General features: G+C 66.1%; 64 protein-coding genes (2 of these 64 running past the window's edge). 36 read left to right on the top strand and 28 right to left on the bottom strand.

The window, feature by feature from the left end:
- The 4 genes from truB to WDM91_15560 form a co-directional block, all read left to right on the top strand.
- Positions 1–496, top strand: partial view of a tRNA pseudouridine(55) synthase TruB gene (gene truB / locus WDM91_15575; protein MEI9996015.1) — the 3' portion only. 410 nt of this gene lie to the left of the window's left edge; only the last 496 of its 906 coding nucleotides appear in the window; the start codon falls outside the window, past its left edge; the stop codon is at positions 494–496.
- Between the two features lie 15 nt (positions 497–511).
- Entirely contained in the window at positions 512–778 is a 267-nt protein-coding gene (rpsO, locus tag WDM91_15570) for a 30S ribosomal protein S15 (GenBank protein MEI9996014.1), read from the top strand.
- A 174-nt stretch (positions 779–952) separates the two neighbouring features.
- Positions 953–3,091: a polyribonucleotide nucleotidyltransferase gene (gene pnp, locus WDM91_15565; protein ID MEI9996013.1), complete on the top strand. Its 2,139-nt coding sequence runs from the start codon at positions 953–955 to the stop codon at positions 3,089–3,091.
- A 372-nt stretch (positions 3,092–3,463) separates the two neighbouring features.
- Positions 3,464–3,769 carry a hypothetical protein gene (locus WDM91_15560; protein MEI9996012.1) on the top strand — a complete coding sequence of 102 codons (306 nt, stop codon included), beginning with the start codon at positions 3,464–3,466 and terminating at the stop codon, positions 3,767–3,769.
- Here the strand turns inward: WDM91_15560 and WDM91_15555 are convergent.
- Positions 3,766–4,329, bottom strand: coding sequence for a cob(I)yrinic acid a,c-diamide adenosyltransferase (locus WDM91_15555; GenBank protein ID MEI9996011.1), 564 nt, complete (start codon positions 4,327–4,329; stop codon positions 3,766–3,768). The two genes, WDM91_15560 and WDM91_15555, sit on opposite strands and share 4 nt — an antisense overlap.
- Before the next feature lie 161 nt (positions 4,330–4,490).
- On the opposite strand from WDM91_15555, the gene WDM91_15550 reads away from it, so the two are divergent.
- Genes WDM91_15550 through lspA form a run of 3 tightly spaced genes read left to right on the top strand, consistent with a single transcriptional unit; the run spans position 4,491 to position 8,045 of the window.
- On the top strand, positions 4,491–4,667 hold the full coding sequence (locus WDM91_15550; GenBank protein MEI9996010.1) for a zinc-finger domain-containing protein: 177 nt from the start codon (positions 4,491–4,493) through the stop codon (positions 4,665–4,667).
- Complete coding sequence (gene polA / locus WDM91_15545) at positions 4,664–7,561, top strand: DNA polymerase I (GenBank protein ID MEI9996009.1); 2,898 nt, start codon at positions 4,664–4,666, stop codon at positions 7,559–7,561. The genes WDM91_15550 and polA overlap by 4 nt, the downstream gene beginning before the upstream one ends.
- The gene (gene lspA / locus WDM91_15540; protein MEI9996008.1) at positions 7,548–8,045 is read left to right on the top strand and encodes a signal peptidase II; all 498 of its coding nucleotides are present in this window, start codon (positions 7,548–7,550) and stop codon (positions 8,043–8,045) included. Before polA ends, lspA begins: the two co-directional genes overlap by 14 nt.
- A gap of 24 nt (positions 8,046–8,069) precedes the next feature.
- Here lspA and WDM91_15535 read toward each other — a convergent pair whose 3' ends face one another.
- Both WDM91_15535 and WDM91_15530 read right to left on the bottom strand, forming a co-directional pair.
- Positions 8,070–8,273 (bottom strand): hypothetical protein, encoded by a 204-nt coding sequence (locus tag WDM91_15535; GenBank protein MEI9996007.1) that lies wholly within the window; start codon positions 8,271–8,273, stop codon positions 8,070–8,072.
- Positions 8,273–9,346 carry a histidine kinase dimerization/phosphoacceptor domain -containing protein gene (locus WDM91_15530; protein MEI9996006.1) on the bottom strand — a complete coding sequence of 358 codons (1,074 nt, stop codon included), beginning with the start codon at positions 9,344–9,346 and terminating at the stop codon, positions 8,273–8,275. Before WDM91_15530 ends, WDM91_15535 begins: the two co-directional genes overlap by 1 nt.
- Before the next feature lie 176 nt (positions 9,347–9,522).
- Between WDM91_15530 and WDM91_15525 the strand changes: the two genes are divergently transcribed.
- Together WDM91_15525 and WDM91_15520 are read left to right on the top strand one after the other, a co-directional pair.
- Positions 9,523–9,825, top strand: coding sequence for a hypothetical protein (locus WDM91_15525; protein ID MEI9996005.1), 303 nt, complete (start codon positions 9,523–9,525; stop codon positions 9,823–9,825).
- Positions 9,826–9,887: 62 nt separating this feature from the next.
- Complete coding sequence (locus tag WDM91_15520) at positions 9,888–10,091, top strand: hypothetical protein (GenBank protein MEI9996004.1); 204 nt, start codon at positions 9,888–9,890, stop codon at positions 10,089–10,091.
- 4 nt (positions 10,092–10,095) lie between these two features.
- Here WDM91_15520 and WDM91_15515 read toward each other — a convergent pair whose 3' ends face one another.
- From WDM91_15515 to WDM91_15475, 9 genes are all read right to left on the bottom strand, one after another.
- A complete protein-coding gene (locus WDM91_15515) occupies positions 10,096–11,655 on the bottom strand; it encodes a sodium:solute symporter (GenBank protein MEI9996003.1) in 1,560 nt (519 codons plus the stop codon).
- Complete coding sequence (locus tag WDM91_15510) at positions 11,652–11,861, bottom strand: DUF3311 domain-containing protein (protein ID MEI9996002.1); 210 nt, start codon at positions 11,859–11,861, stop codon at positions 11,652–11,654. Before WDM91_15510 ends, WDM91_15515 begins: the two co-directional genes overlap by 4 nt.
- 163 nt (positions 11,862–12,024) lie before the next feature.
- The gene (gene modA / locus WDM91_15505; protein ID MEI9996001.1) at positions 12,025–12,795 is read right to left on the bottom strand and encodes a molybdate ABC transporter substrate-binding protein; all 771 of its coding nucleotides are present in this window, start codon (positions 12,793–12,795) and stop codon (positions 12,025–12,027) included.
- 81 nt (positions 12,796–12,876) lie between these two features.
- A complete protein-coding gene (locus WDM91_15500) occupies positions 12,877–13,095 on the bottom strand; it encodes a hypothetical protein (GenBank protein MEI9996000.1) in 219 nt (72 codons plus the stop codon).
- Between the two features lie 60 nt (positions 13,096–13,155).
- On the bottom strand, positions 13,156–14,670 hold the full coding sequence (locus WDM91_15495; protein ID MEI9995999.1) for a YifB family Mg chelatase-like AAA ATPase: 1,515 nt from the start codon (positions 14,668–14,670) through the stop codon (positions 13,156–13,158).
- Positions 14,671–14,776: 106 nt separating this feature from the next.
- Entirely contained in the window at positions 14,777–15,883 is a 1,107-nt protein-coding gene (locus tag WDM91_15490; protein ID MEI9995998.1) for a hypothetical protein, read from the bottom strand.
- Between the two features lie 10 nt (positions 15,884–15,893).
- Positions 15,894–16,301 carry a hypothetical protein gene (locus WDM91_15485; GenBank protein MEI9995997.1) on the bottom strand — a complete coding sequence of 136 codons (408 nt, stop codon included), beginning with the start codon at positions 16,299–16,301 and terminating at the stop codon, positions 15,894–15,896.
- Positions 16,302–16,317: 16 nt separating this feature from the next.
- Entirely contained in the window at positions 16,318–16,704 is a 387-nt protein-coding gene (locus WDM91_15480; protein MEI9995996.1) for a hypothetical protein, read from the bottom strand.
- 40 nt (positions 16,705–16,744) lie between these two features.
- Positions 16,745–18,568 (bottom strand): tetratricopeptide repeat protein, encoded by a 1,824-nt coding sequence (locus WDM91_15475; protein MEI9995995.1) that lies wholly within the window; start codon positions 18,566–18,568, stop codon positions 16,745–16,747.
- 101 nt (positions 18,569–18,669) lie between these two features.
- Here WDM91_15475 and WDM91_15470 point away from each other — a divergent pair, with 101 nt between their 5' ends.
- From WDM91_15470 to WDM91_15435, 8 genes are all read left to right on the top strand, one after another.
- Positions 18,670–19,530 (top strand): MoxR family ATPase, encoded by an 861-nt coding sequence (locus WDM91_15470; protein MEI9995994.1) that lies wholly within the window; start codon positions 18,670–18,672, stop codon positions 19,528–19,530.
- A gap of 170 nt (positions 19,531–19,700) precedes the next feature.
- On the top strand, positions 19,701–20,315 hold the full coding sequence (locus tag WDM91_15465; protein MEI9995993.1) for a hypothetical protein: 615 nt from the start codon (positions 19,701–19,703) through the stop codon (positions 20,313–20,315).
- Between the two features lie 79 nt (positions 20,316–20,394).
- A complete protein-coding gene (locus WDM91_15460; GenBank protein MEI9995992.1) occupies positions 20,395–21,570 on the top strand; it encodes a VWA domain-containing protein in 1,176 nt (391 codons plus the stop codon).
- Between the two features lie 2 nt (positions 21,571–21,572).
- The gene (locus tag WDM91_15455; GenBank protein ID MEI9995991.1) at positions 21,573–22,181 is read left to right on the top strand and encodes a GNAT family N-acetyltransferase; all 609 of its coding nucleotides are present in this window, start codon (positions 21,573–21,575) and stop codon (positions 22,179–22,181) included.
- Between the two features lie 4 nt (positions 22,182–22,185).
- Entirely contained in the window at positions 22,186–22,650 is a 465-nt protein-coding gene (locus WDM91_15450) for a molybdopterin-dependent oxidoreductase (GenBank protein ID MEI9995990.1), read from the top strand.
- Positions 22,651–22,733: 83 nt separating this feature from the next.
- On the top strand, positions 22,734–23,360 hold the full coding sequence (locus WDM91_15445) for a glutathione S-transferase family protein (GenBank protein MEI9995989.1): 627 nt from the start codon (positions 22,734–22,736) through the stop codon (positions 23,358–23,360).
- Positions 23,361–23,362: 2 nt separating this feature from the next.
- Entirely contained in the window at positions 23,363–23,941 is a 579-nt protein-coding gene (locus tag WDM91_15440; protein ID MEI9995988.1) for a hypothetical protein, read from the top strand.
- On the top strand, positions 23,938–24,312 hold the full coding sequence (locus tag WDM91_15435; protein MEI9995987.1) for a VOC family protein: 375 nt from the start codon (positions 23,938–23,940) through the stop codon (positions 24,310–24,312). The genes WDM91_15440 and WDM91_15435 overlap by 4 nt, the downstream gene beginning before the upstream one ends.
- Before the next feature lie 159 nt (positions 24,313–24,471).
- Here the strand turns inward: WDM91_15435 and WDM91_15430 are convergent, their stop codons facing one another.
- The 8 genes from WDM91_15430 to WDM91_15395 form a co-directional block, all read right to left on the bottom strand.
- Positions 24,472–26,292 (bottom strand): DUF885 family protein, encoded by a 1,821-nt coding sequence (locus WDM91_15430; GenBank protein MEI9995986.1) that lies wholly within the window; start codon positions 26,290–26,292, stop codon positions 24,472–24,474.
- Positions 26,293–26,402: 110 nt separating this feature from the next.
- A complete protein-coding gene (locus tag WDM91_15425; protein ID MEI9995985.1) occupies positions 26,403–26,885 on the bottom strand; it encodes a DUF4188 domain-containing protein in 483 nt (160 codons plus the stop codon).
- 37 nt (positions 26,886–26,922) lie between these two features.
- Positions 26,923–27,543 (bottom strand): class I SAM-dependent methyltransferase, encoded by a 621-nt coding sequence (locus WDM91_15420; protein ID MEI9995984.1) that lies wholly within the window; start codon positions 27,541–27,543, stop codon positions 26,923–26,925.
- Positions 27,544–27,703: 160 nt separating this feature from the next.
- A complete protein-coding gene (locus WDM91_15415; protein MEI9995983.1) occupies positions 27,704–28,348 on the bottom strand; it encodes a hypothetical protein in 645 nt (214 codons plus the stop codon).
- Complete coding sequence (locus WDM91_15410; protein MEI9995982.1) at positions 28,348–28,557, bottom strand: helix-turn-helix transcriptional regulator; 210 nt, start codon at positions 28,555–28,557, stop codon at positions 28,348–28,350. The genes WDM91_15415 and WDM91_15410 overlap by 1 nt, the downstream gene beginning before the upstream one ends.
- The gene (locus tag WDM91_15405) at positions 28,557–29,102 is read right to left on the bottom strand and encodes a DUF2975 domain-containing protein (protein ID MEI9995981.1); all 546 of its coding nucleotides are present in this window, start codon (positions 29,100–29,102) and stop codon (positions 28,557–28,559) included. Before WDM91_15405 ends, WDM91_15410 begins: the two co-directional genes overlap by 1 nt.
- Before the next feature lie 61 nt (positions 29,103–29,163).
- Positions 29,164–29,475: a 2Fe-2S iron-sulfur cluster-binding protein gene (locus tag WDM91_15400; protein MEI9995980.1), complete on the bottom strand. Its 312-nt coding sequence runs from the start codon at positions 29,473–29,475 to the stop codon at positions 29,164–29,166.
- Positions 29,472–30,527: an NAD(P)/FAD-dependent oxidoreductase gene (locus tag WDM91_15395; protein ID MEI9995979.1), complete on the bottom strand. Its 1,056-nt coding sequence runs from the start codon at positions 30,525–30,527 to the stop codon at positions 29,472–29,474. The genes WDM91_15400 and WDM91_15395 overlap by 4 nt, the downstream gene beginning before the upstream one ends.
- A 162-nt stretch (positions 30,528–30,689) precedes the next feature.
- On the opposite strand from WDM91_15395, the gene WDM91_15390 reads away from it, so the two are divergent.
- Positions 30,690–31,010: a chorismate mutase gene (locus WDM91_15390; protein MEI9995978.1), complete on the top strand. Its 321-nt coding sequence runs from the start codon at positions 30,690–30,692 to the stop codon at positions 31,008–31,010.
- On the opposite strand, the gene WDM91_15385 is transcribed toward WDM91_15390, so the two are convergent.
- Together WDM91_15385 and WDM91_15380 are read right to left on the bottom strand one after the other, a co-directional pair.
- Positions 30,995–31,345, bottom strand: a complete 351-nt coding sequence (locus WDM91_15385) for an Hpt domain-containing protein (protein ID MEI9995977.1) — start codon at positions 31,343–31,345, stop codon at positions 30,995–30,997. The two genes, WDM91_15390 and WDM91_15385, sit on opposite strands and share 16 nt — an antisense overlap.
- A 79-nt stretch (positions 31,346–31,424) precedes the next feature.
- Positions 31,425–32,135 carry an NnrU family protein gene (locus tag WDM91_15380; protein MEI9995976.1) on the bottom strand — a complete coding sequence of 237 codons (711 nt, stop codon included), beginning with the start codon at positions 32,133–32,135 and terminating at the stop codon, positions 31,425–31,427.
- Between the two features lie 144 nt (positions 32,136–32,279).
- On the opposite strand from WDM91_15380, the gene WDM91_15375 reads away from it, so the two are divergent.
- The 4 genes from WDM91_15375 to WDM91_15360 all read left to right on the top strand — a co-directional run bounded on the left by WDM91_15375 (position 32,280) and on the right by WDM91_15360 (position 36,972).
- A complete protein-coding gene (locus WDM91_15375; protein MEI9995975.1) occupies positions 32,280–34,319 on the top strand; it encodes a hypothetical protein in 2,040 nt (679 codons plus the stop codon).
- 949 nt (positions 34,320–35,268) lie between these two features.
- Positions 35,269–35,481: a hypothetical protein gene (locus WDM91_15370; GenBank protein MEI9995974.1), complete on the top strand. Its 213-nt coding sequence runs from the start codon at positions 35,269–35,271 to the stop codon at positions 35,479–35,481.
- Between the two features lie 166 nt (positions 35,482–35,647).
- Entirely contained in the window at positions 35,648–36,262 is a 615-nt protein-coding gene (locus WDM91_15365) for a hypothetical protein (protein MEI9995973.1), read from the top strand.
- Positions 36,263–36,327: 65 nt separating this feature from the next.
- A complete protein-coding gene (locus WDM91_15360) occupies positions 36,328–36,972 on the top strand; it encodes a hypothetical protein (GenBank protein MEI9995972.1) in 645 nt (214 codons plus the stop codon).
- Between the two features lie 10 nt (positions 36,973–36,982).
- Here WDM91_15360 and WDM91_15355 read toward each other — a convergent pair whose 3' ends face one another.
- From WDM91_15355 to htpX, 3 genes are all read right to left on the bottom strand, one after another.
- Positions 36,983–37,651, bottom strand: a complete 669-nt coding sequence (locus tag WDM91_15355; protein MEI9995971.1) for a hypothetical protein — start codon at positions 37,649–37,651, stop codon at positions 36,983–36,985.
- Between the two features lie 697 nt (positions 37,652–38,348).
- The gene (locus tag WDM91_15350) at positions 38,349–39,626 is read right to left on the bottom strand and encodes a transcription antitermination factor NusB (GenBank protein MEI9995970.1); all 1,278 of its coding nucleotides are present in this window, start codon (positions 39,624–39,626) and stop codon (positions 38,349–38,351) included.
- Complete coding sequence (htpX, locus tag WDM91_15345; protein MEI9995969.1) at positions 39,623–40,492, bottom strand: zinc metalloprotease HtpX; 870 nt, start codon at positions 40,490–40,492, stop codon at positions 39,623–39,625. Before htpX ends, WDM91_15350 begins: the two co-directional genes overlap by 4 nt.
- Positions 40,493–40,824: 332 nt before the next feature.
- On the opposite strand from htpX, the gene WDM91_15340 reads away from it, so the two are divergent.
- The 12 genes from WDM91_15340 to WDM91_15285 all read left to right on the top strand — a co-directional run bounded on the left by WDM91_15340 (position 40,825) and on the right by WDM91_15285 (position 50,887).
- A complete protein-coding gene (locus tag WDM91_15340) occupies positions 40,825–42,000 on the top strand; it encodes an acyltransferase (GenBank protein MEI9995968.1) in 1,176 nt (391 codons plus the stop codon).
- A gap of 110 nt (positions 42,001–42,110) precedes the next feature.
- Complete coding sequence (locus WDM91_15335; GenBank protein ID MEI9995967.1) at positions 42,111–42,677, top strand: NifU family protein; 567 nt, start codon at positions 42,111–42,113, stop codon at positions 42,675–42,677.
- Between the two features lie 36 nt (positions 42,678–42,713).
- Positions 42,714–43,307 carry a malonic semialdehyde reductase gene (locus WDM91_15330; protein ID MEI9995966.1) on the top strand — a complete coding sequence of 198 codons (594 nt, stop codon included), beginning with the start codon at positions 42,714–42,716 and terminating at the stop codon, positions 43,305–43,307.
- Between the two features lie 7 nt (positions 43,308–43,314).
- Complete coding sequence (locus WDM91_15325; GenBank protein ID MEI9995965.1) at positions 43,315–43,782, top strand: GNAT family N-acetyltransferase; 468 nt, start codon at positions 43,315–43,317, stop codon at positions 43,780–43,782.
- 36 nt (positions 43,783–43,818) lie between these two features.
- On the top strand, positions 43,819–44,238 hold the full coding sequence (locus tag WDM91_15320; GenBank protein MEI9995964.1) for a Fur family transcriptional regulator: 420 nt from the start codon (positions 43,819–43,821) through the stop codon (positions 44,236–44,238).
- Positions 44,238–45,095 (top strand): lysophospholipid acyltransferase family protein, encoded by an 858-nt coding sequence (locus WDM91_15315; protein ID MEI9995963.1) that lies wholly within the window; start codon positions 44,238–44,240, stop codon positions 45,093–45,095. The genes WDM91_15320 and WDM91_15315 overlap by 1 nt, the downstream gene beginning before the upstream one ends.
- A 35-nt stretch (positions 45,096–45,130) precedes the next feature.
- Positions 45,131–46,471, top strand: a complete 1,341-nt coding sequence (gene miaB, locus WDM91_15310) for a tRNA (N6-isopentenyl adenosine(37)-C2)-methylthiotransferase MiaB (GenBank protein ID MEI9995962.1) — start codon at positions 45,131–45,133, stop codon at positions 46,469–46,471.
- A complete protein-coding gene (locus WDM91_15305) occupies positions 46,468–47,460 on the top strand; it encodes a PhoH family protein (GenBank protein ID MEI9995961.1) in 993 nt (330 codons plus the stop codon). The genes miaB and WDM91_15305 overlap by 4 nt, the downstream gene beginning before the upstream one ends.
- On the top strand, positions 47,457–47,918 hold the full coding sequence (gene ybeY / locus WDM91_15300; GenBank protein MEI9995960.1) for an rRNA maturation RNase YbeY: 462 nt from the start codon (positions 47,457–47,459) through the stop codon (positions 47,916–47,918). Before WDM91_15305 ends, ybeY begins: the two co-directional genes overlap by 4 nt.
- The gene (locus WDM91_15295) at positions 47,918–48,841 is read left to right on the top strand and encodes a hemolysin family protein (protein MEI9995959.1); all 924 of its coding nucleotides are present in this window, start codon (positions 47,918–47,920) and stop codon (positions 48,839–48,841) included. Before ybeY ends, WDM91_15295 begins: the two co-directional genes overlap by 1 nt.
- On the top strand, positions 48,838–50,403 hold the full coding sequence (gene lnt / locus WDM91_15290) for an apolipoprotein N-acyltransferase (protein MEI9995958.1): 1,566 nt from the start codon (positions 48,838–48,840) through the stop codon (positions 50,401–50,403). Before WDM91_15295 ends, lnt begins: the two co-directional genes overlap by 4 nt.
- Before the next feature lie 76 nt (positions 50,404–50,479).
- Positions 50,480–50,887 (top strand): helix-turn-helix transcriptional regulator, encoded by a 408-nt coding sequence (locus WDM91_15285; GenBank protein MEI9995957.1) that lies wholly within the window; start codon positions 50,480–50,482, stop codon positions 50,885–50,887.
- Between the two features lie 54 nt (positions 50,888–50,941).
- On the opposite strand, the gene WDM91_15280 is transcribed toward WDM91_15285, so the two are convergent.
- Both WDM91_15280 and WDM91_15275 read right to left on the bottom strand, forming a co-directional pair.
- Complete coding sequence (locus tag WDM91_15280; GenBank protein ID MEI9995956.1) at positions 50,942–51,268, bottom strand: phosphoribosyl-ATP diphosphatase; 327 nt, start codon at positions 51,266–51,268, stop codon at positions 50,942–50,944.
- Positions 51,265–52,932 (bottom strand): acyl-CoA dehydrogenase family protein, encoded by a 1,668-nt coding sequence (locus WDM91_15275; GenBank protein ID MEI9995955.1) that lies wholly within the window; start codon positions 52,930–52,932, stop codon positions 51,265–51,267. The genes WDM91_15280 and WDM91_15275 overlap by 4 nt, the downstream gene beginning before the upstream one ends.
- Before the next feature lie 217 nt (positions 52,933–53,149).
- Here WDM91_15275 and WDM91_15270 point away from each other — a divergent pair, with 217 nt between their 5' ends.
- Both WDM91_15270 and WDM91_15265 read left to right on the top strand, forming a co-directional pair.
- Entirely contained in the window at positions 53,150–53,518 is a 369-nt protein-coding gene (locus WDM91_15270) for a hypothetical protein (protein ID MEI9995954.1), read from the top strand.
- A 27-nt stretch (positions 53,519–53,545) separates the two neighbouring features.
- Positions 53,546–53,977, top strand: coding sequence for a Mov34/MPN/PAD-1 family protein (locus WDM91_15265; GenBank protein MEI9995953.1), 432 nt, complete (start codon positions 53,546–53,548; stop codon positions 53,975–53,977).
- A gap of 119 nt (positions 53,978–54,096) precedes the next feature.
- Here WDM91_15265 and ccrA read toward each other — a convergent pair whose 3' ends face one another.
- A protein-coding gene (ccrA, locus tag WDM91_15260) for a crotonyl-CoA carboxylase/reductase (protein MEI9995952.1) crosses the window boundary here: on the bottom strand, positions 54,097–54,438 show its end. 948 nt of this gene lie beyond the right edge of the window; 342 of the gene's 1,290 nt are visible here — the last part of the coding sequence; its start codon lies off the right edge, out of view — the gene reads right to left on this strand; its stop codon occupies positions 54,097–54,099.

Here is a 54,438-nt window from a genome sequence, read left to right as displayed (position 1 = left end):
CACGGTCCAAGTCTATGAGGCGCGCTTGCTCGGCATCTCGGATCCGGACCATGCCGAGTTCGAAATCCGTTGTGGCAAAGGGACTTACGTCCGATCCTGGGTGCGCGATATTGCCCTGGCGCTGGGGACTTTGGGCCATGTCTCGGCCCTGCGGCGCACCCGGGTGGGCGGCTTCACCGAAGAAATGGCCGTCCCCCTAGCCAGGGAGGGGGGTTCTGTGCATATTCCCGCCGCTTTTGAGCACTTGAGGCCCATTGCGACCGCGCTGGACGGCATCCCGGCGCTGGCCGTCACGGGCCCGGATGCGGTCCGTCTGCGTAGCGGCAATCCGATCCTGATCCGCGCGACCCAGTTCGCGCGGATCGCGGAAGGCCAACCCCAGGACGGCGATCTTCAAGGGCTCACGGTTTTCCTCCAGACCTCTGAGGGCGAACCGGTGGCACTGGCGGAATTCGCAAGCGGCGAGCTCCGTCCGTTCCGTGTTTTCAACCTCTGAAGGACCCGACGCCGAATGATTACGCCTGAACGCAAGAAAGAAGTCGTTGCGCAATACGCCATCACGGAAGGCGACACCGGTTCGCCCGAAGTCCAAGTCGCCGTGTTGTCGGAGCGCATCAACAACCTGACCGATCACTTCAAGACGCATGCGAAGGACAACCATTCGCGCCGCGGCCTGATCAAGATGGTCTCGACCCGCCGCAAGCTCCTCGACTACGTCAAGGCGACCGACGTGGCGCGCTACACGTCGCTCATCGAGCGGCTGGGCCTGCGTCGCTGAGCGGCCGAGTCGCATTCAAACATGTTTCGCGTGCGCTCGCGATGGTCGCGGGCGCGCGTGTCTGCGCGTTCCAAGGCATGGGCCGAGGAATGCATCCGCACGCCGGGCAATGAGGCCCGGGTGCAAACTGCGCGCGGCGATCCGGCTGCGGCAGACGAAGAAAGAAGACTGAAGATGTTTACCGTACACAAGGAATCGTTCGAATGGGGCGGCAGAACGCTGACGCTCGAAACCGGCAAGATCGCGCGCCAGGCTGACGGCGCGGTGCTCGCCACCTATGGCGAGACCGTCGTTCTCGCCACCGTCGTGGGCGCGCACAGCCCGCGCGAGGGCGTGGATTTCTTCCCGCTCACCGTGAACTACCAGGAACGCTATTATGCCGCCGGCAAGATCCCGGGCGGCTATTTCAAGCGTGAGCGCGCCCCGACCGAGCGTGAGACCCTGATCTCGCGCCTGATCGACCGCCCGATCCGTCCGCTCTTCGCCGAAGGCTACAAGAACGAAACGCTGGTCGTGGTGCAGGTCCTCAGCCACGACATGGAGAACGATCCCGATATCGTCGGCATGGTCGCGGCCTCCGCCGCCCTGACCATCTCGGGCATTCCCTTCATGGGCCCGATCGGCGCCGCGCGCGTCGGCTATATCGACGGCGAATACAAGCTGAACCCGCCGATCGACGACATGGTCAACTCCCAGCTCGACCTCACCGTCGCCGGCACCGCCGACGCGGTGCTGATGGTGGAATCCGAAGCGCAGGAGCTCAGCGAGCAGGTCATGCTCGGCGCCGTGATGTTCGGTCACCGCGAGATGCAGCACGCGATCAACGCCATCATCCGGCTGGCCGAGAAGGGCGCCAAGGAGCCGCGTCCGGTTCCGGAGGTCGGCACGCATGTGCTGGCGATGGAGATCGAGAAGGTCGCCGGCATCAATCTCGCCGGTGCGTTCCAGATCCCGATCAAGTTCGAACGCCGCGACCGCATCGCCGAGATCAAGAAGAAGACGGCGGAGTACTTCGTCGGCGAAGGCGACGGCAAGGTTTCGGCCAAGGAATTCGGCAACCTGTTCCACGAGCTGGAAGCCAAGATCATGCGGGGCGCGGTGCTCGACACCAAGACGCGCATCGACGGCCGCAACCTGACCACGGTCCGTCCGATCGTGGCCGAGGTCGGCATCCTGCCGCGCACCCACGGTTCGGCGCTGTTCACCCGCGGCGAGACCCAGGCGCTGGTCGTTACCACGCTCGGCACCGCCGAGGACGAGCAGTTCATGGACCAGCTGGAAGGCACCGTGAAGCAGAACTTCATGCTGCACTACAACTTCCCGCCCTACTCGGTCGGCGAGACCGGCCGCATGGGCGCCCCCAGCCGCCGCGACATCGGCCACGGCAAGCTCGCCTGGCGGGCCATCCATCCGATGCTGCCCAAGAAGGAGGAGTTCCCCTACACGCTGCGCGTGGTGTCGGAGATCACCGAGTCGAACGGCTCGTCGTCGATGGCGACCGTCTGCGGCACCAGCCTCGCGCTGATGGACGCCGGCGTTCCCCTGAAGAAGCCGACCGCGGGCATCGCGATGGGCCTCATCCTCGAAGGCGAGCGCTTCGCGGTCCTGTCGGACATCCTGGGCGATGAAGATCACCTGGGCGACATGGACTTCAAGGTCGCGGGCACCGAAGACGGCATCACCGCGCTGCAGATGGACATCAAGATCGCCGGCATCACCGAGGAGATCATGCGCGTCGCGCTGGGTCAGGCCAAGGACGGCCGCATCCACATCCTGGGCGAGATGAACAAGGCGCTGACCGGCGCCCGCGCCGAGCTCGGCGAGCATGCCCCGCGCATCGAGCAGATCAAGATCCCGACCGACAAGATCCGCGAAGTGATCGGCTCGGGCGGCAAGGTGATCCGCGAGATCGTCGAGAAGACCGGCGCCAAGATCAACATCGAGGACGACGGCACGGTGAAGATCGCGTCGGCCGACGGCGAGTCGATCAAAGCGGCGCTGAAGTGGATCAAGGGCATCGTGGCCGAGCCCGAAGTGGGCGAGATCTATGACGGCAAGATCGTCAAGGTCATGGACTTCGGCGCCTTCGTGAACTTCTTCGGTCCCAAGGACGGCCTTGTGCATGTCTCGGAGCTGGCCTCCGCGCGCGTCAACAAGCCGTCCGACGTGGTCAAGGAAGGCCAGGCCGTGAAGGTCAAGCTGCTCGGCTTCGACGATCGCGGCAAGGTCCGCCTGTCGATGAAGCAGGTCGATCAGACCACCGGCGAGGACCTCTCCAAGAAGCAGAAGACCGACGCTCCGGCGGCGGAATAAGCTTCGAAGTCCAAGAAACGAGAGCCGCCCGCGGAAAGCCGCGGGCGGCTTTTTTCTTGCCGCTGCGCGCCGATGCGTGATCGGCATCGGGTGGCTCGAGCGGATTTTATCAAATCTCGTCATCGCCGGACTTGTGCCGGGCATGACGGTTGGCGGTGATTCAGCTCTATGCGAAGCGCATCTCGCCGCCGAAAATGCGACGTCTGCCTAAGTTGCGGGCGCGCCTGCCGCGCATTTGCGCAAGTGCCGCGACATGAAAGCGACAGCCGGAAACCATCCGCCGCGAATGATGGTTAACCGCACGTAACCTCGCTTGTGCGCCGCAAAACCCCTCGCTAGCGTGGTTCCAAGGGGTCGGTGTCGGGGTGCGCCATGTTCGTCGTGTTGCGGTTGCTTAGTCTCATTCTCGTCGTGTCGGCTTTGATGCTGCTCGGCGCGGACGTCGTCACGTCGCTCGAAAACGGCGGCAAGGTCGTGGTCCGTTCGCTGGATCAGGTCTGGGCGCTGTTCGACAAGTCGGCGGTGACTGCGTTCCATGCGTGGTGCACGGCGCATCTTCCCGGCCTTCTCGCCCAGGCCATCGCCTGGCTGTTCGGCCTTCCGGGCTGGGCCGTGACCGGCGTGCCCGGCATCATCCTCGCCTTCCTGTTCGGCCGCCGCACGGCGGACGTCGCCTAACGGTTGGCGCCCGGGATCCAGAGCACGTCCTTGGCGCCGCCGTCATTGGCGAAGCGGCTCGCGACGAACAGATGGTCCGATAAGCGGTTGATGTAGCGGATCGCCGCGCCGCTCACCGTCTCGACCTGTGCCAGCTCGACGATCAGCCGCTCTGCCCGCCGCGCGATGGCGCGCGCCAGGTGCAGATGCGCCGCCGCCGCCGTGCCGCCCGGTAGAACAAACGAATCGAGCGGTTTCAGATTCTCATTCATCGCATCGATCTCGCGCTCCAGCCGTTCGACCTGGCTGTCGAGGATGCGCAAACGCGTCGCCCCGCGCCGGCCGTCCTCCGGTGCGGCGAGGTCGGCGCCCAGGTCGAACAGGTCGTTCTGGATCCGCCCGAGCATGGCGTCGAGCGCGCCGCTCGCCGCCAGCCGCGCGACGCCGATCGCGGCGTTGGTCTCGTCCACCGTGCCATAGGCCGCGACGCGCAAGTCGTGCTTGAGGCGGCGCGTGCCGTCGCCCAGCGCGGTTTCGCCCTTGTCGCCCGTCTTCGTATAGATGCGATTCAATGTGACCATGACACAGGATAGGCCGCCGGCGCCGGCGCCGTCACCCCGTCCGTATGCGCCCGCCCGGGAACCCCGCAGCCGATTGAAATCCTTGAAGAAAAACGGTCGTTGCGGCGCCGCCGCGCACTTGTATGATCCGCCCGCCTTGCCAAATCAGCCGCGGGAAAGCCATGCCGATCGAAGCCCCCGAGATCATCGAAGTCGACGATACCCGTGTCAAATGCGACGGCAGCGGCGGCGCGCTCGGCCATCCCCGCGTCTATCTCGAGATGGGGGACGAGGCGTTCGTCGAATGTCCCTATTGCGACCGCAAATTCGTCCTGAAGGCGGGAGCGCATCGGCATTGAGCAAGCCGGTCAAGGCATTGCAGACGGGCGATCACCTCTACCTGGTCGACGGCTCGGGCTATCTGTTCCGCGCCTATCATGCGCTTCCCCCGCTCACGCGCAAATCCGACGGCCTGCCGGTCGGCGCGGTCAGCGGCTACTGCAACATGATGTGGAAGCTCCTCGAGGACATGAAGGGCGAGGATGCGCCGACGCATCTGGCGGTCGTGTTCGACGCCGGCGCCGTGACCTTCCGCAACACGATCTACGACCAGTACAAGGCCAACCGTCCGCCGCCGCCGGAGGACCTGATCCCGCAATTCCCGCTGGTGCGCGACGCGACCCGCGCCTTCGGCGTCTCCTGCGTCGAGCAGGACGGCTTCGAGGCCGACGACCTGATCGCGACCTATGCGCGGCTGGCGCGCGAGGCCGGGGCGCGCTGCACCATCATCTCCTCCGACAAGGACCTGATGCAGCTGGTGGAGGACGGCAAGGTCGAACTGTTCGACACCATGAAGAACAAGCGCATCGGCTCGGCCGAGGTGATGGAGAAATTCGGCGTCCCGCCGTCGAAGGTGATCGAGGTCCAGGCCCTGGCCGGCGACAGCGTCGACAACGTCCCCGGCGTGCGCGGCATCGGCATCAAGACCGCGGCCGAGCTGATCAACCAGTACGGCGATCTCGAAACCCTGCTGGCGCATGCCGGCGAGATCAAGCAGCCCAAGCGCCGCGAGACCCTGATCGAGAACGCCGAGAACGCCCGCATCTCCAAGCGGCTGGTGACGCTCGACGACAACGCGAAATATCCCGAGACCATCGACCGGTTCGCGGTCCACGACCCCGAGCCGCAGACCCTGATCGCGTTCCTCAAGGGGATGGAGTTCAATTCCATCACCAGGCGGGTCGCGGCGCATTTCGGTGTCGAAGACACCGAAGCTATCGCACCGACGGTCGAACCCTCCGCCACCGCCGCCAACCGCGTGGTCAAGCAGGCGGAGAAGGAGACGCCGCAGACCGTCGAATCCCAGGTCGGCGCCGTGGCGGATCGTGCCGCGATCCTCAAGCCCATCGACCTCGACGCCTACAAGACGGTCACGACCGCCAAGGACCTCGACGCCTGGATCGCGCGCGCCCGCGAGGAGGGCCATGTCTGCGTCGACACCGAGACGACGGGCCTGGATGCCATGGTGGCCGGCTTGTGCGGCGTGTCGCTGGCGGTGGCGCCGGGCGAGGCCTGCTACATCCCCTGCGGCCATCGCAAGGGCGACGGCCTCGACCTCGCCCAGGCCGGCGACATCGTGCAGATGGACGAGGCGGACGTCCTGGCCCGGCTGAAGCCGCTGCTCGAAGACCCGTCGATCCTCAAGATCGCGCAGAACCTCAAATACGATTTCCTGATCTTCGCGCAGCGCGGCATCCGCGTCGCGCCTTACGACGACACGATGCTGATCTCCTATGTCCTCGACGGTGGCCTGCACGGCCACGGCATGGACGAGCTGTCGGAGCTGCATCTGAGCCACAAGCCGATCTCCTTCGCCGATGTCGCCGGCAAGGGGAAGGACAAGGTCACCTTCGACTGCGTGCCGGTGAAGGCCGCGACGCGCTATTCGGGCGAGGATGCCGACGTCACGCTACGGCTCTGGCTGCTGCTGAAGGCGCGCCTGGCGGCCCAGAAGAAAGTGACGGTCTACGAGACGCTGGAGCGTCCCCTCGTCACCGTGCTCGCCGACATGGAGCGGGCCGGGGTGATGATCGATCCCGACATGCTGCGCCGCCTCTCCAACGATTTCGCCAAGGCGCAGGCGAAGATGGAGACCGAGATCCACAAGCTCGCGGGCGAGGAATTCAACATCGGCTCGCCCAAGCAGCTCGGTGACATCCTGTTCGGCAAGTTCAAGCTCGAAGGCGGGCGCAAGACCAAGACCGGCGCCTGGTCGACCGATTCCGACGTGCTGGAAGACGTCGCGGCCCAGGGCCATCCCATCGCCAAGACCGTCCTGGAGTGGCGCGGCCTCGCCAAGCTGCGCGGCACCTACACCGATGCGCTGCCGACCTACGTCAATGCCAAGACCGGCCGCGTGCACACGTCTTACGCGATGGGCGCGACGTCGACCGGCCGCCTCGCCTCGACCGATCCCAACCTGCAGAACATCCCGGTGCGCACCGAGGAAGGCCGCCGCATCCGCCAGGCCTTCATCGCGCCGAAGGGCGCCAAGCTGATCAGCGCGGACTACAGCCAGATCGAGCTGCGTCTCCTGGCGCATATCGCCGACATCCCGCAATTGAAGAAGGCCTTCGCCGAGGAGCTCGACATCCACGCGATGACCGCGTCGGAAATCTTCCAGGTCCCGATCAAGGGCATGCCGGCGGAGACGCGGCGGCGCGCCAAGGCGATCAATTTCGGCATCGTTTACGGTATCTCGGCCTTCGGCCTCGCCAACCAGCTTTCGATCCCGCGGGGCGAGGCGGACGACTACATCAAGAAATATTTCCTGCGCTTCCCCGGCATCCGCGACTACATGGAGGCGACCAAGGCCTTCGCGCGCGAGCACGGCTATGTCGAGACGCTGTTCGGCCGCCGCGTCCATATCCGCGAAATCCGCTCGCCGGTGCCGGCGCATCGCGGTGGGGCGGAGCGGGCCGCGATCAACGCGCCGATCCAAGGCACCGCCGCCGACATCATCCGCCGCGCCATGGTCCGCATGCCGGACGCGCTGGCCGGGAAGAAGCTCAAGGCGCGCATGCTGCTGCAGGTGCATGACGAGTTGATCTTCGAGGCGACCGACGCGGAGGTCGAGAAGACCCAGGCGATCGCGAAGTCGGTGATGGAAAAGGCGGCGCTGCCCGCGGTCCAGCTCTCGGTGCCGCTGACCGTCGACGCCCGCGCGGCCCTGAATTGGGATGCTGCGCATTAGCTCCTATCTCACAAAGCCGCGGCTGATCGCGGCCTCGGCCATCGTGGCCGCCGCGGCGCTCGACATCACCATCAAGCGGCTGGTCCTTGCCCATGACTGGGACGATCGCGTCCTGATCCCGGGCCTGGCTGAGACCCACTACGCCCGCAATCACGGCGTCTCGTTCAACCTGTTCTGGCAGAGCGGCGCCGCCGGCAGCGCGGTGCTGGCCTTGCTGCTGGCCGGCATCATTCTCATCTTCGCGGCGATGGCGTTCCGCACCTCCAAGCCGATCGTCGCGGGCGGGCTGGGCCTGATCGTCGGCGGCGCGCTGGGCAACATGGTCGACCGCCTGAGCCATGGCGCGGTGTTCGATTTCCTGGTGCTGCGCCTGGGCGCGTGGCCGCTCTTCGTCTGCAACCCGGCCGACATCTTCATCTCGCTGGGCGTGCTCCTGCTCGCGCTGGACACGATCCTGACCGGCGACGATCCGAAGCCTGCCTGAAGCGGCTTCGGCGCTGCGGGCCGCCTATTGCAGCATCCGCGCGACGATCCGCCCGGCCGGCGTCGGCATCAGCAGGCCCATGCCGCCCGTTATCAGGCCGAGCGCGATCAGGCGCTCGCGGCTCGCTTTCGGCACGGTCGCGACGGGGATCACGCTGCGCGTGATGACGTCGCGCAGGGCCTTCATCTCGCCGTCGCTCAGCTCGTCGGCCCGCGGAATCCGGTCCATCACGCCACCGGCGCAAAGCGCGAGACGAAGGTGGTGTGGGTGACGGTCACCACCATGCCCTGCGGCGAACTCTCCGTTTCGACCTTGGCATTGAGCTGGTTGGCCAGCGCGCTCACCAGGCTGGTGCCGAGCCCGCCCTTGGCCGGCGTGGCGCCGTCGCGCCGCCCGACGCCATTGTCGCCGACGGTGAGCTTCCAGTCGGCGCCGCTCACCTCATACCGGACCGTCACCGCCGCATCGGCCGGCTGGCTGGGAAAGGCATATTTCAGCGCATTGATGACGAGCTCGGTCACGATCAGACCGAGGCTGACAGCGTCCGCCGACGCAAACTGGCCCGCATCGGCAAGGACCGTCAGCGTCGCCGCCTGGTCCTCGCCGATCATGGACTCGGCCAGCGAGGCGCAAAGCTTGGTCAGATAAGGCTTGATCTCGATCATCTCGTCGCGGCCGGTGCTGTGCAGGTGGCGCTGGACCGCCGCGACCGAGATCACGCGGCGATGCGCGTCCTGCAGATGCTGGCGCGTCTCTTCCGAATTCACCGCCCGGGCCTTCAGCATCAGGATGCTCGCGATGATCTGCAGGCTGTTGACGATGCGGTGCTGCATCTCCTCCAGCAGCATCTCCTTGTGCAGCACCAGCTCGTCGGCCTGGAGCTTCAGCTGCTCCTTCTCGATTTCGACCGCGCGGCGCTCGGTGATGTCCTCGATGTTCAGGATGACGGCCGGCCGCGCATTCGGCTTGTGCGCCACGGTGCGGGCGTGCATCTGCAGGACGCGGTGACCGATGCGCGGGAAGTCGTGCGCGATCTCGATGGGCGCGCCGATGTCCTGCCGGCGCCCGACGGCGTCGTGCAGGCCGCGCAGGGCCAGGATGTCCCAGGCGCCGCCGTCCAGCGCGAACAATTGCCGGTCGGTCACGTCGCTTGGGTCGAGCTGGAACGCGGTGCGAAACGAGGCGCTTGCAAACAGGATCCGGAAATCCTCGTCCAGTACGAGCACCGGCTCCCGCACCGTGTCCACGATGATCTGCGCGAGCGCACGCGCGTCTTCGACCTGCTCGAAGAGCTTTTGCAACGTCTGTCTTTCCGAAATCGCCGCGACCCTAGGCTCTTGTGCGGGCGATAGCAAAGCGCGGCGGATCGAAAGCCGGTTCTGCGAGTTCCCTCTGCGAGCCGGCGCTTCGGGCGCTCGCCCTAACCTGCGCTATTTCCCTTCGGAACCTCGCGCGGGCATCTCTCAAGGAAAAGACAATGTTGAACAAGATGAGCCTGTTGCTCGCCGCCGCTGCTGTCGCGCTGAGCGCCGGTGCGGCCAGTGCCGCCCGCGTCGATTTCGGCAGCGACAACAGCCACCGCCACAGCGGCCATGGCAGTGCCCTGTCGATCGACATCGGCACGGTCGCCTTCGGCTACAATGACGGCTATTGGGATACCGGGCATCACTGGCACAACTGGGCGAACCAGAACGACTACCAGAACTATCGCAGCCACGGCGCCAATTTCCACGGCTGGAAGCACACCCGCGACCATGACAAGGGCTGGCGGACCCGCTAGACCACGTCGCCCGCAACGGCGACGGAAATCCGGCGCGTCGAACGGCGCGCCGGAACATTCCCATGAGCATCACCTATACGATCCGATACCGCCGGCCCGAGGCGCCCTGGAGCGTCGTGGTCATGGTCGTGCCCAACGGGGCCGACATGGCCTTGGCGCAGGTCCAGCGGCTCCGCGCGCTCGGCTATGCCGTGTTCGACGTGACGCCGGCGCTGCCCGACCCCGCGCATGACGGCCTCGCCGCCCGGGTGCCGGACGCCGCCTGACCGCTCACGCGTAATCGGCCTCCGCCGTCGCATCGCTGGGCGGGGTGCGCAGCACGGCATTGAACACCCAGCTCAGGGCCACGCTCACCGCGATGTTGAGCACGAGCGACGACAGCGCCGCATAGCACGGGAAGGTGTAGCCGAAGAGCGTCAGCGGATAGATCTGCGTCTTCAGCGCAAGCTGGCTCGCCATCCAGACGCCGCTGCCGATCCCGGCGCCCCAGCCCGCCAGCAGCGCCCAAGGATTGAGCCGGTTGGTATAGAGGCCGAACAGCACGCTCGGCAGGGTCTGGATGATGATGATCCCGCCCAGCAGCTGCAGGCTGATCGCATAGGATGTCGGCAGCTCGATCACGAAGAACAGCGCCCCCAGCTTGACCACCAGCGAGACGATCTTGGCGACCTGCGCCTCGCGCGCCGGATCGCAATTGGGCTCGATATATTCGCGGTAGATGTTGCGGGTGAAGAGATTGGCGCAGGCGATCGACATGATCGCGGCCGGCACCAGCGCGCCGATCGCGATCGCCGCGAAGGCGACGCCGGCGAACCAGCTCGGGAACATGTGCAGGAGCAGCGCCGCGACGGCGAAATTGTTGCCGAAGGCTTTGAAGCCCGCGGCATATTCCGGCATCGCCTTCACCCCGGCCGCCACCGCCATCGTGCCGAGCAGCGCGATCAGCCCCAGCGCGAAGGAATAGGCCGGCAGCACGACGGCGTTGCGCCGCACGACATGCCGGCTCGAAGAGCTGAGCAATCCCGTCACCGCGTGCGGATAGAGGAACAGCGCCAGGGTCGAGCCGAGCGCCAAGGTCGCATAGCCCGCCTGCGGCCCCAGGCTGGTGGCCGTCGCCGGACCCAGGATCAGGGTCTTGGGATCGGCCGCGGCGAAGATCTTGCCGAAGCCGCCGAGCTCCGCCGGGATGATGATGATCGCGGCGATCACCGTCACATAGAGCAGGAAGTCCTTCACCACCGCGATCAGCGCCGGCGCCCGCAAGCCGCTCGAATAGGTGTAGAGCGCCAGCACGACGAAGGCGATCACCAGCGGGAAGTCGTGGACCGTGCCCAGCAGCGGCATCGCGACATCCATCTTGATCCCCAGCGCCGCGATCACGACCTCCATGCCGACGAGCTGCAGCGCGATATAGGGCATGGTCGCGACGATGCCGGTGACCGCGACCGCCAGCGCCAGCGTGCCGTTGCCGAAGCGCCCGCGCACGAAATCCGCCGCCGTGACGTAGCCCTTGGCGCGCGCCACCGCCCACAGCCGCGGGAAGACCGCGAAGAGCAGGGGATAGACGAGGATCGTATAGGGCACCGCGAAGAACCCGGTGGCGCCCGCGCCGAACAGCACCGCCGGCACGGCGATGAAGGTATAGGCGGTGTAGAGATCGCCGCCCAAGAGGAACCAGGTGACAACGGTGCCGAAGCGCCGCCCGCCCAGGCCCCACTCGGCGAGCTGGTTGAGATCGCCGCGGCGCCAGCGCGCCGCGAAGAAGCCGATGATCGTCACGAACGCGAAGAGGACGACGAAGACGACGATGGCGGTGACGTTCTGCTTCACTGGCCCCGCTCCTCCGACAGATAGATCGGGATCAGCACCGCGGCGCCGAGCAGGATCCAGAGCATCTGGTACCAGTAGAAGAAGGGAATGCCGGCCAGCATCGGCTCGATGCGGTTGTAGGACGGCACCCACAGGATCGCCGCATAGGGGACGAGCAGCAGCAGATGGAGCGGGCGAAACCCCCTGCGCTTCGGTTTGTCTGCCATGCGTCCCCCCGGTTCTTTGCCCAGATGCTTAAGGCAGGAAGGCGCGCCCGCCAAGGTGGCGCCTCCTTCGCATCTGCGTCATGAGGTGCTCCGGCGGCGGCGCTATGCGGCCGCGTCGCTCGGGGGACGCGGCATGCGGAGTCGCACGAGACCGAGCCGCGCGCTATGGGCTGCCGAGGATGACGAAGCCGTCCTTCTCGAAGATCGCACGCGCTTCGGGCCCGGACAGGAAGGCGAGGAAGGCCTGCGCTTCCGGCTTGCCGTCCTTGACCAGCGTGGCGGGATAGACGATCGGCGCGTGCGTCCCGTCCGGGAAGGTCGCGACGATGTGCACCTTTTTCTCGGCCAGCGCATCGGTCGTGTAGACGATGCCGAGCGGCGCCTCGCCTCGCGCGACATAGGCGAGGGCGGCACGCACATTCTCGCCCGGCGCGAGCTGGCCCGAAACGCTGTCCCACACGCCGAGCTGGGTCAGTGCCGCCTTGGCATATTTGCCGGCCGGCACCGAAGCCGGATCGGCCACCGCCAGCTTGCCGCCCTTGAGCGCGCCCAGCAGATCGAAATGCGGCGCGATGACGATGGCGACGGCCTGGTCCGCCGGCGCGACCAGCACGAGATGATTGCCCAGCAGGGTCTTGCGCGTGCCCGGCGCGATCAGGCCCTTCTTGTCGAGATAATCCATCCAGTCGGTGTCGGCCGACAGGAAGGCGTCGGCGCCGCCCGAGGCCTCGATCTGCTTGGCCAGCACGGACGACGCGGCGAAGGAGAACACGACGTCGTTGCCGGTCTTCGCCTTATAGGCCTTGCCGACATCGCCCAGCGCATCGGTCAGCGATGCCGCCGCGAACACCGTGATCCCGGCCTGCGCCGCGACCGGCGCGAGAACCAGCAATGCGGCCGCGAAGCCCGCGCGCAAAAACCGTCCGAATGTCATGGAAATTCCCCGGCTGAAATCGCCCATCGTGATATCGCAAGGGGTATCACGAGTCGAGATCGCCAAGGGTTTGCGCCGGGTTCAGGCGCGGCGTCCCGCGAACACCATGCCCAGCCCGGCCAGGATCACGATGATTCCCGCCGCGGTCGGAATCCAGACCGTGTGGTCCTCCTGCGAATTGACCTGGATCGGTCCCGCGCTCAGCACGGGCTTGGTTTCGCTGTAGCTGAAATGCCCGAACAGCAGCGCACCGACACCCAGCACGACGAGCACGACTCCCAATACCGTCAAACCGCGCATGATTCCCCGCATCGTCTCGTGGACCAAGGACGCAACGGACGGCATCTGCGAAGGTTCCCGTCAGCGCGGCTGCACGATCCGCCGATAGGACAGCGCTTCGGCGATATGCGGCCGGCCCACGCGCTCCAGGCCCGCAAGGTCGGCAATGGTGCGGGCCACGCGCAGCACGCGATGATAGCCCCGCGCCGTCAGCCGCATGACATCCGCCGCCTCGGCGAGGAGCCGCGCCCCTGCCGCGTCGGGCCCCGCGACCTGGTCGAGTAGTTCGCCTTCGGCTTCCGCGTTGGTGCGTATGCCCTTGCCTTCATAGCGTGCGCGCTGGATGTCCCGCGCCTTGGCGACGCGTTTCGCGACCTCGGCACTGCCTTCCGCGGGTGGCGGCAGGGCGAGGTCCGCGGCCGAGACGCTCGCGACCTCCACATGCACGTCGATGCGGTCGAACAGCGGACCGGAGATCCGCGACTGGTAGTCCACGGCGCATTTCGGCGCCCGGCCGCAGGCCTGCGCCGGATCGCTCAGATAGCCGCAGCGGCAGGGATTCATCGCGGCGACGAGCTGGAAGCGCGCCGGAAAGCGCACATGCGCATTGGCGCGCGCCACCACCGCCTCACCGGTCTCGATCGGCTGGCGCAGCGAATCGAGCACGCCGCGCTGGAATTCGGGAAGCTCGTCGAGGAAGAGGACGCCCAGATGCGCGAGGCTCACCTCGCCCGGCTTGACGCGCAGCCCGCCGCCGGTCAGCGCCGCCATCGACGCGGAGTGATGCGGATTGCGGAAGGGCCGCCGCCGCGAGATCGTCCCGTCCGGCAATTCGCCCGCCAGGCTCTGCACCATCGACAATTCGAGCGCTTCGCGCGCGTCGAGCGGCGGCAGAAGGCCCGGCAGGCGCTGCGCCAGCATCGACTTGCCGGCGCCGGGCGGTCCGATCATCAGCAGGTTGTGTCCGCCGGCGGCGACGATCTCGACCGCGCGCTTGGCGGTCTCCTGACCCTTCACGTCGCGCAGGTCCGGGGCGCGGACGTCGTCCTCGGCCAGCCGCGCCGCCGGCCGGTTGAGCACCGCGACGCCCTTCATGTGATTGACCAGCGCGATCACCGACGGCGCGGCGATGATCTCGACATCGCCGGCCCAGGCCGCTTCGGCGCCGCACGCGGCGGGACAGATGAGCCCGCGGCTCTGCTCTGCCGCCGCGAGCGCCGCCGGCAGCACGCCGGCCACCGGCGCGACCTGCGCATCGAGCGACAGCTCGCCCAGCGCGACATAGTTCGCGAGCTCGCTGGCCGGCAGCACGCCCAGCGCCGCCAGGAGCCCGAGGGCGATCGGCAGGTCGTAGTGGCTGCCCTCCTTGGGCAGGTCGGCCGGCGCGAGGTTCACCGTGATGCGCTGATAGGGCAGCGCCAGGCCGATCGCGGCCAGCGCCGCACGCACCCGCTCCTTGCTCTCGGCGACCGCCTTGTCGCCGAGCCCGACGATGTTGAAGATCCCGCCGCCGCCTTCGCCGATATGGACCTGGACGTCGACCTCGCGAGCCTCGATGCCCTGGAACGCAACGGTATAGACATGCGCAAGCGTCATCGCGGCGGGTCCCTCGCATGGGATCGGATCAGGTCGAGTGGAAGGACGCAACGCAGGTTGCAACGCAGCGTTGCGTCCGCAGCATAAAGGCGCCGCCGCCCGCCGATCAATGCGCCGCGACGATCCCCCAGAGATAATCGTGCTGCCTGTAGCCATGCAGCTTGGAAGGGATGATCCCACCCGTCGGACGCCCGGGCAGCGCCGCATAGTTCGGCGTGCCGTGGCGGTCGAACGCGGCATAGGCGTGGCAGGTGATGCAGGACGTGTCGGGCACGGCGACGCCCTTGTTCATCCGCTCGATCACCGAGTTGGCGAGGATGGTCGGCCGACCGCCCGGCGTGACGAACGTCACCTGCGTCCCCTTGAGGCAGTAATTGCTCCAGATCGCATCGATCCGGTGCGCCGCCAGCAGTGCCGCAAGGGCCGGCGTCTTCGCGCAGGGGCCGTAGTCCGTGTTGGGCATTGCGCGCGACGGCACATCGGCGGCGATCGCGCCGAAATCGTCATGGCAGCCGATGATGTCGCAACGCCCCGGATTGCTGCGATGCTCGAAGGTCGACCACACCCAATAGGGTTGCTGCTTGCTCTGCACCGACATCCCGGCGAGCGCGTATTCGCCGCTGCGTCCGTTCATCGTCGCGATGTTGGTGTAATAGGCGCGGCGGACGTCGTCGGCGGTCTTGTAGGCTTGCGGCAGCCAGCGAAGGATGTCGCCGACCAGCACCCAATCGGCCTTCACCACGATGGCGTCCCCGGGGAAGTCGATGCCCATCCCGTCCGCATAAGCCTTCTGCAGGCCCGCCGTGGTGTAGAGCCCGTTGCGGACGATGTAGTCGTAGACCGGCCGGTTGTGCTGCACCTCCTCGCCGATGCAGGCGCCGGGCGGGAAATTCCCCGCCTTGCCGTCCTTCGGCAGGCAATCCGCGGCCGGCGCCGCATGCACCGCGATGTCTTCCGCTTGCGCCGCGAGACTGCGCCGCAGCGTCCGCAATCCGGCATGGGCCGGCCAGTGCGGCGTCGCGGTGTAGATATCGTCGTCCGCCGCCCAGGTCTCGAAGGCGACGGCCTTGGCACGCGGCGTGCTCGCCGGCGCCGTCATCTGGAGGAAGACGTCCCATGCCATCCGGTCGGGCGTCGGTGCCGGCGCACCGCTGGAAGAGGACGACAACGCAAACGCAACGCCAAGCAACGCAAACCATTTGAATCTGGTCATTGCAGCCTCGTTACATGGAAAGAGCGTACCCCGCAGCGGCTCCGGCGATCGCCATGCGCGCCAGCCAGCCGAGACTATGGGCGAAGGTGATCTTTGCATCCAGCTTGATGAAAAAGCCGTTGACCGCGAGGACCACCAGCGGTCCGGCGATCCAGGCCAGCACCGCGATTGCAAGTCCCGCCGCGATTCCGCGGGCGTTCGCCGCCGCGCAGAGCGCCACCACGCCGCCGCTCGTCACATAGCCCAGGACGCTCGACCAGAGGATCGCCCGGCGCTCGGTGCCGTCGCGGATGCCGGAGCGCCAGACTTCGGGAAAACGGTCATAGGCGTCGTGGAACAGCAGCCCCATGAACAGCCAATCGGTGAACACGCCCACCGTCCCCGCGCCGAATGCGGCCGCCGCCAATGTCCAGGTCATCCGGCCTCCCCGCTGCTCATGGCGACAGCACATAGCCGGCGGCAAGGCCTGCCAGTTCCAGTCGCGCCAGGCTCCCCAAGCCATAGGCGAATGCGATGCCGCTATCGAGCCGGGCGAACAGGCCGTTGAGTATGAGAATCAGGCAAGGCACGACGAGCCAGACCAGCACGCCGATCTGAAGCCCCATCGCGATGTCGCGCACGTCGCTGAGGGCGCACGCCACGATGACGACGCCGGCCATGGCATGGACGAGCAGGGTCCATTCGATGAACAGCGCCGACGCTGCCCGGGGATCGGGATCCGGATGGACGCGCAGGCTCTGCTGCGGTCCGGCGCCCAAGGCCGGCATGACGAGCAAGTCCAAGATCACGCCTGCCGCCACGGCGACAAGCCATGCGACCACCAGAGCCCCTTCCATCGGTTTCTCCCTGCACCGCGCCAAATTAGCGGGGAATCGCGTCGAAGGCGATGGTGGTGCGGGCCGTCGGCGCGCGGAACGGCACCGTGCCGTGCCACATATAGGAAGGAAAAAGCACGAGCCGTCCCGGCACGGGCTTCACGGTCCGCCGCACCGGGTCGTTCAGCGACGTGTTGAAAGTCGGTTCGCCGAATTTGATCCAGCCCTGCTGCGCCTGCGGATCCTCGGCGGCGGCCGGCACCTCCACATAATAGCAGGAGCTGATCCAGCCCTTGGGATGGACGTGGTTGGTGTGGAAGCCCTCGTCGTGCAGGCGCGACGACCACGAGCCGGCGAAGCGAAATCCCTCCGCACGGCGCGAGGTCAGCGGGTGTGCCCCGCCGTCGTCCATCTGCGCGATATAGCGTGTCGTCGCCGCCTCTATGCGCTCGCGCAAGGCGAGGATCAGCGGATTGTCGCCGTCGAACAGCGGCTCGATGGTCTGCGTGCCGCGCCGCAACGTCTGGTCGATATGCTCGCGCCGGTCGCGATGCAGCGTGTCGAGATGCCGGTTCAACGCCGTGTTGAACGCGGCCATGTCCGCGAAGCCGTCCGGCGGCGCGAGATCGAAGACCTGCACATGCCGCTCGTAATCGGCCAGCCACGCCGCGCGCGGATCGCGATTCACCCGCAGCGCCAGTTCATGCGCGCCCAGCGCCGCCTGGTCGAAAGGCGCGCGCGCCACAGCCTGCTCGGTCAGGGCGAGAGCCCGCCGGTCCTCTCCCACCCGCAACATCAGGCAGGCGAGATTGGTCGTGGTCGGCACATCGTCCGGCCGCAGCGCCAGTGATGTCTCGTACGCGACGATCGCGTCGTCCAGCCGTCCCAGTCCCGCCAGCGCCAAGCCTTTGCCGTTATGCGCCTCGGGATTGCCCGCATCGCGCCCCACGGTCCGCTCGAAGCAATCGAGCGCCTCTTCGAAGCGCCCGACGCGGATCAGCAGGCCGCCCTTGTGCGGCAGCAGCGCCGCCGCATGCGGCGGCGATGCGGCGAAGGATTCGAGGAAGGCGGCGTCGTCGCCCATGCGGTAGAGCAGCGCGTTCAGCTCGTGATGCACCGCGACGTTCGCCGGATCGCGCACCAGATAGCGGCGATAGCCCGCCACGGCTTCGCCGTCGCGTCCCAGATGCAGCAAGGTGTTGGCACGGTTGTATTCGGCGAGCGGCAGGTCGGGCATCCGCGCGATCGCCGCGTCGAACGCCGCGAGCGCCTCCGCATGGCGTTTCTGCATCTTGAGCGCGACGCCCAGATTGTGTTCCAGCGCCGCGCGCATTCCGGCGGGCGCGTCGCGCTTCAAGGCGTCGCGCAGGACGGCCTCGCCTTCCGCCGGCCGCTCCGTCTCGCTCAGCAGCGAGCCGAGGCTGAGCGCCGCGGTCAGGTCGCCCGGGGCGCGTGCCAGCGCGGCGCGCAGGTTCTTCTCGGCGAACACCGTATCGCCCGCTTCGTTCTGCGCCTGGCCCAGCACGACCAGCGCATCGACATTGTCCGGATGGGCGCGCACCACGGCACGGAGCAGCGCGATGCCCTCCGCCGCCCGGCCGGTCATCGCCAGCAGCTTGCCGAGATTGATCTGCACATGCGGCTGCTTCGGCTTGGCCGCCAGCGATCGGCGATAGAGTGCCTCGGCCTCGCCGAGCCGTCCCTGGTTGGCGCGGACCAGGCCCAGCAGCTGCAGCCCGTCCGGCTCGCCCGGCCGCTGGCGCAGCACCTGCGTCAACACCGTCTCGGCGAAGGCCCATTGACCCTGGTTCATCAGGGCGATGGCCTGCGCGATGGGCGCGGCGATCTGGCTGTCCGGCGGTCCGCTCATGCTGCCCCGTTCGTGCAAACGGCCTGGGCCGGCGCACCCTTGCGCCGCCTGCCGCCGCAACCTACGCTTTACCTTCCGCTATTTCCTAAACGAGAGATCTCATGGCTCGCCAGCGTTTTGAAGGTACCGACACTTATGTCGCGACGGACGATCTGAAGATCGCCGTCAACGCCGCCATCACGCTGGAGCGTCCGCTCCTGATCAAGGGCGAGCCGGGCACCGGCAAGACGGAACTCGCCTTTCAGGTCGCCGACGCGATGAAGGCGCCGCTGATCACCTGGCACGTCAAGTCGACCACCAAGGCGATCCAGGGCCTCTACGAGTACGATGCGGTGACGCGCCTGCGCGACAGCCAGCTCGGCGATGCGCGCGTCAAGGACGTCAAGAACTATATCCGCAAGGGCAAGCTGTGGGAGGCCTTCGAGACCCAGGCCGCCCGCCCCGTCCTGCTGATCGACGAGATCGACAAGGCCGACATCGAATTCCCCAACGACCTGCTGCTCGAGCTCGACCGCATGGAGTTCTTCGTCTACGAGACCGGCGAGACGATCAAGGCCGCGGTGCGCCCGATCATCCTCATCACCTCGAACAACGAGAAGGAGCTGCCGGACGCCTTCCTGCGCCGCTGCTTCTTCCACTACATCAAGTTCCCCGAGCGCGAGACGATGCAGAAGATCATCGACGTGCACTATCCGGGCATCAAGCAGAAGCTGGTGAGCGAGGCGCTCAACGTCTTCTACCAGATCCGCGACGTGCCCGGCCTCAAGAAGAAGCCGTCGACCAGCGAGCTGCTCGACTGGCTGAAGCTGCTGCTGAACGAAGACATCCCGCCGGAAGCGCTGAAGGAAAAGGATCCGACCAAGCTGATCCCGCCGCTGCACGGCGCGCTGCTCAAGAACGAGCAGGACGTGCACCTGTTCGAGCGCCTGGCCTTCCTGGCGCGGCGCGAAAGCCGGAACTAAAGCTGGAGCGATTTCCGTTCGGCCGGGGATGACAACCGGAGCTTGGCGTCGCTTCATCCAGGGTGGGAAGGAAAGGTCGCGCGGCCGCCATTCCATCGGGGACCGCCATCTTTTCCGCTGCTGTGCCGACATCTGATAGGATCGGCCGCGACCAACGCCGGAAACGCTGCATGATGCCGACCTCGCTCCGCCTCGCCCTGGCCGTGCTGGCTTTCGCGGCCGCGCCAGCCCTCGCCCAGACCACCGATATCGACACCTTCAAGGACGCGGGCGACGAGGCCAAGCTGCACACCGCCTCGGGCTTCGTCTGCCCGCAATATATCGGGCGGTTCGAGCGCGACGCCTATGGCGAGCGCGATCCCTCGATCGGCTCGGATTTCTGCGCCTATTCGGCGCGCGACGGCGTCTATGGCACCATCACCCTGACGCCGCTCAAGGGCGCCTATGATCCCAAGACGGCGCTGGCGCAGGAATTCACCGAGCAGGAAGGCACCGGCAGCAAGCTGATCGGCGAAGGCGCCCTCAAGCTCGGCGGCGGCAAGGCCCCGCTGCCCATCTACACCCGCACCTACGAGACCGGCGCGCTGGAATCCGGCCACTACCGCATCCTGTTCTCCAGCGGCACGATCGGAAGCTGGGCGCTGGAGGCCACGGTCGAGTTCGCCACCCCGCGCGACGACGACGCCCAGCGCGCCTTCCTCGACGCCGTCTATGCCGAAGCCCTGGCACATGTCGCCAAGGCGCCCCCTGCTGTGTCCGCTCCTCCGCCGACGCCCGCGAAATAGCGGTTTTGCGCCCACTTGGCCCCTTGCCGCGGCGCGCGCTACACTTGCCCAACCGCTATCGCCTGCCCGGAAGGTTCCCATGTTCTTCCAGTTCTTCGACGAGCTCCGCGCCGCCAAGATCCCCGTCACGCTGAAGGAATATCTCGCGCTGATGGATGCCTTGGACAAGGGCGTCATCGACATGAAGATCGACGATTTCTACTACCTGTCGCGCACCGCGCTGGTGAAGGACGAGCGCAATCTCGACAAGTTCGACCGCGTCTTCGGCCATGTTTTCAAGGGGCTCGAAGGGCTCGACGGCTCGCTCATCGCGCAGATCCCGGAAGAGTGGCTGAAAGCCCTGACCGAGAAATTCCTCACCGAGGAGGAGAAGAAGGCGATCGAGGCGGCCGGCGGCTGGGACAAGCTGATGGCGCAGCTCAAGGAACGCCTCGAGGAACAGAAGAAGCGCCACGAGAAGGGCAACAAGGCGATCGGCACCGGCGGCACGTCGCCTTATGGCAACGGCGGCTACAATCCCGAAGGCGTGCGCATCGGCCAGGACAAGTCGCGCCACGGCAAGGCGGTGAAGGTCTGGGACAAGCGCGAATACAAGAACCTCGACGACTCCGTCGAACTCGGCACCCGCAACATCAAGGTGGCGCTACGCCGGTTGCGCAAATGGGCCCGCCAGGGCGCCGAGACCGAGCTCGACATGCCCGGCACGATCGCCGACACCGCCAACAAGGGCTATCTCGATCTGCGCCTGGTGCCCGAGCGCCACAACACGGTGAAGGTGCTGCTGTTCTTCGACATCGGCGGCTCGATGGACGCGCACATCAAGCTCTGCGAGGAGCTGTTCAGCGCCGCCAAGACCGAATTCAAGCACATGGATTTCTACTACTTCCACAACTGCCTCTATGAGGACGTCTGGAAGGACAATCGCCGCCGCCACAACGAGAAGATCCCGACCTGGGACGTGCTCCACAAATATCCGAAGGACTACAAGGTCATCTTCGTCGGCGACGCGACGATGAGCCCTTATGAGGTCACCTATCCCGGCGGCAGCGTCGAGCACTGGAACGAGGAGCCGGGCGCGGTCTGGCTCGACCGCGTGACCACTCTGTTCGAGCATGCGGTGTGGCTGAACCCGGTGGCGGAGAAGCACTGGGAGTACACTCCGTCGATCGCCTTGATGCAGCAGCTCTTGGGCGGCCGCATGTATCCCCTGACCCTGGGCGGCCTCGACAACGCGATGCGGGAATTGAACCGGTAGGCATGAGCGCGCGGGCCGACGCCACGACAGTCCGCGCTGCGAGCTGGGCCGATGCCGGGCCGCTCGCCGCGACGCTGGGGCGCGCCTTCCACGACGATCCGGTGGCCATCCATCTGCTGCCCGATCCGGCGACGCGGGCCGGGGCGCTGCCGCGGATGTTCCGGCTGCTCTTCAAGCTCGGCCTGCCTTACGGCGCCTGTTTCGTGACCGAGGGCTATGAGGCGGTGGCGCTGTGGCGGCCGCCGGATCTGTGGCGCGTGCCGTTCTGGCAATACATCGTCAACGCACCCGAGCTGCTGCGCACCTTCGGCGGCGGCGTGTTCAACGTGATGGCCACGATGGACCGGATCGAAAAGGCCCACCCGCACAAGCCGAACTGGTATCTGCAGACCATCGGCACCGATCCGGACAAACAGGGCAAGGGCTTCGGCAGCCGCATCATGCGCCGGCAGCTCGCCGTCGCCGACGCCGCGCGCATGCCGTGCTATCTCGAATCCAGCAAGGACACGAACCTGCCGATCTATCGCAGCTTCGGCTTCGAAGTGACCGGCGAGATCAAGATCCCCGGCGGCCCGACCCTCTGGCCGATGTGGCGCGAACCGCGGGCATGAGGCCATGAAGACGATCGCCGCGCTGCTGCTGGCGTTTCTGTTTGCCGCCCCCGCCTGTGCGGACGGCATCGTCCTCGGCGGCCATGTCCAGCATCCCGCCAGCTTCACCATGGCCCAGCTGCGCGCCATGCCGGCCATCGACGTGACGGTCGACCAGAAGACCGAGAAGGGCGCCTTCACCGGCACCTTCCACGGCGTGCTGCTGTGGACCCTCGTCAACGCTGCGGGGCTCGAGAACGGGCCGAACCGCCACGCCATCCTGCGCCATGCGATCCTGGTGTCCGCGGCCGCCGATCAATACGCCACCATCGTCAGCCTGGGCGAGATCCATCCCGAGCTCGGCAATGGCCAGGTCATCCTCGCCACCGAGCAGGACGGCCAGAAGCTGGCGCAGCCGCGCCTGATCGTGCCCGGCGATCTGAAGGCGGCGCGCGAGGTGCGCGACGTCACCGATATCGAGGTGCAGTAGGCCCGTCCGTCCGACGCGGCCCGTATTGCGCGGACCCGGCAATCCTGTTCCCCTGTCGCGCAGAACACCTACGGGGAAGCGCCATGACCATCCAGGTCCATCATCTCAACAATTCGCGCTCGCAGCGCATCCTCTGGCTCCTGGAGGAGCTGGGGACGCCCTACGAGATCGTGAAATACCAGCGCATGTCGCCCGTGCCCTTCGCGCCGCCGGAGCTCAAGGCGGTGCATCCGCTCGGCAAATCGCCGGTGATCACCGATGGCGGCAAGACGATCGCGGAATCCGGCGCCATCGTCGAATATCTGATCGATACTTATGGCAAGGGCCGCTTCAAGCCGAAGCCCGGCACCGACGATTACTGGCGCTACATCGAATGGATGCATTACGCGGAGGGCTCCGCGATGCTGCCGCTGCTGATGGCGCTCTATACCGGCATGCTGGGCGACGCCGCCGCGCTGCTGAAGCCGCGGGTCGACAGCGAGATCGCCAACAACCTCGCCTATCTGGAAGCGGGCATCAAAGGCCGCGATTTCCTCGTCGGCAACGACCTGACCGGCGCCGACGTGCAGATGCTGTTCGTGCTCGAAGCCGCCGGCGCGCGGCTCGAGCCCTATGCCGAGCTCGTCGAATACCGCGCCCGCCTGCAGGACCGTCCGGCCTATCGGCGCGGCATCGAGAAGGGCGGCGAATACGCCCTGATGAGCCGCTAGCGATGCGCGGCGTCGCGCCGTTGGCCGTGGCAGGACTTTGCCTGCTCGCCACCGGTGCGGCCGCCCAGACGGCCGGGCGCTATACCGCGCCGGGCGGCGTCTTCTCCATCGCGATGGCGGCGCCGCCCGACCGCGCCTTCACCATCGAGAAAGAGCAGTCCGACGCCGCGCATGTCTTCGTCGTGTTCAAATTCGCGCCCGGCACGCCCGCGCATGGCGCCTCTGGCGAGCGCAGCATCGTATGGAGCGCGACGACCGATCTCGTTCCCGATCCCGACACCGCGGCGACGGGGCTGGTGAACGCCTATCTCTCGGACCGTTTCCCGCAGGGCGGTTTTTCGGTCGACGTGCGGCTCTCGGCGCGCACTGCCTCGGGCCGGCTCTATCGCATCTTCCAAGCCCATGGCCGCTACCGCGACCTTCCCTCGGCCTGGCAGGGCTTCGTGCTGTTCTTCCCCGGCAAGGGGATCGCGCTGATCGGCGAGGTTCACACCCTGAACGGCGAAGGCCTCCGCGCCACGCTGGGCCTCGGCGATGCGGAAACCGCGGCCTGGGCGACCAGTTTCGAGCCTGCACCATGATCGACCACGTCTCCGTCGCGGTCGCGGACCTGGCGCGCAGCGCTGCGTTCTACGAGGCGGTCCTCGCGCCGCTCGGCCTCACCAGGCTCGTGACGCGTGCAGCGACGGTCGGCTTCGGCAAGGCCTATCCCGAATTCTGGATCAATCTGCGCGCCGGGCTGGCACCGGTCCCCGCCACGACCGGCGTGCATATCTGCCTGCGTACCCGCAGCGAAGACGCGGTGCGCGCCTTCCATGCCGCGGCGTTGGCACAGGGCGGTGCCGATGCCGGCGCGCCCGGGCCGCGCCAGGCGGCGATGACGACCTATTACGGCGCCTTCGTCTTCGATCCCGACGGCAACAAGCTCGAAGCAGTCGCGTTTCCGACGTAGCGCGAGTCGCGCGCGGTTCGTGCCGCAATGTCATCCCGGCCGAGCGCAGCGAGAGCCGGGACCCATTGCGCAAGTGTCGCGATGGGTCCCGGCTCTGCGCGATGCTCACGCATCGCTTGGCCGGGATGACATCCGTGCTTGATTGGGTCGCGCGCCTCTCTAACCCTTCCGGCTGGCGACATAGCGGTCCGCCATGGGGTCCACCATCGCCAGCGGCACCGCACCGCCGATCAGCATCGCGTCGTGGAAGCTGCGGATGTCGAACTTGCCGCCCAGCGCGTCCTGCGCCTTCTTGCGCGCCGCCAGCAGGGTGAGCTTGCCCAGCATGTAGCCGCAGGCCTGGCCCGGCTCCACGCAATAGCGCTCGGTCTCCGAGACCGCCGACGCCTCCTGGTCGCCCAGCGTGTCGACCATGAACGTGATCGCCTGCTCGCGGCTCCATTTCATCGCATGCAGGCCGCTGTCGACGACCAGCCGCACCGCACGGAACATCGCGTCGTGCAGGAAGCCGATGCGGCCGAAGGGATCGTCGTCATACATCCCCATCTCGTCGGCCAGCTGCTCGGCATAGAGCGCCCAGCCTTCGATAAAGGACGAGAAATACGAGACCCGCCGGATCAGCGGCATCTTCGCCTCGCGCTGGATCGACAACTGCAGATGATGGCCGGGAATGCTCTCATGATAGGTCAGGGTCGGCAGCAGCCAGCGCGGCTGCTCGGCGGTGTCGCGCAGGTTGATCCAGTAGATGCCGGGAATCTTCCCGTCGAGCGACGGCGAATTGTAATAGCCGCCGGCCTGCGACGTCTCGATCTCCTTGGGCACGCGCTTGATCAGGACGTCCGCCTTGGGCAACACGCCGAAATAGCCCGGCAGCTTCGCCCGCACCGTCGCGACCTTCACATTGAGGTCGGCGATCAGCTGTTCCTTGCCCGCGTCGGTATTGGGATAGAGCATCTTCGGATCGTCATAGAGCGCGCGCAGCCGCTGTCCCACCGTGCCGCTCGTCATGCCCTGCGCCCGCATCAGCGCGTCGATCCGGGCGCTGTGGTCCTGGATGATGTCGAGGCCGGTCTGGTGGATCTGCGCCGGACTCATGCTCGAGGTCGTCCACTGCAGCAGGCTGTCGCGGTAATAGGCCTCGCCGTCGGGAAGCTTCCAGACGCCCGCGTCATGCGTCGCCTTGGTGCGCAGCTGCGTCATCAATGCGATCTGACGGTCGAGCGCCGGGTAGACCTTGTCGCGCAGGATCTTCGCCGCCGGCGTCTGCCAGTCGCCGGGAATATTCTTCTCCTTCGTCCGCCGGACCACCGATTGCGTCAGCGGCGCGGCATCGGGCGCGAAGGCGCGCAGCGCCTTCATCTGGATCAGTGTCTTGTCGAGCGCGAAGTCGGGCGGCACGACGCCCAGTGCCACGTCGTGGCGTACGACGTCGGCTTCCTGGTCGAGCCGTGTCGCGAGCACGTCGAGGCGTGCAAGATAGGCATCGGCATCCGCCTTGCTCTCGATCGTATGCTGATTGTCGAGGAAGGACGGCGCGCCATTGTAGAGGCCGCCGAGCTGGCTGATCACATAGGGCGCCCCGGCGCGGCCGCCGCCATAGGCATAGCGCGCATTGGCATCGGCCTGGGTCTGCAGGCCGAACAGCACCACGTCATAGCTGACCTGGTCGTCGCCGCCGACCGAATTGCGGTCGAAGGCCTTGAGCCGCGCCAGCTGGCTGGCCGTCTGCGCCTGCTGGCGCGCGATGCCGGCGAGCGAGGCGTCGTCGACCTCGCTCTTCTGGTGCGCCCGCTTGCCGGTATCGACGCCCAGGGCGGTCGCGAAGGTCGGGGACACGTCAAGATTCTCGTCTATGAACGTGTCGAACAGCGCGTTCAGCGTCGCGCTGGGCGTGGGATCGGCGGCGAAAGCTGGACGCATCAGGGCCACGGCGGCGGCGCTGGCGGCGCCCGATTTGAGGACGGAACGGCGGCTCAGCATGGCATATCCCTCGGGCTTGACCGAAAGCTAGGCAGTGCCCCGGCACTCGACAAGGGAGCAAGCCCCGCGCCGCTTCACGTTCCCGTGCGCGTACCCGGCATGGGCACGAACTAGGCGGCCAAGCGCTGCTTCGCGGCGGCGAGACGTCCTTCCGCTTTGGTCAGCGCGGTCGCGGCCCCCAGGCCGAAGGGCGGCATGTTGCTGTAGATGCACTCGTTGCGGCCGGGCTCGACCAGATAGGTCTCGTGCCAGATGCCGAGCGACGGCTCACCCGCCAGTTCGCGCATATAGCGGCCCCAGGCGGGACTGTGCAGCGCGCCCTTGTCGTTCGAATAGGCCAGCAGCTTGTCGAAGCTCTCCCAATATTGCTGCACCATCAGGTTCGGATAGGAGATCCATTGCCGGTACCACAGAAGCCCCGCCTCGGGCTTCTTCTCCAGCTCCGCCAGCATCGACGGCATGGTGCGCGCGAACCACAGGAATTTGGGGAAGTTGCGCAGCTTGTTGAAGCGCATGCCGATCAGGAAGAGGACGACGGGCTTGTCGAACGCGGCCGTCATGCGGCCCGGAACGACGGTGGTCGGATGTTCCATGTGGCGACTCCCGGGCGCGGTCTCCCAGCGCGACCGGTCACGCCTTGGAGGCACTGCCCCAATAATTGAAGCCCGCAATCTGCGCGGTGCCGGGTAAATACATCGTCTCCATGTCGTCGATAATGAAGCCGCCGTCCCGTATCAGGTCGGGAATCGGCCGGTCGAGGTGACAGCCGCCGCCGATCCGTTTCCACAGGGGCGTAAGCCGGCGCTGCCAGCGCCGCACCGCCGCATCGGGCGCCGCGCCATGCTCGCAGAAGATCATCCGGCCGGCGGGTTTGAGCACCCGGCGCATCTCGCCCAGCGCTTTCGCGACGTCGGGAATGGTGCACAGCGTATAGGTGATCAGGATCGTGTCCGCCGCTTGCGCGTCCAGCGGAATGTGCTCGCCGGGCAGGCCGAGGAATTCGAGCGGAATGGGCGACGCGGCGGCCCGCTCGCCCGCCCGCGCCCGCATCTCCGCCGCCGGCTCCAGGGCCCAGATGCTTTCGACCCTGGCGGGGTCATAGAACGGCAGGTTGTGGCCGGCGCCGAATCCGACTTCGAGCACCCGGCCCTCCGCCCGCGGCACGACCTTGCGCCGCTGGTAGGTGATCGGCTTGGTCGACATCGCGGCATCGAGCAGCCGCGGCAGGATGTGGCGCGCGTAGAAGCCCATGGCGTCACCTATAAGCGAACCGTCGCAGCGGTTCCCTATATTTATTGATCCGGGTTCGAGGGTCTTCGACGGCATGCCTCTATTGATCAACCGCTTATAGCCTCCAAAGACAGCAAAAGCTCGCTCGTCGTTAATCGCGCCACCCCATCGCAAACGCTGGTCAGTCAGGATGGTCCGGCGGGTTGCCGTTGTTCGGGATGTGAAGGGCCTGCCCCGGCTGGTCGGCATAGCTCGGCTGGGCGTTGGGGTCGAAACCCTCGATGGCGCCTTTGGCGAGGCAGATCACCGTGCCGATGCTGAGGCCCGGCGGCGCGTTCGGGCTCATGCAGGGCAACAGAAGCGGCGCGTTCTTGCGCTCACGGCCGCGCTCCCAGAGCGCCGCCGCGCGCGACCGTGCCGTCCCGTCGCGGATGTCGACGGAATTGTCGAACGCGAACCCATTGCCGCAGCGAGCGCGCATCTCCGGCGACAGGTCTGCCTTCTCCTCCGGCGAGCATCCGAACAGGGATCGGCCGAGCGCGGGCGATCCGCCGGCATCCGGAATCGTGATGCCGCGAAAGTCCGGATAGGTGGTCGCGGCCGATGGCGTCGGCGCAGCCGAACGAGACGCCGCGTCGCGATCGCGTGGCCGCGCCGGATGCGGTGGGGGCGGCGGGAAAAAGAAGATTATCTCGCGCTCCGCGACGGCCGCCGCGGGCCGGTCGCGTCCGGCGTGAGAATAGACCAGCAACGCCCAGACCAGCGCGGCATGCAACAGCGCGACGGCGGCCGCGCCGGACAGCCTGCGCCATCGCGCGGCGTCCATCACGGGTCCGGCCGGTATTCCAGAAGATCGCCCGGCTGACAGTCGAGCGCCTTGCAGATCTTCTCCAGGGTCTCGAAGCGCACGCCTTTGACCTTGCCGGATTTGAGCAGCGAGAGATTGGCTTCGGTGATGCCGATGCTCTCGGCCAATTCCTTGGAGCGGATTTTCCGCCTGGCCAGCATCACGTCAAGACTGACGACGATCGCCATCAGACGAATTTCGCGTTTTCGTCGGCGAGCCGGGCCGCTTCGCGCATCACCCGCGCGATCACCAGCACGACGCCCGCCTCGAAAAGCGTGACCACGTCGCCCGATCCGAAGGCCAGCGAGATGTGGCGATGGTCGGCGCCGAGCGGCCAGCTCAGCAGCAGTGTGATCGGCGCGCGCATCGCGAAGCCGACGATCACCCCGGCGAACAGCGCCACCGCGATAGTGTGCATCAGGCTCAGGGCGCGCAGCGAGAACACCTCGCCCTTCGCATAGAGCAGCAGCATGCTGCGGAGCGACCACAGCGCCCACAGGGTGAAGGCTTCCCCGGCAAGCGAGCAGGCAAGCGCCGCGATGCGCCAGGCCAGGGGCGTCGCCGCCGTCAGGTCGCCGCCCAGATCGTCCACATTGAGCAGGAAGCCATTGGCCCTGCCGGGAAACAGATAGGCTGAGACCAGGACCACGGGCGAGACGATCAGCCCGATGGTGGTCAGCGCGGCCATGGTCCGGCTCAACCAGGCCAGGTTCGCGGCGGGTTCGTCCGTCATCGCGGTCTCCGTCGACATGCGGAGACCGTCTCTCAGAATATTATTATCGTCAAGCGATAATTTATTCCGGCGCGACGGTAACTTTGATCCCGTCGAGCTCCTCGGCGCAGACGATCTGGCAGGACAGGCGCGAGCGCCCGGGCTCGACCGCCAGCGCCATGTCCAGCATGTCGACCTCGGCATCCGATGGCGGCGTCAGCTTCTCGTACCAGCCGTCCTCGACATAGACATGGCAGGTGGCGCAGGCGCAGGCGCCGCCGCACTCCGCCGCGATCGGCAGGCCGGCATCGCGCAGGATTTCCATCACGCTCCAGCCGTCGCGGCCTTCGACGCTCTGTTCCGTGCCGTTGCGGTCGGTGGCGATGATCTTCATGCGTTCACACCCAGCTTCTTCTGCAGATTGGACGACGACGTCGTGTACTGGAAGCGGAGCTTCTCGTTCGGCTTGCAGATGTGGAACGCCGCCTGCGCCATCAGCGCCGCCTCGTGGAAGCCCGACAGGATCAGCTTGAGCTTGCCCGGATAGGTGTTGATGTCGCCGATCGCGAAGATGCCCGGCGTGGAGCTCTCGAAGCGCGCGGTGTCGACCGGGATCAGGTTCTCGTTGAGGTTCAGTCCGAACTCCGCGATGGGGCCGAGCTTGATGGTGAGGCCGAAGAACGGCAGGAACGCATCGGCCTCGTGGTGCCATTCGCTCTTGTCGGCGCCCGCCAGCGTCACGCCCGACAGCTTGCCGTCGTCGCCATGCAGCTGCTTGACGCTCGCGACGTGGAATTTGACTTTGCCTTCCTGCTCCAGCGCGCGCATCTGGTTGACGCTGTGCTGCGCGGCGCGGAAGCCGTCGCGGTGATGCACCAGCGTCAGGCTCTTGGCGAGCGGCGCGAGATTGATCGCCCAGTCGAGCGCGCTGTCGCCGCCGCCGGCGATCAGGATGTTCTTGCCGCGGAAGGTCTCCATCTTGCGCACCGCATAGTGCACGCCGATGCCGTCGCCGGCGTTCTCGAACCCTTCGATCCCCGGCACCGGCGGGCGCTTCGGCACGAAGCTTCCGCCGCCCGCGGCGACCACGACGACCGGCGCGACGATCTGCGTGCCGGCATCGGTGGAGAGCTTCCACTTGCCGTCCGGCTGCTTCTCCAGCGCCGTCGCCATCTCGCCGAAATGGTATTGCGCGCCGAACGGCTTGATCTGCTCGAGCAGGCGGTTGGTGAGATCCTGGCCCGTCACGATGGGCAGGCCGGGGATGTCGTAGATCGGCTTCTCCGGATAAAGCTCGGTGCATTGCCCGCCCGGCCGGTCGAGGATGTCGACCAGATGGCATTTGAGATCGAGCAGGCCGAGCTCGAACACGGCGAACAGCCCGATGGGGCCTGCGCCGACGATGACGACATCCGTTTCGATGGGCGTTTCGATGGGCGTGCTCATGCGTAATCCACAGTCTCTTGTTGTATGAACCGCTATACTAGCGCGTCTGTTATGTGAAAGCGGCGGCGCCAGCAACTCTTTCCAGAAAGGGCCGCGAATGTGCCGCAGCGCACTAGCAGCGCCAAGGGGGTAGCGTGCCGCCCGGTTAAGGGCCTGCCGGATATGACGAATTCAGCCAAACCCGCCGCCGAATGCCGGACCATGGGCGAGTTGCGCGGCGAGATCGATCGCCTGGACCGGATTCTGGTCTCGCTCCTGGCCGAACGTCAGACCTATATCGAGCGGGCCGCCGAGATCAAAACCGCCCGCACCGCCGTGCACGACCAGGCGCGGATCGACGACGTCATCGCCAAGGTGCTCGTCGCGGCGCGGGAAGCCGGCCTCAGTCCGGCGATCGCCGAACCGGTCTGGCGGGTGCTGGTCGACCGCTGCATCGCGCATGAATTCGCGACCTTCGACGTAAGGCGTCAGGCCGCGAGATAGTCGCGGATGAACGCCTGCACCGCCTGCGCCCGCGTCTCCAGGATGGCGATGGCGCCTGCCGCGATGGTGCGGTCGGACAGATCGATCGGCTCGCACTGCGCCGCCGCCTCGCCCATCGCGAAGGCGCCGATGCCGCGCGCCGCGCCTTTGAGCGTGTGGGTGACTTCCTTCCAGGATTTCGCGTCGCGCGCCTCGAGGATCTGGTGAAGCCGCCCGACCATCTCGGCGGTCTGGCTGTCGAACAGACGCATGATCTCGGCGTTGATCGCCTTGTCGCCGCCGGTGTAGCGGGCAAGGTGTTCCAGATCGATGACCGTATTGGGCCCGTCGCCCATGGCCTCTGCTCCCGGTTCAAGACAGGAGATCGTGCCCAATAACGCTCAACAGGCCGTTAACGGCCTGTGCAAGTCGCCGCTAGAACGGGACCCAGCCATTGGGGAACGGCGAGACGCCGATCACCCGCGCATGGCCGAACAGCACGGCGGCGAAAATCAGCAGCGCCAGGACGAAGCGCCAGTCGAAATATTCGCGGGCCTTGAACGTGTTGCGTCCCGCGAGGATCGCGGCAAATGGAACGTTCGACGTCCTGGCCGCGAAGCCCTCCCAGGCCGCGCCCAGCTTGCGCCGTCGCTTGGCATCGATGGAGACGGTGCCGAAGAGGGCCAGCGCGAAGAACGTCCCGAACAGCACGACCGAGGCGAGATCGCCATTCGCCGCCAGATGGAATGCGGCCCAGAGCGCCACGCCCCACAGGAAGGGATGGCGCGTCACGCGCAGGATGCCGCGCACCGTGCCGTCCTTCGCCGCCGCGCCTTCCTGCTTGACCGAGGTGGGGTTCGCCATCATCAGCCCCGGCACGCCGATCAGGAAGGCGAGCAGGACGACCGCGATGCCTGCGTCACGCACGCCGGTGCCCAGATCGTAGAGCGCCCGGTTCGCGCCGCTTGCTTGCGCCGCATTGTAGGCGATGCACAGCCAGGCGATCGCGCCGAGCGAGGCCAGCGAGAACAGCGCGAGATAGATCCCCTCACCGATCGTCGCGGTGATCGCGTCGCGAAGCCGCGTTCCCGCGATCAGCAGATGGATGCCGAGGAACACGGCCGCAGCTGCATAGAGCATGGACATGGCATGGCCCTCGTTTCATATTTACGATGTAAGATATAGGGCACCTGCAGGCGAATACCAAGCGAGACTCTCCCCGGGCACTCGCGCCGCACGGCATTCGATGGTTAAAGTGCGCCCGCTTTCGTTAAATTTATCGAGGGATTGATGGCAAACGCCGGACCGGACCGCGGCCAGCCCGTGCTGCTCCAGACTGCCGAGCCGCTGGGCGAGGTCGAGGCGCGGCTCACCCGCCAGACCGAACCCAAATTCGGCATCGCGGCGCTGATCTTCTCGATCGTCCTCTCGTTCTTCTGGGCGGGCTCCGCCGCCGGCTATCTGTGGGGCTATCTCGGACCCAAGGGCCTGGCCGGGCTGGACGTTCAGGCGCTGGCTCTGTTCGTCGCCACAATCTTCATCCCGCCGCTGCTCTTCATCGCCGCCGCCTGGGCGCTGGCCAAGGCGCAGCAGATGGCCCTCGCCTCCCAGACGCTGGCAGAGGCCACCGACCGGCTCTTCGCGGCAGACGAGACGGCCGGACGCACCGCCCAGCGCCTGGGCCGCGCGGTCCGCCGCGAGCTCGACGCCCTCAATGCCGGCCTCGACGGTGCCTTCACCCGCCTGCGCGCGCTCGAGAGCGTGCTGGAGAACCAGATCGCCGCCCTCGACGAGGCCGGCGCCCGCGCCGATATACGTGGCGAGGCGGTCGCCGCGCGCCTGACCGCGGAGCGCGAGCGCATCGAGAGCGTGGCCGGCTCGCTCAGCGACGCCGCGGCGCGCGCCGCCGAGACCGTCGCGGGCCGCACCGCGCAGCTCAAGGCCTCGATCGAATCCGCCGAGAGCGCGCTCAAGGCCGCCGGGACCACGCTCGACGCCCAGGCCGCCGGCTTCCGCGCCGCGGCGGGCGCCGCCGCCGACGCGCCGCATGCCGCCGCGGTCGAGCTCGACCGCCAGGCCAAGCGCATCGAAGCCGTCGCCGACGCCGCGATGGCGCGCGCCGAATTCGTGCTCGGCCGCCAGGAACGCCATCGCGCCGGGATGAGCGACCTGCTGCACCGCCTGAAGGACGAAAGCGCGTCCTTTGAGCAGGCGCTCGCCCGGGAACGCTCGGCGATGGAGCAGGCGATCCAGTCGCTGGGCGGCGAAGCGCAGAAATTCGAGACCGTCACCGGCGACACCGAGCGCCATCTCGAGCTCATCATGGGAAACGCCGCCGCGCGCGCCGCACAGCTCACCGGCAATTTCATGCGCGAAGCCGAAAAGCTAAAGGAGGCGTCCGACTCCGCCAACACCACCCTCGCCAACATGATCAACGCGCTCCAGCATGCCAATGCGGGCGCCCAGACCCTGATCGGCGAGACCGCGAACGAGGCCAAGACCAATGCCCGCGCCCTGGTCGGCGAGGCGATGGCGGAATGCGAGCGGCTGCTGCGCGCCTCGGGCGAGCTGGCGGCGCAGGCCTCCGACATCCGCTCGACGCTGGCCAAGACGGTCGAGGACGTGCAGCATCATCTGCTCACCCTGCCCGGCATCGCCCAGCAGGAAGCGCGCCGGGTGCGCGACATGGTGCGCGGCGAGACCGAGGAGATCCTCGACCTGTCGGCTCGCACGCTTTCGACGATCCAGGCCCGCACCGCGCCCCGCGCTCCGCGCAAGCCGTCCGAACCGCCGGTTCTCGAACAGCCCGAAAGCGAAGGCCTGCTCGGCATGGCCAAACGGCTGACCCAGCGCAAGCCGGCGCCGCGCAAGCCGCGCCCCGAAGGCCCGCCGGCCGACGGCAAATGGGAGATGCGCACCCTGCTCGCCGCGGTCGAGACCAACGAGCCGCGCGAATTGAAGGCCACCGGCGCCGCGGCGCTGGGCGCGCTCGAAGCCGCGCTGGCCGATCTCGCGGTCGATCTCGAAGGCATCACGGCGCAGGCCGCGCCGGGCGAGGACGAATGGCGTCTCTATCTCGCGGGCGACCGTTCGGTGTTCGCGCGCCGCCTGGCGGGCGCGATCGACGACGACACGGTCAACCGCATCGCGACGCTCTATCGCGAGGAGCCGAATTTCCGCGACGCCGCCAACGCCTATATCGCCGAATTCGAATCGCTGCTGACCCGCGCCAGGGAAGGCGACGGCGGCGGCCTCCTCACCTCGACGATGCTCAGCGCCGATACGGGCAAGATCTATCTCGCGGTCGCCTACGCGCTGGGGCGGCTGTAGCGCGGATTGGCTTTGGGTTTGGCCATTCGATCCCCGTCATCGGCCGCTTCATGCGGACGAGCCATTTTTGTCTTCTGCGCCCGGAGAGATGGATTGCCCGGACGTGAAGCTTGTCCTCCGGTCGCGCTTCGCGCGAGCCGGGGGGCCGGGCAATGACGGGTGGGTTTTCTCGAGCCAAAATTGCTCTCGAGGTCCGGCTCGTCGGCACCAGCTTACTTTCACGCGGAGCCGCGGAGCAGGCGGAGAATCTCCGCCATTATGGCGCAAACACACCTTGATCTCTGAACCGGTAGACAAGCAGCGAATCGTTCTGACATGATAATTCTGTGGGACTGATAAAAGTTTTTGGTGGCATTGGGTGGATTGGCTCCAGCAATTTGGGGCTAGGATAAATTTCACAAGCTGGTAGTCTGTCTCGAAGGTTCGGCGGAACAATCGGGTGCGCCACTGCGTTTTCAGCAGGTGGAATGGCTCGAAGGCCGTCTCGAAATGGGACAGTAATTGTGGTTTTCTACTGATTTCTTGTGGCCGCTTGGTTAACCAAGACCTTGGTAGCATGCCCATATCGAAGAATTGATCGAAAAGGCTCGGATCGATATGGAAAGAGACAAAATTCCTCGCCTCGCCGATAAAACTGGGGGATGCCCCGCGTTGCATCAGCTAGAGCATGCCGAACGTCTTCTCAAAGAGAGAGGCATTTCGGATCTGCACCTGGCGTTCGGGTCCACCACACATTACCGAGCTGATGACCTTCGCCTTGCAGTGGCTGAAGTTGTTGGGCGTATCCTTGGCGAATCACTCCCTGAATAAAGTTTTTCTCATAAAGAGAAAGATATCCAGTGGCTATTTTGCCACAACTCTTGAATAATCTGTGAACGTCTAGTATTTTGGTGCCTGTTGGAACCAAATTACGCTATTGCAACCGTGGATCGGGGCCTAAGGAAGTTGGATGTCTGAGCACGCGAAGAAGATCGAGAACGGCAACGACCTCGCCAATGGCGCGGGCGCGACTCGTCTGCACGCTGCTGAGGCGGCGCTGAAGCAGGCTGGCATTGACGATATGCGGTTTTCTCTCGCGGGAATGCGAAAGCATTCTCGCGATACCATCTACGGAGCTGTTGCTGAAGTCCTAGAGGCCGTGCTTCGCGCCGAAGGAAAATAAAAGCGACTGCAACGTTTCCTCTCCAGTCACAACTATAAGCTTTCGTAGCACCAGTGAAGGCACTGGCGGAAAAACTTTGTATTGGATGAAGAACCATCAAAACCTGTAGGGGATGATGACTAACCCACCGCGACTTCCAGAGAAGACGGAGGACCGCGACCAGCTCGTGGACGCACTTGTCGATTTTGCGCATAAGTGCGTCCGCGATTTAGTTGATCATCTAAAGGACGTTGGGGAAGACCCCGAAGTCTTTCCGAGATCTCCCGACGCGCTCGAAAAAGTCGTCAATTACCGATATCCGGGACTCATAACCGAAGTCCGCGAAGAACATCTCTCGGAGCAAACTGCCGATTTGATTTGGGGATACACCTACCCCATGGTCGGCGGAATTCTTGTCCATGGGCGTCGTTCCGGTCCCGCTGTTTTGACAGCGTCACGAAGCCATCCTCGCAACAGGCTCGTATTGGTCCAGGAGCTATTCCAGCGCGTATTGGATGTTCCCGAACTCGGGCCGACCCCCCTAAGGCAGATTGTAGACGGCATGTACAACTACCGGCAGGAGCCTGATTGGTTCACCGCCGAGCTTCCGGTTGTCCTTGAGTATCTGTCTGAGATCGCGGCTATCGAATATTACCTGCCGCATTCGCGCCGCATGGTCCTAATTCAGGAGATCGCTGCCGAGTATCAAGTCCCGCTCGATCATGCGGGGCGTTATCTCAGCTTCGGCTACATCGCGTACTTCGAGAAGTATCAGGACTCCGCCGCCGTCCAATCGGCTTGAGCCATTTGGCTTTGAGCATTGACGCTGATTTCATGCTATAATTTGGCATAAGGGTGGCGCGCACCATGTCACAACCGATGCAAAGTTTTGACGGCATGCTTCGGCGTACGCTGGAGATCGAGCGGCTTATTGAGGCCGAATATCTAAAAACTGATATTGGCGAAGCTGCATATCCACGCCCCTTTGAAAAATTTCTCAAATGCGCAAAAGCTGTCTTCCCAAAGCTCGATATCGCACTTCAGCGAATTGATAAGCCATTCCACACCGAGTTGGTTAGAGCAATAACTTTGCTCGAAGGCCCCTGGAGAGCGAGAGTGATATTGAACACCGATGATGACCTGGGCGATGAATATACTTTTGTCGTTACGCGCTCGGTATTTGAAGTAATTCTGAAAAATACATTGCCGCCAGATCAGCTTGAAACTCCAGGTGCGGTCACCGAGATCAACCTGCTAATCGATAATCTGATGTCGGAGAATCTGAAGGAATTAAATACAGCGAGTTTACTCGATACGCTATCAGATGCCGCCGCCGCTGAGTTCCTATTCCCTTTTAGAGAGAGACTTAAAATTTATGCTGAGGACCCAGATAGACCTTCAGTTAGAGAGGCAGCTCGGCGCTTTGGAATACCGATTGGTATTGCACGTTACTATTTGAATCCTGCTATGATCACGACGTTCCAAGATTTCCCGCTCTTAAGTCGTCCGTAGCAATAGGACGTCATCGACCTCTTTGGCGGGAGAGGATTTTATCTTCCAGCTCGTCGCACTGCTGTTCGGCCTCTCCGCAAAGGCGAGCAATAGTTTGCCCCTGCTCGTTATACCACCTGAGTGCATTATCGGATGGCGGATGCTGCATCCCACTCATGGTCGTCAGAATTTTGCCAATTGCATCATTCAAACTATCGATCTCATCCTGGTCAGAAGGATCGTGCTGCATCCGTTTATGTATCTTCTTCAACCCGCTAGTCAGGCCCTGGATCACTCGATTTTTTGCATCGGGTTCGTCTTGGATCTCACTGGTGAATACCGCCTTTATCGCGAACAGCCGACCGCCAGTATCGCTGACGGTTTGCTTTAGTTCTCCGCGCATGTAGTGGACGCGACTTTCGTAATCGCGTTCGGGCAGCCGTGACTGCATCCGAGCAGCCAAATAAGTCACAACGACCAGCACAAAAGTGGCGAACGCTAGAACGTATGTAGCAAACACCAATGCAGAATCGTTGCCCGCCATGATAAACAGGCGGGTCTCGCGAATTAGCAGCCACGCAGTTAGGCCCAGCCCTCCAAAAAAGAACGTTACTGGCAATACGATAAGAGGATTTTGGGGTGCTCCGGCGCGAACGCCGCTCCACCAATTTTTTATACGCTCAGGAATGAGTATCGACATACCTAGCCCGACAGCCTTGTAATCTAGGCCGCGCCCCCAAGCTTTTGATAACCTAATAAGACAGATTGTTTACTGTCAATATTTCAGCATCAACGCGAGACTTGTCGTCGAGCACCCCAGCGCGGGCTGGCTCAGTTCGGAATGTCCTGATTCCGACTTTTACTGGCGGTTGGGCAGCTTCTTTTGACGTGTTTTAACAGTTAGTGGGCGACTCTCGCGTATGGCTGGTTCGCACCTCGCTTCGAGATCGCTGTCGGAACGTCATCGACGTAGCTCACAAAGACGCCGCCTTGCGATTCGATCCGGTAGCCCGCGCTCCTTCATGAGAAGTTCGGTGAGATGCCATGTGCTCAATGGTTTGCCGGCCACGCGCAGAGCTGTAAGTGCCGCTCGGAAAGACTCACCTTTAGATGCTGTGAATGCTGGACGGCCCGTTGGCGGTGCTGGCGGAGCAACATCGGACCTAAAGATTCGGGATGCCGCTTCGATGGTTTCCAGTTCGGCGTTTGCGGCGTTCAGGCGCTTTGTAAGCAGGCGGATCGAGCGCTTAATCTCTTTACGCTTTGCGGCTAATGCGGCGATGACGTGCCGTTCGGCCATACCGATTAGATAGCTCTGAACGTTTTAGGAACCTAGGAGCGTAAGATGTGTTTGCGCCATAATGGCGGAGAATCTCCGCCGCTCCGCGTGAACACCTTCAGGCCACCCGCCTGAATCGCGCCGCATAGAAACCGTCCATCCCGCCCTTGCCGCCCAGGTGGCACGGCAGCGTCCGCAGATCGCCTTGTGCGCCGATCAGCTCGGGCATCCCGAACACCTCGTCCGCCGTCACGGGCTGGCGGGCAAAGCGTGCATCGCGCGCCAGGAAGCGCTCGGCCTGTTCGATGCCTTCCTCGGGCTCCAGGGAGCACACGGCAAACACCAGCGTGCCGCCCGGCGCCACCATGTTCGCCGCCGCATCGAGCAATTCGCTCGCGGCGTTCTCGCACAGCGTCACGTCCGACGCGCTCTTGATCCAGGGCAGTTCGGGATGACGCCGGATCGTGCCGGTCGCCGTGCAGGGCGCGTCGAGCAGAACGAAGGGCGCCGGCGCGTCGGGCACGAAATCGCGCATGTCGGATTCGACCAGCGTTGCCGCGAGCCCAGTGCGCGCCAGGTTCTCCCGGATGCGCGCCGCCCGCGCCGCGTCCCGCTCCACCGCCGTCACCTGCGCGCCCAGCGCCGCCAGCTGCATCGTCTTGCCGCCCGGCGCGGCGCACAGATCGATCACGCGCTGGCCGCCGATCGCGCCGAGCAGGTGCACCGGCAGCGTCGCCGCTGCGTCCTGCACCCACCACGCACCCTCCGCGAAGCCCGGCAGGTCCTCGACGCGGCCGGCATCCTTCAGCCGCAGGACAGAGCCGAACAGCGCTTCGCCCGGCGGCGCCACGGCGCCGTCCTTCAACACCAGATCGATCGGCGCGGGATGCAGGTGCGCCGCCGCGATCGCGCGCGCCGTGTCCTCGCCGAAGGCCTCGCACCAGCGCCGCCACAGCCAGTCCGGCGTGTTCAGCCGCGCCGCGTCCTGGCCGGCGAGCACGGCCTTGCCCTCGCGCGCCACCCGCCGCAGCACCGCGTTGATCAGCGATTTGAAATGCACCGCCTTGCCGTCCGCCTGCGCCAGCCGGTTCGCGGCGTCGACCGCGGCATGCGGCGCGACGTCCAGGAACAGCAATTCGCAGGCGCCCGCATACAGGATCTCCAGCGTCGGACCGGATTTGTGCGGCGGCGGCGTCTTGGGCATGAAATGCCGGATCAGCGCCTCGATCTGGCCGAAGCGGCGCAGCGTTTCGCTGGCGATGGCGCGCGCGAAGCCGGCGTCGCGCGGCGGCAGCGGCGGGCCGCTTTCGAAGGCGACGTCGAGCGGCCGCCGTTTGCGCAGCACGTCGGAGAGGGCCCGTAACGCCGCGCTGCGCGCCGCCTGTCCCGCGTTCACGCCCAGGGCCCGGGCTGGGCCGCGGGCTCTCCCGCCATGGCGCGCAGGCGCGCGATGCGCTCTTCGGTGGAGGGATGGCTCGCGAACAGCCCGGCCAGGCCGCCGCCCTGCAGCGGGTTGATGATGAACATATGCGCCGTCGCGGGATTGGCCTCCGCTTCCGGATTGGGGATCACGTCGGCGGCCCGCTCGATCTTCTGCAGCGCCGAGGCGAGCCAGAGCGGCCGGCCCGAGATCTCCGCCCCTTCGCGGTCCGCTTCGAATTCGCGCGTCCGGCTGATCGCCATCTGCACCAGCATGGCCGCGATGGGCGCGAGGATCGCGACCAGCAGGGCGCCGATCACGCCCAGCCCGCCCCGACGGTCGTTGCCGCCGCCGAAGAACAGCGTGAAATTCGCCAGCATCGACACCGCGCCCGCGATGGTCGCGGTGATCGTCATGGTCAGCGTGTCGCGGTGCTTGACGTGCCCCAGCTCATGCGCGAGCACGCCCGCCAGCTCTTCCGAGTTCACCCGCCGCAAAAGCCCGCTTGTGACGCAGACCGCGGCATGCGCCGGATTGCGTCCCGTCGCGAAGGCGTTGGGCTGGTCGTTCTCGACGATATAGACCTTGGGCATGGGCAGGCCCGCCTGCTGCGCCAGCTGCCGCACCAGGTGCACGAGGTCGGGCGCGCTCGCGTCGTCGACCGGCCTTGCGCCATACATCGACAGCAGCATCTTGTCGGAATTCCAGTAGGCGAACAGATTGGTTCCCGCCGCGAACAGGAAGGCGAAGACCATGCCGGTCTTGCCCCCGATCAGGAAGCCGACGAAGACGAACAGGGCGGTCAGTGCCGCCATCAGCAAACCGGTGCGCAGGACGTTCATAGCGGGATTGATGTAAGCTCGCGCTGTCCAGCGTCAAGCGGAGCCCGCCGTGCCAGCCAAGCGTAAGCCCAGTAAAGCCGAGATCGCCGCCCGGATCCGCGCCGCCGGCGAGCGCGCCAACGCCGAAGCCGCGGCCCGGCGCCAGGCTGCGGCGCCGCCCGAACGGCCCCCGGAACAAGGCGGTCCCAAAGGCCCCGAGCCCACGCGGTACGGCGATTGGGAAAGAAAGGGAATCATTTCGGACTTCTGAACCTTCCCCTGTCCGGTGCGTTGCCAGCCCCGCAGGGCTTGGGGTATTTCGCGTGGCGAAAGACGGGGCGCGCGGGCAAGATTTGGCAGACGCAACGACCGACCGCCGCATCGCGATCCTCGACGGCTACCGCGCGCTCGCCGTTCTTGCGGTGCTTCTCTATCACTATACGGTGCGTTGGGCGCCGCCGCACGATCCCTCCACGCGTCTGCCGGGCGGCGCGGTGTTCAGCGGCTTCCTGCCCTTCGCCTATGGCTGGCTGGGCGTCGAGCTTTTTTTCATCATCTCCGGCTTCGTCATCGCGATGACGCTGGCGCGCTGTCGCAATCCCGTGGACTTCGCGCTGCGCAGATTTGCCAGGCTGTGGCCGCCGCTCCTCGTGGCGGCCACCCTCACCACGATCGTCGTGCATCTGATCGGTCCGCCCGAGTGGCAGGTGAACCCGCTGAGCTATCTCACCAGCATCCTTCTGCTCGGCCCCGACGTCATGGCGAAGCTCACGCACCAGCCCGGCATCTACTGGGTCGACGGCGCGTATTGGAGCCTCTGGGTCGAGCTTCGCTTCTACATCCTCGCGGCGATCATCTATCTTTTCGGCCGCCGGCGGCGTTTCGTGCTGGATTGGCTGGTCTTCCAGGCGGCACTCGTCCTGTTGTCCGGGATTGCCGACAGGACCGGCACGCTCGAAGCTGTACCGCAATTCTTGCTGCGCGATTATCTGCCTTACTTCACCATCGGCATCTGCGTGTTCGAGATCTATCGAAAGGGGCTGGAGCGTCGGCTTGCGCTGGCCGGCGCCTTGTTCGGCGGCGCGCTGGTCCTTTGGAGCGCCGCCTGGCAGCAGGGGTTGTTCGAGGACATATCCGCGCCGGTAAGCATCGTCGCAAATCTGGCGATCTTCGCCCTGTTCGCGCTGTTTCTGCGCCGGAGCCCGGCGCTGCGGTTTTTCCGGGGCGCTTGGATCGTCGCGCTCGGCCGCGCCTCCTATTCGCTTTATCTGATTCATCAGCATATCGGCATCGTGGTGATGGCAGCCCTGATCGCGGCGGGCCTGCCCTATCTCGCCGCTCTGCCGGCGACCATCGTCCTGGTGGTCGGGGCGGCCTTCCTGCTCTTCCGTTTCGTCGAGGTTCCGGGAAAGGCGCTCGTCCTGGGCGCGACCAGAGGCCTCGCGGCCGGCGTGGATCGGAAGTTGCCTTGGCTGAGATACGACCCCGCGCCCAAGGCCGGCGATGTCCCGGACGATTACGGCATGTGAATTCTCCACGCCGCCGAAGGGGTTTTTCATGGCCCCGTTTGGACTTGTCCGGCACGCCCGGCCTTGATCGCATCCCTGCCAAGGTCCACATAAGCCGCAGGAGACACCGCATGTTCATCCAGACCGAATCCACGCCGAATCCCGCGACGCTCAAATTCATCCCCGGCCGCGAGGTCATGGGCGAAGGCCAGGTGGCGGATTTCCCGACCCAGGAATCCGGCGGCCGCTCGCCGCTCGCCGCCGCGCTGTTCGCGGTGCCCGATGTCAGCCGCGTGTTCTTCGGCTCCGATTTCATCTCGGTGACCAAGCGCGACGGCGACTGGAAGCATCTCAAGCCGGCCATCCTCGGCGCGATCATGGAGCATTTCACGCGTGGCTTGCCGCTGATGACCGGCTCCTCCGACGAGGCCGCGGACGCCGGCTCCTATGGCGAGGAGGGCGATCCGGAGGTCGTCGCGCAGATCAAGGAATTGATCGACACCCGTGTCCGCCCGGCGGTGGCGCAGGACGGCGGCGACATCATCTTCAAGGGGTTTGACGGCGGCGCCGGCATCGTCTTCCTGCACCTGCAGGGTTCCTGCGCCGGCTGCCCGTCCTCGACCATGACGCTGAAGAACGGCATCGAGAACATGCTGCGCCACTATGTGCCAGAAGTGAACGCCGTCGAAGCGGTGTAAGCTCGCGCTCGCGAATCTTGAGGGCGCGGACGCCGCATGGATCATCACGCCATAAACGACGAAGCGCTGGATACGATCTTCCGCGCCGCGCGCAGCCAGAACAAATGGCAGGACAAGCCGGTCAGCACCGCGCTGCTGATGGCGGTCTACGATCTCGCACGCATGGGTCCGACCAGCGCGAATTGCTCGCCCGCCCGGTTCCTGTTCCTGACCACGCCGGACGCCAAGGAGCGTCTGGCCCGGCATGCCTCGTCCGGCAATGCGCTCAAAATCCGCAGCGCGCCGGTGACCGCGATCATCGGCTATGACCTCGACTTCGCGCAGAAGCTGCCCGCACTCTTCCCGCACGATCCGACCGCCAGGACCTGGTTCGCCGACCCGCAGGTCGCGCAGGTCACGGCCTTCCGCAACGGGACGCTGCAAGGCGCCTATCTCATCATCGCGGCGCGCGCGCTCGGCCTCGATTGCGGCCCGATGTCGGGCTTCGACAATGCGAAGGTCGATGCGGAGTTCTTTGCCGGCACGCCGGTGAAGTCGAATTTCATCTGCGGCCTCGGCTATGGCGATCCGTCGGGTCTGTTCGCGCGCAGTCCGCGCCTGAGCTTCGACGAAGCCGCAAAAATCCTCTGACGTCGCGATGGCGATCGGCCTGCGTCACGATGGTCTCGACCCGGCGCCGCTCGCTGCGATCCACGCCGCATGTTTTCCCGATTCCTGGGATGCCGGGGCACTCGCGGAGCTGCTCGCGATGCCCGGCGCCTTCGTCTTCGCGGGCGATGACGGCTTCATCCTGGCGCGTGCCGCCGGCGGCGAGGCCGAGGTGCTGACCCTCGCGGTCTCGCCACAGGCGCGGCGCTTCGGGACCGGAACCGCTCTGGTCGCTGCGGCTGCGAGTCATGCGCATCGCCTGGGCGCGCAAAGCCTCTTCCTCGAAGTCGCGGCCGGCAATCTGCCGGCGCGCACGCTGTATCGCCGCCTGGGCTTCGTCGAGGCCGGCCAGCGCAAAGGCTACTACACGGCCGGCCGCACGGCACCCGAAGATGCCCTCGTTTTGCGCAGCGATCTGCCGCTTTCACCCCTTGGGAAAAACCTCCCGGCTGGTTAAAGTCGGCGCCGCAAGCAGTTTCCTGCCGGGATATTCGTGACGCGCATCGAAAAGCTCTGTGCCGATAAGGGTCTGCGCATGACCGAGCAGCGCCGCATCATCGCGCGCGTGCTGTCGGAAGCCGCCGACCATCCCGATGCCGAGGAGATGTACCGCCGCGCCTCGGCGATCGATCCGCATATCTCCATCGCCACGGTCTACCGCACGGTGAAGCTGTTCGAGGATGCCGGCATCCTGGAGCGTCACGATTTCCGCGACGGCCGCTCGCGCTACGAAGAGGCGCCGGAATCGCATCACGACCACCTGATCGACGTGCAGACCGGCAGCGTGATCGAATTCCGCAACGAGGAGATCGAAAAGCTCCAGCGCCGCGTCGCCGAGGAACTCGGCTTCGAGCTGGTCGATCATCGCCTCGAGCTCTATGGCGTGCCGAAGGGCGCCAAGAAGCCGCGCTGATGCAGACCTTGCGCGCCTGGGGCATCGTCACCGTCTTCCTGGTCGTGACCCTGCTCGGCATTCCGTACCAGAGCCTGAACCTGCGCCTGGGCCGCGCCGCGGCCAAGAGCTTCCCCAACCGCTACCACCGCTTCATGGCGGGGCTGTTCGGGATCCGCATCACGGTGGTCGGCACGCCGGTGACGGACGAGGGCGTGCTGATCGTCGCCAATCACACCTCCTGGCTCGACATCATCGTGTTCTCCGCGGTCGGCCGGATCTCCTTCGTCGCCAAATCGGAGGTCGCGACCTGGCCGCTGTTCTCCACCCTCGCGCGGCTGCAGCGCACCGTGTTCGTGGAGCGCACGCGGCGCAGCACGACCGGCGTGGCGCGCGACCAGATCCGCGACCGCCTGCATGCCGGCGACACGCTGGTGCTGTTCCCGGAAGGCACGTCGAACGACGGCAACGCCGTCCTGCCCTTCAAGAGCGCCCTGATGGGCGCGGTCGAGGCGCGGGTGGACGACGGCAAGGGCGGCAGCCGCGCCGTGAAGGTGCAGCCGGTCTCCACCGCCTATGTCGGGCTCTACGGCATGCCGATGGGGCGCGAGAACCGGCCGCTCTTCGCCTGGTATGGCGACATGGAACTGGTGCCGCATCTGTGGGAAGCCTTGCTGACCGGCCCGATCGACGTGATCGTCGAATTCCACCCGCCCATCGACGTCGACTCGGTCGGCGGCCGCAAGGTGCTGGCGGCGCGGGCGGAAGCCATCATCCGGCGCGGCCAGACCCGCGCCCTGGCCGGCCTGCCGCTCCCCACGCCCGACCCGGCCGCGGTTCCCCAGCCGGCGTCCGCGCTGGCGCCCGCCGCGGCCTGACCGTATAAACGCGGCCCCCGGTTCGGGCCTGAGCAATGAAGAAGCTGTTCGTCAAGACCTATGGCTGCCAGATGAACGTCTACGATTCCGCCCGGATGGCGGAATTGCTGGCGCCGATCGGCTATGGCCCGGCGGAGACGGCCGAGGATGCCGACATGGTGATCCTCAACACCTGCCATATCCGCGAGAAAGCGGCCGAAAAGGTCTATTCCGAGCTCGGCCGCCTCAAGAAGATCAAGGATGAACGGGGCCTGACCATCGCGGTGGCGGGCTGCGTGGCGCAGGCCGAAGGCGCAGAGATCGTCGCCCGCGCGCCGCAGGTCGACATCGTGGTCGGGCCGCAGGCCTATCACCGCCTGCCCGAGATGATCGCCCGGATCGCGCGCCAGGGCGGCCATGCGCTGGAGACCGACTTTCCCGCGCTCGAGAAGTTCGACGCGCTGCCGGCGCAGACCGCGCCCGCGGGCGCGACCGCATTCCTCACCGTGCAGGAGGGCTGCGACAAGTTCTGCACCTTCTGCGTCGTGCCCTATACGCGGGGCAGCGAATATTCGCGTCCCGTGGCACAGGTGGAAGACGAAGCGCGCCGCCTGGTGGCGCGCGGCGTGCGCGAGATCACCCTGCTCGGCCAGAACGTCAACGCCTATCGCGGCGAGGGCCCGGATGGCGCCGCCTGGTCGCTCGCCCGCCTGCTGGATCGCCTCGCGCGTATCGCGGGCCTGGCCCGGCTGCGCTACACCACCAGCCATCCGCGCGACATGGGCGACGATCTGATCGCGGCGCATGGCGATCTCGAAGCGCTGATGCCCTATCTGCACCTGCCGGTGCAGTCCGGCTCCGACACGATCCTTGCCGCGATGAACCGCCAGCATACGGCGGAAGCCTATCGCCGCCTGGTCGAACGCATCCGCCGCGCCCGTGCCGACATCGCGCTATCGTCGGATTTCATCGTCGGCTTCCCCGGCGAGAGCGACAAGGACTTCGAAGCGACGCTGTCGCTCGTCCGCGACGTGCGGTATGCCGGCGCCTTCTCGTTCAAATACAGCCCGCGTCCGGGCACGCCCGCCGCCGCGGCGCGCCGGCACATCCCCGAAGACGTCAAGGACGCAAGGCTGCGGGCGCTGAACGCGCTGCTGCTGGAACAGCAGGATGCCTTCAAGCGCTCCTGCGCCGGCCGCACCCTGGACGTGCTGTTCGAGAAGCCCGGCCGCCAATCCGGCCAGGCGATCGGCCGCAGCCCGTATCTGCAATCGGTGCATGTCGCGGACGCCGCCCATCTCATCGGCGAGATCCGCCGCGTGCATATCGCGGCGGTCTATCCCAACAGCCTGAAGGGCGACCTGATCGCCGACCGCGCGAAGGCGCTGGCGCATTGAGCCCGGCCAAGGCGAAGCGCGCGGCGACGGAGCAGACGACGCTCGAATTCACCCACAACGCCCATCTCGCCGCCCTGGCCGGCGGCCATGAGCGCAATTTCGTGCGGCTGGAGCAGAAGCTCGGCGTCAAGATCGCCACCCGCGGCAATCTCGTCGCGATCGAAGGCGATGCCGGGATGCGCGAGCGCGCCGCGGCGATCCTGCGCGCCCTCTATGCGCGGCTCGAGGCCGGCGACACCTGCAGCGCCGCCGATGTCGATGCCGAGATCCGCTTCGCCGCCGAGAAGGATGCCGCCGCGGTCGGCAATTCCTTCGGCTCCTCCTCCGTGCGCACCGCGTCGGGCAAGGTCACGCGCGCCCGCTCGCCGGCGCAGGCCGCCTATCTCGATCTCATGCGGACCCATCCGCTGGTGTTCGGCGTCGGGCCGGCCGGCACCGGCAAGACCTATCTCGCGGCCGCCTTCGGCGCGCATCTGCTGCATGAACGCCAGGTCGAGCGCCTGATCCTGTCGCGCCCCGCGCTGGAGGCCGGCGAGCGCCTCGGCTTCCTGCCCGGCGACCTGAAGGAGAAGATCGATCCCTATCTGCGGCCGCTCTACGACGCCCTGTTCGACGTGCTCGGCGACCGCACCGAAAAGCTGATGGAGATGGGCACGATCGAGGTCGCGCCGCTCGCCTTCATGCGCGGCCGCACGCTGACCCGCGCCTTCGTGATCCTCGACGAGGCGCAGAACGTCACCTCGGCGCAGATGAAGATGTTCCTGACCCGGCTGGGCGAGGATTCGCGCATGGTGGTCACCGGCGATCCCTCGCAGAGCGACCTGCCGGGCGGCCGCGCCGACGGCCTCAACGAGGCGTTGCGTATCCTGCACGGCGTCGAAGGCGCCGCGGTGGCGCATTTCGCGGAAAAAGACGTGGTGCGGCACGCCCTCGTCAGCCGCATCGTCGCCGCCTATAATAAGGCCGACCTGCAGAAATCCGGGCCGTGACGTTTTGCATTGACATCGAGGTGAGCGATCCGCGCTGGCGCAAGGCCCGCGGCCTCTCCACGCGGCTGAAGGCGGCGGCCGAACTGGCGCTCCGGCGCGGCAAGGCGCGGCGCGGCGGCCTGACCGTCCTGCTCGGCGACGCCGCGCGGCTGCGCGCCCTCAATCGCGATTTCCGGGGCAAGGACAAGCCGACCAACGTCCTGTCCTTTCCGGCACCGGCCAATCCCGACGCTTATCTCGGCGACATCGCGCTCGCCTATGACGTGACGGACGCGGAGGCGCGCGCGGCCGGCAAGCGCTTCGCCGATCACGCGACGCATCTGGCGGTCCATGGCGTGCTGCATCTCATCGGCTTCGACCATGTCACCGATGCGCAGGCGCGCCGGATGGAGCCGCTCGAGACCCGCATCCTCGCCGAGCTCGGCATCGCCGATCCTTATCGGAGCGAGGCCGCCTGATGGCCGACGCGGCGACCGGCGACGGCGACAAGCCGCAATCGCTCATCAAATGGCTGTCCGGCTTCGTGCGCGGCAACAACGCCGCGGCGACGCAGATGCGCGAGAGCCTCGAAGAGGTGATCGAGGAGAGCGACCGCCATGGCGAGCTGTCCGAGGCCGAGCGGCGCATGCTCTCCAACCTGCTCAAATTCGGCGAGCTCAAGGTGAGCGACGTGATGATCCCCCGCGCCGACATCGTGGCGGTGCAGGAAGACATCTCGCTGGCCGAGTTCGTCGCCCTGTTCCGCGACGTGCAGCATTCGCGCGTCCCGATCTATCGCGAGACGCTCGACGATCCCACCGGCCTCGTGCACATCAAGGACGTGCTCGGCTATCTCGAGACCGCCGCCGACGGCAGCTTCCGCTGGAAGAGCGGCGCGGTGGCGCAGGTCAAGCGGCCGCTGCTGTTCGTGCCGCCCTCGATGCCGCTGCTCGACCTGCTGCTCAAGATGCAGACCGCGCACACCCATCTCGCGCTGGTGATCGACGAATATGGCGGCACCGACGGGCTGGTCTCGATCGAGGACATCATCGAGGAGATCGTCGGCGACATCGCCGACGAGCATGACGAGGATCTGCAGCAGGTCCGCAAGATCGAGGACGGCGTCTATCTCGCCGATGCGCGCATCGACCTCGAGGATTTCCGCAGCCAGACCGGCCTCGCCCTGGCGCCCGAAGACGCCGATCACGAGATCGACACGCTGGGCGGACTCGTCGTCTCGCTGCTCGGCCGCGTCCCCCAGCGCGGCGAGATCGTGACCCATCCGTCCGGCTATGAATTCGAAGTGCTCGAAGCCGATCCCAGGCGCATCAAGCGCCTGCGCGTCCGCGCGCCCGCGCCGCCGCGCGCCGAAGCTCCCAAGACGGACGAGAAGCCGGCGTGAGGTCGAGCTTTCCGCGCCTCGGCGATCGTCTCCGTTCGCTGTCCGGCTGGCGCGCCCTGCTCGCGGCGATTTCCGCCGGCGGCGTTTACGCGCTCGGCTTCGAGCCCTTCATCCTCTTCCCCGCCTTGCTGCTCGGCCTCGCCGCGCTGGTCCTGTTGCTCGACGGCTGCGCCGGCGGGCCGCGGCCGGTGCGGCGCGCCGCGCTGTTGGGCTGGGGCTTCGGCTTCGGCCAATTCGTCGTCGGCATGCACTGGATATTCTATCCGTTTCTCGTCGATCCGGTCGAACATGCCTGGCAGATCCCGTTCGTCGCCATCCTGTTTCCCGGCGGCCTCGCGCTGTTTGCCATGGCCGCCTGCGCGGCCGCGATGGCGCTGTGGCGGCCCGGCCCGTCGCGCATCTTCCTGTTCGCCGCCTGCTATGCCGCCGCCGAGTGGCTGCGCGGCCATGTCCTCACCGGCCTGCCGTGGAATCTTCCCGCCTATGGCTGGGGCGCCTCGCTGGGAATCCTGCAAAGCGCCGCCTTCGTCGGGGCCTACGGTCTATCGCTGTTGACCGTGCTCCTGGGCGCCGCGCTGGCGGACTTGTTCGCCCGCGAGCGGCGCAGCGCCCTGCCGCTCGCCATGGTGGCGCTCTTCGCCGCGCTTTGGCTGGGCGGCACCCTTCGTCTCGCGGTCTCCCCGACCGCCGCCGTCGCGGCCGTCCATCTGCGTCTGGTGCAGCCGAACATCCCGCAGGACGAGAAATACCGCCGCGACCTGGTGATGCGCAATTGGCAGAGGCTGGTCGCGCTCAGCACACAGCCCGCCGCCGTGACGCCCAGCGTCATCATCTGGCCGGAGGCCGCGCCGCCTGTGCTACTTCAGCGCACGCCCGAGGCGCTGGACCAGATCGCGGTGCTGACGGGCAAAAACCGAACGCTCGTTACGGGCAACCAGCGCGTGCAATCCGGGGAGGGTAGCGACCGCTACTATTTCAACAGTCTGTACGTTTTCGCACCCGGCGGGCGGCTCGCGGCGACCTACGACAAATTCCATCTCGTGCCGTTCGGCGAATACCTCCCGCTGGAGACCTGGCTGCGCGCGCTCGGCGTCACCAAGCTGGTCGGCTTTCCCGGCAGCTTCTCGGCCGGCGATGGTCCGCATACGGTCGATATTCCCGGGGCGCCCGACGCCAGCCCCTTGATCTGCTACGAGATTTTGTTTCCGGGCGCCGTCGCCGGAACACCCCGTCCCCATTGGCTTTTGAACATCACAGACGATTCCTGGTTCGGTCCCTGGGCCGGCCCGCGCCAGCATCTGCTCGCCGCGCGCGTGCGCGCCATCGAGGAAGGCCTGCCGCTCGCGCGCGCCGCCAACACCGGTATCTCGGCGGTGGTCGATCCGAACGGGCGCGTGATCGCGCAATTGCAACTGGACCGTACCGGCGTGGTTGACTCATTGCTGCCGCAAGCGTTGTCGCCGACACTCTTCGCGCGCTTTGGCGATTCGCCATTTCTTGTATTGTTGCTCCTCACCGCAGCCCTTTTCTGGGCGTTTTCCCGCAAACAGGGTCGGCGTTAAGTGCTTGAATTAGTTCTTTCCCTCAACCTGCCGGCTCGCCTAAGGTCGGACTGAAACGGAGCGTTGTGTAATTACCGTGCCAAAGAAACAAGCCAATCCGATCGACGGCCAGGTGGGCAATCGCGTCCGCCTGCGGCGCATGCTCATCGGCATGAGTCAGGAAAGGCTGGGCGAATTGCTCGGCCTCACATTTCAACAAGTGCAGAAATACGAAAAGGGCGTGAACCGCATCGGTGCGGGCCGCCTGTTCGAAGTGTCCCGCATTCTCGGCGTTCCGATCGACTATTTCTACGAAGGCGTGAACAACCAGCTCTCCGGCAACCCGGGGTTTGCCGAGGGCGAAGCCTCTCCACCGGTGATGGAATTCGTCTCCAGCGGCGAAGGTCTCCAGCTCAGCCTCGCCTTCATGAAGATCAAGGATCCCAAGCTGCGCAAGCGCGTGCTCGATCTCGTCAAGCAGATGGCCGACGATCCGGCGGAGTAGCCACCAAGCAATATCCTGGAGCGGATCGCCGATTCCGTGAGGCGGCGATCCGCTCTAGGTGTTCTTGCGCGAGGCTTTTTCCGCGAGGCCCGACTGTCCTTCGCGCGCCGCGAGGGCGGCGTACACGTCGTCCGGCGTGACGCCGCTCGCGGCCCACAGGACGAGGAGGTGATAGAGCACGTCCGCCGATTCCGCGGTGAGCGCCGCCTTGTCCGCGAGCGTCGCGGCGATCACCGCCTCCACCGCTTCCTCGCCGAACTTCTTGGCGCATTTGGCGGCGCCCTCCTTGAGGAGCGCGGCGGTATAGGATGATGCCGGATCGCCCCCCTTGCGGGCGGCGATGGTCGCGAACAGCCGGTCGATCGGATGCGTCTCGCTCAATTCGCGCGATCCTCCAGCAGCCGGCGCGCGATGACGTTCGCCTGGATCTCGGCGGCGCCCTCGAAGATGTTCAGGATGCGGGCATCGCACAGCACGCGGCTGATCGGATATTCCAGCGCGAAGCCGTTGCCGCCGTGGATCTGCAGCGCATTGTCGGCGCAGGCCCAGGCGACGCGCGCGCCCAAGAGCTTCGCCATGCCGGCCTCGAGGTCGCAGCGCCGCCCTTCGTCCTTCTCGCGCGCCGCGTAGTAGGAGAGCTGGCGTGTGACGGTGATCTCCACCGCCATCATGGCGAGCTTGTCGCGCACCCGCGGGAATTCGATCAGGGGCTGGCCGAACTGCGTCCGCTCCAGCGCATAGCGCACGCCCAGGTCCATCGCGCAGAGCGCCACGCCCACGGCGCGCGCCGCGGTCTGGATGCGCGCCGCCTCGAAGGTTTGCATCAGCTGCTTGAAGCCCTGGCCCTCCTCGCGGCCGAGGAGATCGGCGGCCGGCACCTCGAAGCCGTCGAAGCCGATCTCGTATTCCTTCATGCCGCGATAGCCGAGCACGCCGATCTCGCCGCCGCTCATGCCTTTGGCGGGGAAGGTCTCGGTGTCCGTGCCGCGCGGCTTCTGCGCCAGGAACATCGACAGGCCGCGATAGCCCGGCTTCTCGGGATTGGTCCGTACCAGGAGCGTCATCATGTCGGCGCGCGCCGCATGCGTGATCCAGGTCTTGTTGCCGTAGATCTTGTAGACGTCGCCGTCCTTCACCGCGCGCGTCTTCAGGCCTGCGACGTCGGAGCCGCCGGATGGCTCGGTGAACACCGCGGTGGGCAGCTTCTCGCCGCTCGCGATCAGCGGCAGCCAATGCGCGCGCTGGTCTTTGGTGCCGCCGGTGAGGATCAGCTCCGCCGCGATTTCCGAACGCGTCGCCAGCGAGCCCACCCCGATATAGCCGCGGCTCAATTCCTCCGACACGACGCACATCGCCGTCTTGGACAGGCCGGCGCCGCCGAATTCCTCGGGGATCGTCAGACCGAACACGCCGAGATCGGAAAGCTCCTGGATGACGCCCAGCGGGATCAACTCGTCCTTCAGATGCCATTGATGCGCGAAGGGCGCGACCTTCTCCTGGGCGAAGCGGAAGAACTGCTCGCGGATCAGACCCATCGTGTCGTCGAGCCCGGGGTCGCCGATGAACATCGCGCCCGCATGCTGGGCCATATGGCCGGCGATGGCGGCGCGGACCTCGGGGCGCTGCCCGGTCTGCACCAGCTCGCGCACCGTCTCCGTCCAGAAGCCGGCCGTGTCCGAATCGTCGAGACCGAAATCATAAGGTCGCGCGATCTCGTTCTGGCTCATCGGGATGCCGCCCGCGATCTGCGCGAGATATTCGGCAAAGCCGGCGAGCAGCAGGCGCTGCTCGATCTCGCCGAATTTCTTCTCCTGCTCGAGATGCCGGCCCCAGCGCGCGGTCTGGCGCAGCGCCTCGACATAGGTGGCGAGCCAGGCAAGCCCATGCGTCGCGCGCTGCTCCCGGTCGAGCGCCGCCGCGGCGATCTTCCCGTCGACGCTGACGAGGCGCGCGACGGAATCCTTGGCCGCGATCAGGAAGCCTTCGGCCGACAGGACGGCCTCGTCGCATTTGGCAAGCAGATGGGGAACGGTCAGGGAAATCATGGGGAAAACTTCAAAAATTTCGATGGCGGGACTCTAGCGGAGTCCCCGCCGCAGCGCACCTTGGCGTGCGGCGTTGCGGCATCGCGTCCGGCGCCGCGTCGCGCCGACGCTGCGGCGCGCAAAAAAAGTCTTCCGATGTAAATCGGGAAGCCGGCATTTGACTTCAACAGTATTCGGTGAACACATTAAGTAAATGAAAGAAAAGAGGAGGCTGGGCATGAGTGGTCACGGGGCCGTCGAGGGCGGAATGACGCAAGCCGTTTTCGAGGCGCAGCGGCGCGAGATCGCCATCCGCCTCCTCAAGAAGACCGACGATTTCGTCGCCTGGGATCTCGAATTCAACAAGAAGATCACCGAGCTGATGGGCTTGCTGATCGAGCGCCTGCGCGAAAATCCGAGCCTGCTCGACGGCTCCGCCAACGACCTGCTGACGGAATTGGCCGCGCTCCGTGCCGGCGAGGGCAAGGGCGGCGGCGACATCGCCGGCGGCAGCGTCTGGGACGACATCTTCGGCGTCATCAAGGAAGTGCTGCTCGGCGAAAAGGAATTCATCGAAAGCCTCATCTCCAAGATCTTCGGGCTTTAGGATGTATCGGGCCGCGCCGCGTCCGGAATGACCGCGCTCGCGATCGGCACGCTCGCCGCCGCGGTGCGCGCCGCGCGCGCCGCCTGGCCGAACGAGATCTGCGGTCTGCTGGTCGGCCGTCCGCGCGCTGCGGCCCTGTCGATCCGGCTCACGGCCGGCAGCGCCAACACGCCGCTTTCCTTCCGGATCGCCGATGGCGAGATCGCGCAGGTCGAGCGGAGCCTCGAAGGCTCCGGCGAGATTGTGCGGGGCTGTTTCCATTCGCATGTCTTCGGGCGCGCCATGCCGTCGCGCCGCGATGCCGCCGGCGCGGTCCATCGCGGCGAACTCTGGCTGATCTATTCGCTGCGCGAGCGCCGGCTGCGCCTGTTCGAATGGACCGGCAGCGCCTTCCACCGCCGGCATCTGCGGATCGTGCGCGACCGGCGCGGAGGCGGGACCGGTTTGGGTTCGCGTTGACCCCTTAGGTCCGTCATCGCCCGCTTCACGCGGGCGATCCCTTTGTCTTCTGCGCCAAAAGATGGATTGCCCGGACGAGCCGGGCAATGACGCGTGGGTCTTCTCAAGCACAAATCGCGCTAATCGCCCTTCGATGCCTCGATGACGTCCTCGAAGGTGCGCAGTCCGGTGTGCTGGGCGTTGACCAGCACCGCCATGTTGCCGGGCAGGTGCTCGTTCTTCCACATCTTGGTGTGGGCGCGCGGGATGTCGGCCCAGGAGAACACTTCCGACATGCACGGATCGATGCGGCGCTCGACCACCAGCCGGTTCGCCTGGCTCGCCTGCAGCAGGTTGGCGAAATGCGAGCCCTGGATGCGCTTCTGCCGCATCCAGACATAGCGCGCATCGAAGGTGATGTTGTAGCCGGTGGTGCCGGCGCAGAACACGACCATGCCGCCGCGCTTCACGACGAGGCAGGA

The organism is Rhizomicrobium sp. (assembly GCA_037200385.1).
Lineage (GTDB): Bacteria > Pseudomonadota > Alphaproteobacteria > Micropepsales > Micropepsaceae > Rhizomicrobium.
This window is presented reverse-complemented; position numbering and strand designations above follow the sequence as displayed.

Excerpts from the sequence above, each read along its gene's own strand:
- rpsO (MEI9996014.1), top strand. The coding sequence starts at position 512 with ATGATTACGCCTGAACGCAAGAAAGAAGTCGTTGCGCAATACGCCATC.
- pnp (MEI9996013.1), top strand. The coding sequence starts at position 953 with ATGTTTACCGTACACAAGGAATCGTTCGAATGGGGCGGCAGAACGCTG.
- WDM91_15560 (MEI9996012.1), top strand. The coding sequence starts at position 3,464 with ATGTTCGTCGTGTTGCGGTTGCTTAGTCTCATTCTCGTCGTGTCGGCT.
- WDM91_15555 (MEI9996011.1), bottom strand. The coding sequence starts at position 4,329 with ATGGTCACATTGAATCGCATCTATACGAAGACGGGCGACAAGGGCGAA.
- WDM91_15550 (MEI9996010.1), top strand. The coding sequence starts at position 4,491 with ATGCCGATCGAAGCCCCCGAGATCATCGAAGTCGACGATACCCGTGTC.
- lspA (MEI9996008.1), top strand. The coding sequence starts at position 7,548 with ATGCTGCGCATTAGCTCCTATCTCACAAAGCCGCGGCTGATCGCGGCC.
- WDM91_15535 (MEI9996007.1), bottom strand. The coding sequence starts at position 8,273 with ATGGACCGGATTCCGCGGGCCGACGAGCTGAGCGACGGCGAGATGAAG.
- WDM91_15525 (MEI9996005.1), top strand. The coding sequence starts at position 9,523 with ATGTTGAACAAGATGAGCCTGTTGCTCGCCGCCGCTGCTGTCGCGCTG.
- WDM91_15520 (MEI9996004.1), top strand. The coding sequence starts at position 9,888 with ATGAGCATCACCTATACGATCCGATACCGCCGGCCCGAGGCGCCCTGG.
- WDM91_15510 (MEI9996002.1), bottom strand. The coding sequence starts at position 11,861 with ATGGCAGACAAACCGAAGCGCAGGGGGTTTCGCCCGCTCCATCTGCTG.
- modA (MEI9996001.1), bottom strand. The coding sequence starts at position 12,795 with ATGACATTCGGACGGTTTTTGCGCGCGGGCTTCGCGGCCGCATTGCTG.
- WDM91_15500 (MEI9996000.1), bottom strand. The coding sequence starts at position 13,095 with ATGCGCGGTTTGACGGTATTGGGAGTCGTGCTCGTCGTGCTGGGTGTC.
- WDM91_15495 (MEI9995999.1), bottom strand. The coding sequence starts at position 14,670 with ATGACGCTTGCGCATGTCTATACCGTTGCGTTCCAGGGCATCGAGGCT.
- WDM91_15490 (MEI9995998.1), bottom strand. The coding sequence starts at position 15,883 with ATGACCAGATTCAAATGGTTTGCGTTGCTTGGCGTTGCGTTTGCGTTG.
- WDM91_15485 (MEI9995997.1), bottom strand. The coding sequence starts at position 16,301 with ATGACCTGGACATTGGCGGCGGCCGCATTCGGCGCGGGGACGGTGGGC.
- WDM91_15475 (MEI9995995.1), bottom strand. The coding sequence starts at position 18,568 with ATGAGCGGACCGCCGGACAGCCAGATCGCCGCGCCCATCGCGCAGGCC.
- WDM91_15470 (MEI9995994.1), top strand. The coding sequence starts at position 18,670 with ATGGCTCGCCAGCGTTTTGAAGGTACCGACACTTATGTCGCGACGGAC.
- WDM91_15465 (MEI9995993.1), top strand. The coding sequence starts at position 19,701 with ATGATGCCGACCTCGCTCCGCCTCGCCCTGGCCGTGCTGGCTTTCGCG.
- WDM91_15460 (MEI9995992.1), top strand. The coding sequence starts at position 20,395 with ATGTTCTTCCAGTTCTTCGACGAGCTCCGCGCCGCCAAGATCCCCGTC.
- WDM91_15455 (MEI9995991.1), top strand. The coding sequence starts at position 21,573 with ATGAGCGCGCGGGCCGACGCCACGACAGTCCGCGCTGCGAGCTGGGCC.
- WDM91_15450 (MEI9995990.1), top strand. The coding sequence starts at position 22,186 with ATGAAGACGATCGCCGCGCTGCTGCTGGCGTTTCTGTTTGCCGCCCCC.
- WDM91_15445 (MEI9995989.1), top strand. The coding sequence starts at position 22,734 with ATGACCATCCAGGTCCATCATCTCAACAATTCGCGCTCGCAGCGCATC.
- WDM91_15440 (MEI9995988.1), top strand. The coding sequence starts at position 23,363 with ATGCGCGGCGTCGCGCCGTTGGCCGTGGCAGGACTTTGCCTGCTCGCC.
- WDM91_15435 (MEI9995987.1), top strand. The coding sequence starts at position 23,938 with ATGATCGACCACGTCTCCGTCGCGGTCGCGGACCTGGCGCGCAGCGCT.
- WDM91_15430 (MEI9995986.1), bottom strand. The coding sequence starts at position 26,292 with ATGCTGAGCCGCCGTTCCGTCCTCAAATCGGGCGCCGCCAGCGCCGCC.
- WDM91_15425 (MEI9995985.1), bottom strand. The coding sequence starts at position 26,885 with ATGGAACATCCGACCACCGTCGTTCCGGGCCGCATGACGGCCGCGTTC.
- WDM91_15420 (MEI9995984.1), bottom strand. The coding sequence starts at position 27,543 with ATGGGCTTCTACGCGCGCCACATCCTGCCGCGGCTGCTCGATGCCGCG.
- WDM91_15415 (MEI9995983.1), bottom strand. The coding sequence starts at position 28,348 with ATGGACGCCGCGCGATGGCGCAGGCTGTCCGGCGCGGCCGCCGTCGCG.
- WDM91_15410 (MEI9995982.1), bottom strand. The coding sequence starts at position 28,557 with ATGGCGATCGTCGTCAGTCTTGACGTGATGCTGGCCAGGCGGAAAATC.
- WDM91_15405 (MEI9995981.1), bottom strand. The coding sequence starts at position 29,102 with ATGACGGACGAACCCGCCGCGAACCTGGCCTGGTTGAGCCGGACCATG.
- WDM91_15400 (MEI9995980.1), bottom strand. The coding sequence starts at position 29,475 with ATGAAGATCATCGCCACCGACCGCAACGGCACGGAACAGAGCGTCGAA.
- WDM91_15395 (MEI9995979.1), bottom strand. The coding sequence starts at position 30,527 with ATGAGCACGCCCATCGAAACGCCCATCGAAACGGATGTCGTCATCGTC.
- WDM91_15390 (MEI9995978.1), top strand. The coding sequence starts at position 30,690 with ATGACGAATTCAGCCAAACCCGCCGCCGAATGCCGGACCATGGGCGAG.
- WDM91_15385 (MEI9995977.1), bottom strand. The coding sequence starts at position 31,345 with ATGGGCGACGGGCCCAATACGGTCATCGATCTGGAACACCTTGCCCGC.
- WDM91_15380 (MEI9995976.1), bottom strand. The coding sequence starts at position 32,135 with ATGTCCATGCTCTATGCAGCTGCGGCCGTGTTCCTCGGCATCCATCTG.
- WDM91_15375 (MEI9995975.1), top strand. The coding sequence starts at position 32,280 with ATGGCAAACGCCGGACCGGACCGCGGCCAGCCCGTGCTGCTCCAGACT.
- WDM91_15370 (MEI9995974.1), top strand. The coding sequence starts at position 35,269 with ATGTCTGAGCACGCGAAGAAGATCGAGAACGGCAACGACCTCGCCAAT.
- WDM91_15360 (MEI9995972.1), top strand. The coding sequence starts at position 36,328 with ATGTCACAACCGATGCAAAGTTTTGACGGCATGCTTCGGCGTACGCTG.
- WDM91_15355 (MEI9995971.1), bottom strand. The coding sequence starts at position 37,651 with ATGTCGATACTCATTCCTGAGCGTATAAAAAATTGGTGGAGCGGCGTT.
- htpX (MEI9995969.1), bottom strand. The coding sequence starts at position 40,492 with ATGAACGTCCTGCGCACCGGTTTGCTGATGGCGGCACTGACCGCCCTG.
- WDM91_15335 (MEI9995967.1), top strand. The coding sequence starts at position 42,111 with ATGTTCATCCAGACCGAATCCACGCCGAATCCCGCGACGCTCAAATTC.
- WDM91_15330 (MEI9995966.1), top strand. The coding sequence starts at position 42,714 with ATGGATCATCACGCCATAAACGACGAAGCGCTGGATACGATCTTCCGC.
- WDM91_15325 (MEI9995965.1), top strand. The coding sequence starts at position 43,315 with ATGGCGATCGGCCTGCGTCACGATGGTCTCGACCCGGCGCCGCTCGCT.
- WDM91_15315 (MEI9995963.1), top strand. The coding sequence starts at position 44,238 with ATGCAGACCTTGCGCGCCTGGGGCATCGTCACCGTCTTCCTGGTCGTG.
- miaB (MEI9995962.1), top strand. The coding sequence starts at position 45,131 with ATGAAGAAGCTGTTCGTCAAGACCTATGGCTGCCAGATGAACGTCTAC.
- WDM91_15295 (MEI9995959.1), top strand. The coding sequence starts at position 47,918 with ATGGCCGACGCGGCGACCGGCGACGGCGACAAGCCGCAATCGCTCATC.
- WDM91_15275 (MEI9995955.1), bottom strand. The coding sequence starts at position 52,932 with ATGATTTCCCTGACCGTTCCCCATCTGCTTGCCAAATGCGACGAGGCC.
- WDM91_15270 (MEI9995954.1), top strand. The coding sequence starts at position 53,150 with ATGAGTGGTCACGGGGCCGTCGAGGGCGGAATGACGCAAGCCGTTTTC.
- WDM91_15265 (MEI9995953.1), top strand. The coding sequence starts at position 53,546 with ATGACCGCGCTCGCGATCGGCACGCTCGCCGCCGCGGTGCGCGCCGCG.